General features: G+C 53.4%; 53 protein-coding genes, 13 pseudogenes and 1 riboswitch (1 of these 67 running past the window's edge). Of the genes and pseudogenes, 45 read left to right on the top strand and 21 right to left on the bottom strand.

The genetic code is table 11. The features are described 5' to 3' along the window. The 8 genes and pseudogenes from CS369_RS04530 to CS369_RS04495 all read left to right on the top strand — a co-directional run. Window positions 1-631 (top strand): annotated as a pseudogene (locus CS369_RS04530) (PhoH family protein); it begins 451 nt to the left of the window's first position. Then, window positions 628-1095 carry an rRNA maturation RNase YbeY gene (gene ybeY, locus CS369_RS04525; protein WP_196906170.1) on the top strand — a complete coding sequence of 156 codons (468 nt, stop codon included), beginning with the start codon at window positions 628-630 and terminating at the stop codon, window positions 1093-1095. Before CS369_RS04530 ends, ybeY begins: the two are co-directional and overlap by 4 nt. 284 nt (window positions 1096-1379) lie before the next feature. Continuing rightward, a complete protein-coding gene (corC, locus tag CS369_RS04520) occupies window positions 1380-2258 on the top strand; it encodes a CNNM family magnesium/cobalt transport protein CorC (protein ID WP_196906169.1) in 879 nt (292 codons plus the stop codon). Between the two features lie 7 nt (window positions 2259-2265). Beyond that, window positions 2266-3795: an apolipoprotein N-acyltransferase gene (gene lnt / locus CS369_RS04515; RefSeq protein ID WP_196906168.1), complete on the top strand. Its 1530-nt coding sequence runs from the start codon at window positions 2266-2268 to the stop codon at window positions 3793-3795. Window positions 3796-4232: 437 nt separating this feature from the next. Then, window positions 4233-5131, top strand: a pseudogene (locus CS369_RS04510) (amino acid ABC transporter substrate-binding protein). Between the two features lie 216 nt (window positions 5132-5347). After that, entirely contained in the window at window positions 5348-6088 is a 741-nt protein-coding gene (locus CS369_RS04505) for an amino acid ABC transporter permease (protein ID WP_196906166.1), read from the top strand. Beyond that, window positions 6088-6765 (top strand): annotated as a pseudogene (gene gltK, locus CS369_RS04500) (glutamate/aspartate ABC transporter permease GltK). The gene CS369_RS04505 and the pseudogene gltK overlap by 1 nt, the downstream one beginning before the upstream one ends. Further along, window positions 6762-7487: an amino acid ABC transporter ATP-binding protein gene (locus CS369_RS04495; protein ID WP_196906165.1), complete on the top strand. Its 726-nt coding sequence runs from the start codon at window positions 6762-6764 to the stop codon at window positions 7485-7487. Before gltK ends, CS369_RS04495 begins: the two are co-directional and overlap by 4 nt. Window positions 7488-7569: 82 nt before the next feature. Here the strand turns inward: CS369_RS04495 and CS369_RS04490 are convergent, their stop codons facing one another. Next, window positions 7570-8055 (bottom strand): zinc ribbon-containing protein, encoded by a 486-nt coding sequence (locus CS369_RS04490; RefSeq protein ID WP_196906164.1) that lies wholly within the window; start codon window positions 8053-8055, stop codon window positions 7570-7572. Between the two features lie 283 nt (window positions 8056-8338). Here CS369_RS04490 and leuS point away from each other — a divergent pair, with 283 nt between their 5' ends. From leuS to lipA, 13 genes and pseudogenes are all read left to right on the top strand, one after another. After that, window positions 8339-10921, top strand: coding sequence for a leucine--tRNA ligase (gene leuS / locus CS369_RS04485; protein ID WP_196906163.1), 2583 nt, complete (start codon window positions 8339-8341; stop codon window positions 10919-10921). Window positions 10922-10935: 14 nt separating this feature from the next. Beyond that, on the top strand, window positions 10936-11493 hold the full coding sequence (lptE, locus tag CS369_RS04480) for an LPS assembly lipoprotein LptE (RefSeq protein ID WP_196906162.1): 558 nt from the start codon (window positions 10936-10938) through the stop codon (window positions 11491-11493). Further along, on the top strand, window positions 11490-12527 hold the full coding sequence (holA, locus tag CS369_RS04475) for a DNA polymerase III subunit delta (protein ID WP_196906161.1): 1038 nt from the start codon (window positions 11490-11492) through the stop codon (window positions 12525-12527). The genes lptE and holA overlap by 4 nt, the downstream gene beginning before the upstream one ends. Then, window positions 12520-13176, top strand: coding sequence for a nicotinate-nucleotide adenylyltransferase (gene nadD / locus CS369_RS04470; protein ID WP_196906160.1), 657 nt, complete (start codon window positions 12520-12522; stop codon window positions 13174-13176). The genes holA and nadD overlap by 8 nt, the downstream gene beginning before the upstream one ends. A 222-nt stretch (window positions 13177-13398) precedes the next feature. Further along, a complete protein-coding gene (gene rsfS / locus CS369_RS04465; protein WP_196906159.1) occupies window positions 13399-13716 on the top strand; it encodes a ribosome silencing factor in 318 nt (105 codons plus the stop codon). A 1-nt stretch (window position 13717) separates the two neighbouring features. Then, window positions 13718-14203, top strand: a pseudogene (gene rlmH / locus CS369_RS04460) (23S rRNA (pseudouridine(1915)-N(3))-methyltransferase RlmH). Window positions 14204-14224: 21 nt separating this feature from the next. After that, window positions 14225-16129, top strand: coding sequence for a peptidoglycan DD-transpeptidase MrdA (mrdA, locus tag CS369_RS04455; RefSeq protein WP_196906158.1), 1905 nt, complete (start codon window positions 14225-14227; stop codon window positions 16127-16129). An 8-nt stretch (window positions 16130-16137) separates the two neighbouring features. Next, window positions 16138-17250 (top strand): peptidoglycan glycosyltransferase MrdB, encoded by a 1113-nt coding sequence (gene mrdB, locus CS369_RS04450; RefSeq protein WP_196906157.1) that lies wholly within the window; start codon window positions 16138-16140, stop codon window positions 17248-17250. A 14-nt stretch (window positions 17251-17264) separates the two neighbouring features. Then, window positions 17265-18371 carry an endolytic peptidoglycan transglycosylase RlpA gene (gene rlpA / locus CS369_RS04445; RefSeq protein WP_196906156.1) on the top strand — a complete coding sequence of 369 codons (1107 nt, stop codon included), beginning with the start codon at window positions 17265-17267 and terminating at the stop codon, window positions 18369-18371. A gap of 167 nt (window positions 18372-18538) precedes the next feature. Further along, window positions 18539-19750 carry a D-alanyl-D-alanine carboxypeptidase DacA gene (dacA, locus tag CS369_RS04440; protein WP_196906155.1) on the top strand — a complete coding sequence of 404 codons (1212 nt, stop codon included), beginning with the start codon at window positions 18539-18541 and terminating at the stop codon, window positions 19748-19750. Between the two features lie 135 nt (window positions 19751-19885). Beyond that, on the top strand, window positions 19886-20149 hold the full coding sequence (gene ybeD / locus CS369_RS04435; protein WP_196906154.1) for a DUF493 family protein YbeD: 264 nt from the start codon (window positions 19886-19888) through the stop codon (window positions 20147-20149). 114 nt (window positions 20150-20263) lie between these two features. Beyond that, window positions 20264-20953 (top strand): lipoyl(octanoyl) transferase LipB, encoded by a 690-nt coding sequence (gene lipB / locus CS369_RS04430; protein ID WP_196906153.1) that lies wholly within the window; start codon window positions 20264-20266, stop codon window positions 20951-20953. A 214-nt stretch (window positions 20954-21167) separates the two neighbouring features. Continuing rightward, window positions 21168-22133, top strand: coding sequence for a lipoyl synthase (gene lipA / locus CS369_RS04425; RefSeq protein WP_196906152.1), 966 nt, complete (start codon window positions 21168-21170; stop codon window positions 22131-22133). A 232-nt stretch (window positions 22134-22365) separates the two neighbouring features. Here lipA and tatE read toward each other — a convergent pair whose 3' ends face one another. After that, window positions 22366-22575, bottom strand: coding sequence for a twin-arginine translocase subunit TatE (gene tatE, locus CS369_RS04420; protein ID WP_196906224.1), 210 nt, complete (start codon window positions 22573-22575; stop codon window positions 22366-22368). Between the two features lie 315 nt (window positions 22576-22890). After that, window positions 22891-22952: riboswitch (Fluoride riboswitch) on the top strand. Window positions 22953-23027: 75 nt separating this feature from the next. Between tatE and crcB the strand changes: the two genes are divergently transcribed. Continuing rightward, complete coding sequence (gene crcB, locus CS369_RS04415) at window positions 23028-23411, top strand: fluoride efflux transporter CrcB (RefSeq protein WP_196906151.1); 384 nt, start codon at window positions 23028-23030, stop codon at window positions 23409-23411. Window positions 23412-23464: 53 nt separating this feature from the next. Here crcB and cspE read toward each other — a convergent pair whose 3' ends face one another. Next, window positions 23465-23674: a transcription antiterminator/RNA stability regulator CspE gene (gene cspE / locus CS369_RS04410; RefSeq protein ID WP_196906150.1), complete on the bottom strand. Its 210-nt coding sequence runs from the start codon at window positions 23672-23674 to the stop codon at window positions 23465-23467. Between the two features lie 221 nt (window positions 23675-23895). Here cspE and CS369_RS04405 point away from each other — a divergent pair. The 5 genes and pseudogenes from CS369_RS04405 to CS369_RS04385 all read left to right on the top strand — a co-directional run bounded on the left by CS369_RS04405 (window position 23896) and on the right by CS369_RS04385 (window position 27391). Beyond that, a pseudogene (locus CS369_RS04405) lies at window positions 23896-24587 on the top strand (aspartate/glutamate racemase family protein). Between the two features lie 450 nt (window positions 24588-25037). Continuing rightward, window positions 25038-25400, top strand: a complete 363-nt coding sequence (locus tag CS369_RS04400; RefSeq protein ID WP_196906149.1) for an ArsC family reductase — start codon at window positions 25038-25040, stop codon at window positions 25398-25400. Window position 25401: 1 nt separating this feature from the next. Continuing rightward, entirely contained in the window at window positions 25402-26529 is a 1128-nt protein-coding gene (gene dapE, locus CS369_RS04395) for a succinyl-diaminopimelate desuccinylase (RefSeq protein ID WP_196906148.1), read from the top strand. Then, window positions 26526-27200: a M15 family metallopeptidase gene (locus tag CS369_RS04390; protein WP_196906147.1), complete on the top strand. Its 675-nt coding sequence runs from the start codon at window positions 26526-26528 to the stop codon at window positions 27198-27200. The genes dapE and CS369_RS04390 overlap by 4 nt, the downstream gene beginning before the upstream one ends. Before the next feature lie 2 nt (window positions 27201-27202). Then, window positions 27203-27391 (top strand): YpfN family protein, encoded by a 189-nt coding sequence (locus CS369_RS04385; protein ID WP_195314740.1) that lies wholly within the window; start codon window positions 27203-27205, stop codon window positions 27389-27391. A 49-nt stretch (window positions 27392-27440) separates the two neighbouring features. On the opposite strand, the gene CS369_RS24430 is transcribed toward CS369_RS04385, so the two are convergent. Then, the gene (locus CS369_RS24430; RefSeq protein ID WP_280514713.1) at window positions 27441-27866 is read right to left on the bottom strand and encodes a LysR substrate-binding domain-containing protein; all 426 of its coding nucleotides are present in this window, start codon (window positions 27864-27866) and stop codon (window positions 27441-27443) included. After that, the gene (locus tag CS369_RS24425; protein ID WP_280514712.1) at window positions 27850-28347 is read right to left on the bottom strand and encodes a LysR family transcriptional regulator; all 498 of its coding nucleotides are present in this window, start codon (window positions 28345-28347) and stop codon (window positions 27850-27852) included. Before CS369_RS24425 ends, CS369_RS24430 begins: the two co-directional genes overlap by 17 nt. A gap of 476 nt (window positions 28348-28823) precedes the next feature. Between CS369_RS24425 and CS369_RS23005 the strand changes: the two genes are divergently transcribed. From CS369_RS23005 to CS369_RS04350, 9 genes and pseudogenes are all read left to right on the top strand, one after another. Continuing rightward, window positions 28824-29438: an SLC13 family permease gene (locus CS369_RS23005; protein WP_244664771.1), complete on the top strand. Its 615-nt coding sequence runs from the start codon at window positions 28824-28826 to the stop codon at window positions 29436-29438. 96 nt (window positions 29439-29534) lie between these two features. Beyond that, window positions 29535-29969 (top strand): SLC13 family permease, encoded by a 435-nt coding sequence (locus tag CS369_RS23000; RefSeq protein ID WP_244664770.1) that lies wholly within the window; start codon window positions 29535-29537, stop codon window positions 29967-29969. After that, complete coding sequence (locus tag CS369_RS22995; protein WP_244664769.1) at window positions 29939-30133, top strand: hypothetical protein; 195 nt, start codon at window positions 29939-29941, stop codon at window positions 30131-30133. The genes CS369_RS23000 and CS369_RS22995 overlap by 31 nt, the downstream gene beginning before the upstream one ends. Before the next feature lie 49 nt (window positions 30134-30182). After that, on the top strand, window positions 30183-31433 hold the full coding sequence (locus CS369_RS04370) for an acyclic terpene utilization AtuA family protein (RefSeq protein WP_244664768.1): 1251 nt from the start codon (window positions 30183-30185) through the stop codon (window positions 31431-31433). Continuing rightward, window positions 31372-31521, top strand: a complete 150-nt coding sequence (locus CS369_RS22990; RefSeq protein ID WP_244664767.1) for a hypothetical protein — start codon at window positions 31372-31374, stop codon at window positions 31519-31521. The genes CS369_RS04370 and CS369_RS22990 overlap by 62 nt, the downstream gene beginning before the upstream one ends. After that, window positions 31521-31820: a hypothetical protein gene (locus CS369_RS04365; protein ID WP_196906146.1), complete on the top strand. Its 300-nt coding sequence runs from the start codon at window positions 31521-31523 to the stop codon at window positions 31818-31820. Before CS369_RS22990 ends, CS369_RS04365 begins: the two co-directional genes overlap by 1 nt. Before the next feature lie 171 nt (window positions 31821-31991). Next, a complete protein-coding gene (gene atoD, locus CS369_RS04360) occupies window positions 31992-32648 on the top strand; it encodes an acetate CoA-transferase subunit alpha (protein ID WP_196906145.1) in 657 nt (218 codons plus the stop codon). Further along, on the top strand, window positions 32648-33295 hold the full coding sequence (locus CS369_RS04355; protein WP_196906144.1) for a 3-oxoacid CoA-transferase subunit B: 648 nt from the start codon (window positions 32648-32650) through the stop codon (window positions 33293-33295). Before atoD ends, CS369_RS04355 begins: the two co-directional genes overlap by 1 nt. Window positions 33296-33305: 10 nt before the next feature. Beyond that, window positions 33306-34480, top strand: a pseudogene (locus tag CS369_RS04350) (acetyl-CoA C-acetyltransferase). 39 nt (window positions 34481-34519) lie between these two features. On the opposite strand, the pseudogene CS369_RS24420 reads toward CS369_RS04350, so the two are convergent. From CS369_RS24420 to dapA, 10 genes and pseudogenes are all read right to left on the bottom strand, one after another. Continuing rightward, a pseudogene (locus CS369_RS24420) lies at window positions 34520-36009 on the bottom strand (methyl-accepting chemotaxis protein). A 376-nt stretch (window positions 36010-36385) separates the two neighbouring features. Then, window positions 36386-37003: an esterase gene (ypfH, locus tag CS369_RS04330; RefSeq protein ID WP_196906223.1), complete on the bottom strand. Its 618-nt coding sequence runs from the start codon at window positions 37001-37003 to the stop codon at window positions 36386-36388. Between the two features lie 180 nt (window positions 37004-37183). After that, window positions 37184-37591: pseudogene (locus tag CS369_RS24415) on the bottom strand (NUDIX domain-containing protein). A 7-nt stretch (window positions 37592-37598) separates the two neighbouring features. Continuing rightward, on the bottom strand, window positions 37599-38183 hold the full coding sequence (locus CS369_RS04320) for a TIGR00730 family Rossman fold protein (protein ID WP_196906221.1): 585 nt from the start codon (window positions 38181-38183) through the stop codon (window positions 37599-37601). Further along, complete coding sequence (locus CS369_RS25045; RefSeq protein WP_374191031.1) at window positions 38174-39013, bottom strand: tRNA-binding protein; 840 nt, start codon at window positions 39011-39013, stop codon at window positions 38174-38176. The genes CS369_RS04320 and CS369_RS25045 overlap by 10 nt, the downstream gene beginning before the upstream one ends. Further along, complete coding sequence (locus CS369_RS04315; protein WP_374191030.1) at window positions 38950-40224, bottom strand: tRNA(Met) cytidine acetyltransferase TmcA domain-containing protein; 1275 nt, start codon at window positions 40222-40224, stop codon at window positions 38950-38952. Before CS369_RS04315 ends, CS369_RS25045 begins: the two co-directional genes overlap by 64 nt. Window positions 40225-40237: 13 nt before the next feature. After that, entirely contained in the window at window positions 40238-40690 is a 453-nt protein-coding gene (locus CS369_RS04310) for a DUF441 domain-containing protein (protein ID WP_196906140.1), read from the bottom strand. 192 nt (window positions 40691-40882) lie between these two features. Continuing rightward, window positions 40883-41596, bottom strand: coding sequence for a phosphoribosylaminoimidazolesuccinocarboxamide synthase (gene purC, locus CS369_RS04305; protein WP_196906139.1), 714 nt, complete (start codon window positions 41594-41596; stop codon window positions 40883-40885). A gap of 128 nt (window positions 41597-41724) precedes the next feature. Further along, a complete protein-coding gene (gene bamC / locus CS369_RS04300) occupies window positions 41725-42762 on the bottom strand; it encodes an outer membrane protein assembly factor BamC (RefSeq protein WP_196906138.1) in 1038 nt (345 codons plus the stop codon). A 16-nt stretch (window positions 42763-42778) separates the two neighbouring features. Further along, a complete protein-coding gene (dapA, locus tag CS369_RS04295) occupies window positions 42779-43657 on the bottom strand; it encodes a 4-hydroxy-tetrahydrodipicolinate synthase (protein ID WP_196906137.1) in 879 nt (292 codons plus the stop codon). Between the two features lie 187 nt (window positions 43658-43844). Here dapA and CS369_RS04290 point away from each other — a divergent pair. From CS369_RS04290 to arsC, 4 genes and pseudogenes are all read left to right on the top strand, one after another. Beyond that, window positions 43845-44450: pseudogene (locus CS369_RS04290) on the top strand (glycine cleavage system transcriptional repressor). A 2-nt stretch (window positions 44451-44452) separates the two neighbouring features. Continuing rightward, window positions 44453-44920: a thioredoxin-dependent thiol peroxidase gene (bcp, locus tag CS369_RS04285; RefSeq protein WP_196906136.1), complete on the top strand. Its 468-nt coding sequence runs from the start codon at window positions 44453-44455 to the stop codon at window positions 44918-44920. 321 nt (window positions 44921-45241) lie between these two features. Continuing rightward, complete coding sequence (locus CS369_RS04280) at window positions 45242-46660, top strand: M48 family metallopeptidase (RefSeq protein WP_244664775.1); 1419 nt, start codon at window positions 45242-45244, stop codon at window positions 46658-46660. Between the two features lie 20 nt (window positions 46661-46680). Next, window positions 46681-47037, top strand: coding sequence for an arsenate reductase (glutaredoxin) (gene arsC, locus CS369_RS04275; protein WP_196906134.1), 357 nt, complete (start codon window positions 46681-46683; stop codon window positions 47035-47037). On the opposite strand, the gene hda is transcribed toward arsC, so the two are convergent. From hda to upp, 6 genes and pseudogenes are all read right to left on the bottom strand, one after another. Further along, a complete protein-coding gene (gene hda, locus CS369_RS04270; RefSeq protein WP_196906133.1) occupies window positions 47032-47739 on the bottom strand; it encodes a DnaA inactivator Hda in 708 nt (235 codons plus the stop codon). The two genes, arsC and hda, sit on opposite strands and share 6 nt — an antisense overlap. A gap of 131 nt (window positions 47740-47870) precedes the next feature. Further along, window positions 47871-48689 carry a tetratricopeptide repeat protein gene (locus CS369_RS22985; RefSeq protein WP_244664766.1) on the bottom strand — a complete coding sequence of 273 codons (819 nt, stop codon included), beginning with the start codon at window positions 48687-48689 and terminating at the stop codon, window positions 47871-47873. Then, a pseudogene (locus CS369_RS24410) lies at window positions 48669-48743 on the bottom strand (hypothetical protein); the annotation flags it as partial. The pseudogene CS369_RS24410 and the gene CS369_RS22985, both read right to left, overlap by 21 nt. Before the next feature lie 30 nt (window positions 48744-48773). Then, window positions 48774-49340 carry a tetratricopeptide repeat protein gene (locus CS369_RS22975; protein ID WP_244664765.1) on the bottom strand — a complete coding sequence of 189 codons (567 nt, stop codon included), beginning with the start codon at window positions 49338-49340 and terminating at the stop codon, window positions 48774-48776. 75 nt (window positions 49341-49415) lie between these two features. Then, window positions 49416-50455 (bottom strand): annotated as a pseudogene (locus CS369_RS04260) (solute carrier family 23 protein). Window positions 50456-50666: 211 nt separating this feature from the next. Then, window positions 50667-51293 (bottom strand): uracil phosphoribosyltransferase, encoded by a 627-nt coding sequence (gene upp / locus CS369_RS04255; RefSeq protein ID WP_196906132.1) that lies wholly within the window; start codon window positions 51291-51293, stop codon window positions 50667-50669. 317 nt (window positions 51294-51610) lie between these two features. On the opposite strand from upp, the gene purM reads away from it, so the two are divergent. The 5 genes and pseudogenes from purM (at window position 51611) to speG (ending at window position 57451) form a co-directional block, all read left to right on the top strand. Beyond that, window positions 51611-52648, top strand: a complete 1038-nt coding sequence (gene purM, locus CS369_RS04250; RefSeq protein ID WP_196906131.1) for a phosphoribosylformylglycinamidine cyclo-ligase — start codon at window positions 51611-51613, stop codon at window positions 52646-52648. Beyond that, window positions 52648-53286, top strand: a complete 639-nt coding sequence (gene purN, locus CS369_RS04245; RefSeq protein ID WP_196906130.1) for a phosphoribosylglycinamide formyltransferase — start codon at window positions 52648-52650, stop codon at window positions 53284-53286. The genes purM and purN overlap by 1 nt, the downstream gene beginning before the upstream one ends. Before the next feature lie 208 nt (window positions 53287-53494). Next, window positions 53495-54588, top strand: a pseudogene (locus tag CS369_RS04240) (ABC transporter substrate-binding protein). A gap of 25 nt (window positions 54589-54613) precedes the next feature. Continuing rightward, window positions 54614-56733 (top strand): annotated as a pseudogene (locus CS369_RS04235) (TonB-dependent siderophore receptor). A 142-nt stretch (window positions 56734-56875) separates the two neighbouring features. Further along, complete coding sequence (gene speG / locus CS369_RS04230; RefSeq protein WP_196906129.1) at window positions 56876-57451, top strand: spermidine N1-acetyltransferase; 576 nt, start codon at window positions 56876-56878, stop codon at window positions 57449-57451. The last annotated feature ends 220 nt before the right edge of the window (window positions 57452-57671 follow it).

The raw sequence follows: 57671 nt of genomic DNA, 5'->3' as shown, positions 1-57671 counted from the left end.
TGGCAGTCGCGGCGGCGGTGGATGCGCTCGAGCGTCAGGATATCCGCCGCATTTTGTTAACGCGCCCGGCCGTTGAAGCGGGTGAAAAACTCGGCTTTCTGCCCGGTGATTTGAGCCAAAAGGTCGATCCTTATCTGTGCCCGCTCTACGATGCGTTATTCGAAATGCTGGGGTTTGAGCGCGTGGAAAAACTGATTGAGCGCAACTTGATTGAAGTAGCGCCGTTGGCCTATATGCGCGGTCGCACGCTGAACGACGCCTACATCATCCTTGATGAGAGTCAGAACACCACGATCGAACAGATGAAGATGTTTCTGACCCGTATTGGCTTCAACTCCAAGGCCGTCATCACCGGCGACATCACCCAGATTGACCTGCCACGCAATATCAAATCGGGGCTACGCCACGCCATCGACGTATTGGCCGATGTGGAAGAGATCAGCTTTAACTTCTTTCACAGTGAAGTGTGGTACGCCATCCGGTGGTCGCGCGCATCGTCAACGCCTATGAAGCCTGGGAAGAAGCCGACCAGAAACGTCGTGCCGCGCAGGCAGAAGAGCGTAAACGCGAAGCACAAGCAGCCAGTGCACCCGCGGTATCAGAGGCAGGTGATAAGCAGGAGTCACAATGAGTCAGGTTATTCTCGATTTACAAATCGCCAGCGACAATACAGCGGGGCTGCCGAGCGAACAGGATTTTCAGCGTTGGCTGGAGGCGGTACTGCCGCAGTTTCAGCCAGAAGCGGAAGTGACCATCCGTATCGTTGATGAAGCGGAAAGTCACAAACTGAATCACACCTATCGCAGCAAAGACAAACCGACCAACGTACTCTCCTTTCCGTTTGAAGCGCCGCCGGAAGTCGAGCTGCCGTTATTGGGCGATCTGATTATTTGCCGCCAGGTGGTGGAACAGGAAGCCATTGAACAGCAAATAACCGCAGACGCCCACTGGGCACATATGGTGATACACGGTTGTCTGCATCTGCTGGGTTATGATCACATCGAGGACGACGAAGCAGAAGAGATGGAAGCGTTGGAAACCGAGATTATGCAGCAAATGGGCTATGCTGACCCTTATCTGTCCGAGAAAGAGTAAGCCCACGCGGCGGCAACTTGAAGTATGACGGGTATATTCTGTTATTATGAAAAATGCAGTAGATTACCGTAGACCTTGATATTGCTTTTGATGGCGCCGTTAAGCTATGATGCCGTCTTCGTCATCATAGCTTAACGGCGTTATGGTTAAACATAACGCCACGCGCGGTAATCACCATGCACCTTTATGTCAACCCGCCCGCGCGCCTGATGGTCTTACAGCGCATGCCCCTTTTGCGTGGTTGATGATGATTAACTAACCATAGAGACAGTAAATAGAACGCCATGAGCGACGACCATTCTCAAAACAGCGATAGCCCCAGTCCCAAGAAAGGATTCTTCTCACTAATCCTTAACCAGCTTTTTCATGGTGAACCCAAGGATCGCAGTGACCTCCTCGCCTTTATCCGTGATTCCGAACAAAACGATCTGATCGATCCAGACACCCGCGATATGCTCGAGGGGGTAATAGATATCGGGGAGCAGCGCGTACGGGATATCATGATACCCCGTTCGCAGATGATCACACTGAAGCACAACCAAACGCTGGAAGAGTGTCTGGATGTGATTATCGAATCAGCGCACTCGTGTTTTCCGGTGATCAGTGAAGACAAGGACCACATTGAAGGCATCCTGATGGCCAAGGATCTGCTGCCGTTTATGCGCAGCGATGCCGAGCCGTTCAGCATGGAACAGGTGCTACGTCCTGCAGTCGTGGTGCCGGAAAGCAAACGCGTGGACCGCATGCTGCACGAGTTCCGTTCGCTGCGTTATCACATGGCTATCGTCATCGATGAGTTTGGCGGTGTTTCTGGGCTGGTCACCATTGAAGATATTCTTGAGCTGATCGTTGGCGAAATTGAAGATGAGTACGACGACGAAGAAGATCGCGATATCCGTCAACTGAACCGACACACCTATACCGTGCGCGCGTTAACACTGATTGAAGATTTCAACGAGGTGTTTGGCACCCAGTTCAGCGATGAAGAAGTGGACACCATCGGCGGGTTGGTGATGCAAGCCTTCGGCCATCTGCCTGCGCGCGGTGAAACCATCGACATCAACGGTTACCTGTTCAAAGTTGCCATGGCGGACAGCCGACGTATTATTCAGACTCATGTCAGAATCCCTGACGAGGCGCCTCAACCAACACTGGAACCTTAATTCGACAATGTCTGTCATGTCTGTTTTACGACGCCAGCGGGTGCGCATCCTGCTGGCGCTGTTTTGCGGTGCCTGGGGCACCCTGGCGTTTTCACCGTTTGATTTCTGGCCTGCTGCGCTGGTTTCGTTGTGCGGATTGCAAGCCCTGACGCTGAACAGAACCTGGCGGCAATCCGCCGCCATTGGTTTTAGCTGGGGCTTTGGCCTGTTTGGCAGCGGAGTAAACTGGGTGTACTTCAGTGTCGCCGAGTTCGGCGGTATGCCGGAAGCCATTAACGTATTTCTGGTGGTGCTGCTGGCGCTCTATCTGTCGCTTTACCCCGCGCTCTTCTCAGGGCTGTTAACGCGTATTTGGCCGCGAACGACGCTGGTGCGTCTGATCGTGGTCGCGCCGGTCCTGTGGCAGTTCACTGAATGGTTGCGCGGTTGGGTACTCACCGGCTTTCCCTGGCTGCAATTTGGCTATAGCCAGATCGATGGGCCGCTGCAAGGGCTGGCGCCGCTGCTTGGGGTTGATGGTATCAACCTCTTGTTGGTCATCATTGCCGGCCTGCTGGTGTTTGGTACCACACGACGCAAAACTATCCCTCTTTACTGCGCCATTGCGCTGCTGCTGCTTCCCTGGCCGTTGAAGTTTATCCATTGGTTCACGCCTCAACCAGAGCGCGCAGTCAACGTCGCGCTGGTGCAAGGCAATATTGCCCAGGCCCAAAAATGGGATACCAACGCGCTGCAACAGATTCTGAATATCTACCGGGACGCCACGCTGCCTTATCTGGATAAAGCGCCGATCGTTATCTGGCCAGAATCGGCCATCCCGGATGTAGAAACGCGTCAGCAAGACTATTTGCAGTACATCGACGGCCTGCTGCGTGCGCACAACAGCAGTTTGGTCACGGGGGTTGTGGATGCACGCCGCCGCACAAACGAGCAGGTTGACTTCTACAACAGCATTATCGTGCTGGGTGGCAGCGAACCGTACCGTTATCCCAGCACCAATCGCTACAACAAGAATCATCTGGTGCCGTTTGGTGAATTCGTTCCGCTGGAAACGCTGCTCCGTCCGTTAGCGCCGTTCTTCGATCTGCCGATGTCTTCGTTCAGCCGTGGTCCTTACCAACAGCCTCAGCTCCAGGTTAACGGTATACGGATGACGGCCACGGTCTGTTATGAAATTATTCTCGGGCAGCAAGTACGCGATAACTTCCGGCCTGATACCGATGTGCTGCTGACTATCTCAAACGATGCCTGGTTTGGTCGTTCTATCGGTCCATGGCAACATTTCCAGATGGCCCGCATGCATGCTCTTGAGTTAGGGCGTCCGCTGCTACGTGCGACCAACAATGGCGTGACTGCTGTTATCGGACCGCAGGGTGAAATCAGTGCCGAACTGCCGCAGTTTACGCGCAAAGTACTGCTCACCAAAGTGACGCCAACCACCGGGATCACCCCTTACGCACGCTTTGGTGCCTGGCCAATGTGGATCATTCTCGCCGTGCTTGCCGATGTAGCCTGCATCGCGCGTCTGCGTCGTTAATGCAATAACCGGCAGGCGTGACCTGCCGGTTTCCCGTCAATACCCACCATACCTTCGTGTAATACCGCCATCTCCTATTTGCATAATTGGCACATCATTTGCTTATTATTCATTGAATAACAGAGTGTAACGGGATGATTCCGTTATTTGCTCTCTGAAAACCAGCGAAAAAGCACCCTAATGGGGCAATCAGCGCACCAAAATAGTGCTAAACGATTTTGGTGCAGTGATTTAGTGCAGTTGAGTTCTCAAAAGACAAACAAATTTATTTCATTTTGTTCACAATCGGCTATTTTTTAAAGATAAACGCAAGTACTCGCTCTTTTATGGTGCATAACCCGTCGCACCCGAGAGAGCGCTCTATCGGCATGATTGAATTCGCAACCGCCTTAGCGTCATAGCGACTGCCGTCATCACAACAGCAAAGGAGTTACAACATGCAAATGCGTAAACTGGCACTGTCACTGCTTCTGATTGGTACAGCCGCAAGCAGCCTGGCTCATGCAGAAGAATTAACGGGGACGCTGAAAAAGATTAAAGACAATGGCGTCATCGTTGTTGGCCACCGTGAGTCTTCCGTGCCATTTTCCTACTATGACAACCAACAGAAAGTGGTTGGTTACTCTCAGGATTACTCGAACAAAATTGTCGATGCGGTCAAAGCGAAAATTGGCGTTGCCGATCTTCAGGTCAAACTGATCCCGATCACGTCCCAGAACCGTATCCCGTTGCTGCAAAATGGCACCTTTGATTTTGAATGTGGTTCAACCACCAACAACCTGGAACGTCAGCAACAGGCCGCCTTCTCTAATACCATCTTTATCGTTGGTACGCGTCTGCTGACTAAAAAAGCCGCGGGTATTAAAGACTTCCCGGATCTGGCGGGTAAAACCGTGGTCGTTACCTCTGGCACCACCTCTGAAAAACTGCTTAACCAGTTGAATGAAGAGAAAAAACTTAATATGCGCATCATCAGCGCAAAAGACCATGGCGATTCCTTCCGTACCATGGAAACAGGCCGCGCCGTTACCTTTATGATGGATGATGCGTTGCTGGCCGGTGAACGTGCCAAAGCCAAACAGCAGAGCGACTGGGTGATCGTCGGCACCCCACAATCCGAAGAAGCCTATGCTGTATGCTGCGTAAAGACGATCCGCAGTTCAAAAAACTGGTTGATGAGACTATTGCGACGTTGCAAACCTCAGGTGAAGCGGAAAAATCCTTTGATCGCTGGTTCAAACAGCCGATTCCGCCTAAAGATCTCAACATGAACTTCGATTTGTCAGCAGAGATGAAGGCGCTGTTCAAAGCGCCTAACGATAAAGCATTAAACTAACAACAAGTGAAAACAAGGGTAGACAGCTTGCCCTCGATTGTTGACTCGTGTCTGGACAGACAGGCGTCAGACGGTCGTTCCCCGTCTGGCGTCCCGGCCCAAGCGGTGGATATCGCAGGTGTTGATTATCCGCACTGCCCTTTCCCACCAATGGGTTATCGCCACTCATCAATCTTCAGGGTAGCTCTGCTACCCTTTTTTTTACCGGAGTTTGCTATGTCTATAGATTGGAACTGGGGTATTTTTTTACAAGCCGCCCCGTTCGGTAATACCACTTATCTTGGGTGGATTTGGTCTGGGTTGCAGGTCACTGTGGCGCTGTCAGTCTGCGCCTGGATCATTGCATTCGCTGTCGGCTCGATTTTCGGCATTTTGCGCACCGTACCCAACCGTTTTCTGTCAGGTCTCGGTACCTGCTATGTGGAAATGTTCCGTAACGTTCCGCTTATCGTTCAATTTTTCGCCTGGTATCTGGTGGTTCCCGAATTACTGCCGCAAAGCATCGGCATGTGGTTTAAAGCGGAACTGGATCCCAACATTCAGTTTTTCGTCTCCTCCATGGTCTGTTTGGGCCTGTTTACCGCCGCTCGCGTCTGCGAGCAGGTGTGCGCAGGTATCCAATCTCTGCCGCGCGGCCAGAAAGCCGCGGTGCTCGCGATGGGGCTAACGTTGCCGCAAACCTACCGCTACGTTCTGCTGCCCAACGCCTATCGCATTATCGTACCGTCCCTGACGTCTGAAATGCTCAACCTGGTGAAGAACTCGGCCATCGCCTCGACCATCGGGCTGGTGGACATGGCCGCACAGGCAAACAAACTGCTGGATTACTCTGCGCACGCCTATGAGTCCTTTACCGCCATCACGCTGGCGTATGTCGCGATTAACGCCATTATTATGCTGATCATGCAAGTGGTTGAGAAAAAGACCCGTTTGCCCGGCAATATGGGGAGTAAATAATGTACGAATTTGACTGGAGCTCCATTACGCCAAGCATGCCCTACCTGCTGCAAGGGCTAGTGGTCACGCTGAAAATCACGGTGACTGCCGTGGTGTTTGGCATCCTGTAGGGAACCGTATTGGCGGTAATGAGGTTATCGTCTTTCGCCCCGATCCGCTGGTTTGCCAAAGGCTACGTTAACATCTTCCGCTCCATCCCACTGGTGATGGTGCTGTTGTGGTTCTACCTTGTGGTTCCTAGCTTATTACAAAATGTGCTTGGGCTATCACCAAAAACGGATATTCGTCTGATCTCCGCTATGGTAGCCTTTTCGCTGTTTGAAGCCGCCTATTACTCTGAAATTATCCGTGCGGGCATACTCAGCATTTCACGCGGACAGTCTTCCGCAGCGTTGGCGCTCGGCATGACACAGTGGCAATCCATGAAGCTGGTGATCCTGCCGCAGGCGTTTCGCGCCATGGTGCCGTTACTCCTGACGCAAGGGATCGTCTTGTTCCAGGACACCTCCCTGGTGTACATACTGAGTCTGGCGGACTTCTTCCGCACCGCGTCAACCATTGGCGAGGGCGACGGAACTCAGGTGGAAATGGTGCTGTTTGCCGGATTGGTTTATTTCGTTATCAGCATTAGCGCATCAATGCTGGTCAGTTACCTGAAAAGAAGGACTGTTCGATGATTACTCTAAAAAACGTTTCCAAATGGTATGGTCACTTTCAGGTGCTCTCCGATTGTTCGACAGAAGTGAAGAAAGGTGAATTGGTGGTCGTTTGTGGGCCATCAGGCTCCGGGAAATCCACGTTAATCAAAACGGTTAATGGCCTTGAACCCGTGCAACAAGGTCAGATTGACGTTAACGGCATCTCAGTTAACGACAAGAAAACCAATCTGGCGCAATTGCGTTCCAAAGTGGGTATGGTGTTTCAACACTTTGAACTGTTTCCCCACCTCTCCATCATTGAGAACCTGACGCTGGCGCAGGTGAAAGTGCTCAAGCGTGATAAAGAGGCCGCGTGTGAAAAGGCCACCAAGCTGCTCAATCGCGTGAGTTTGTCCGCGCACGCTAACAAATTTCCCGGCCAGCTCTCCGGCGGTCAGCAACAGCGTGTCGCCATTGCGCGCGCACTCTGCATGGACCCGGTTGCCATGCTGTTTGACGAACCGACTTCTGCGCTCGATCCGGAAATGATCAACGAAGTGCTGGATGTTATGGTTGAACTGGCGCAAGAAGGCATGACGATGATGGTCGTTACCCACGAAATGGGCTTTGCGCGCAAAGTGGCACACCGCGTTATCTTCATGGATGAAGGCAAGATTGTGGAAGACACGCCTAAAGACGAGTTCTTCAACAATCCCAAATCCGAGCGCGCTAAAGACTTTTTGGCGAAGATCCTGCACTAAGCCATTATCCAGTATCGCAGCACCTGATGATGCGACGCGCGTTCCCGCTTGCGCGGGAACGCCTCTCCCTTAAACTACCTCGTCAGGGCTGAAAAGGCTGGCGCTGAAACTGATCGTGCTCACACTTCGGACAACGAGGCAGCACTTCCGGCGTATAAAATGCCAAATGGTGATGGCAGTTTTCACACACCAAATTACCCAGCCCGACGACTTCGCCACTGTGGTAAACGCCGTGATGGCTAACATCTTTAAACAGTGCCTGCCATTCCAACTGAGTTTTATCCGTGATATCCACCAGCTCTTGCCACAGACTCTCCTTGATGACACGCAGAAAGACGCTATCGGATAAATCCTCGTCCTTGCTATCCGTGTAACGCTGAGCAAATTCGGCCAAATCGCGCTCTACGGACTGAATAATATCTTCGCGTTCGCGGTGGGTAAGATCTTCGCTGTCGTGCAAGCTCTCCCGGGCGTGTTGGAGCATCTGGGTCAGATCGCGTTCACCGGCTCTTAAACGCGTCATGATGGAAGACATCAGCGCACGATAATGCTGGGCTTTCTTGTTCATGGTGCCTCCTGAATACGCGGATTGGTTAACATTGGCGGGGCGATGATGATACCTGTTTAGCTATCCCTCTCTATTTTAGACGGTTTTAACCACTATTCGTGCTCATTGCCTCTCTTTACCCCACTTTTGCCAACTTTGCCGCTTGCGCGCATAAATCAGCGGTTAAGACATAGAGACGGTTGTTGCCAGCGTTGCTTATCAGCTATGCTATGCGGATAATTATGATGAATCGGAACACGCTACGGGTGTAGCGCTTCTTTACTAAATAGGACCCCTCGCAGCCATGCAAGAGCAATACCGCCCAGAAGAGATAGAAACTCGCGTCCAGCTTCACTGGCAAGAAAACAAAACGTTTAAAGTGACCGAAGAGCCCGGCAAGGAAAAGTACTACTGCCTTTCCATGCTCCCCTACCCTTCTGGCCGCTTACACATGGGGCACGTACGTAATTACACCATCGGTGACGTTATTTCCCGCTACCAACGCATGTTGGGGAAAAACGTCCTGCAACCGATCGGGTGGGACGCTTTCGGCCTGCCGGCGGAAGGCGCTGCGGTAAAAAACAACACCGCACCGGCCCCCTGGACCTATGACAACATCGATTACATGAAAAATCAGTTGAAGCTGTTGGGCTTTGGCTATGACTGGGATCGTGAAGTCGCCACCTGCAAACCCGATTACTACCGCTGGGAACAGTGGTTCTTCACCAAGCTGTATGAAAAAGGTCTGGTCTACAAGAAGACCTCAGCGGTGAACTGGTGCCCGAACGATCAGACGGTGCTGGCCAACGAACAGGTTATTGATGGCTGCTGCTGGCGCTGTGACAGAAAAGTGGAGCGTAAAGAGATCCCGCAGTGGTTTATCAAAATCACCGATTACGCCGATCAGCTGCTGAACGATCTGGACACGCTGGAAAGCTGGCCGGAGCAGGTCAAAACCATGCAACGCAACTGGATTGGCCGTTCGGAAGGGGTGGAAATCACCTTTGACGTGGCAGACAGCGCCGACAAGCTGACCGTCTACACCACGCGTCCGGATACATTTATCGGTGCCACCTATGTCGCGGTAGCTGCCGCCCATCCGCTGGCGCTGCGCGCTGCCGCCACTAACCCGGCGCTGACCGCATTTATCGATGAATGCCGTAACACCAAGGTTGCCGAAGCAGATATGGCGACCATGGAGAAAAAGGGCATAGCGACAGGCCTGTTCGTGGTACATCCACTGACCAGCGAAAAACTGCCAGTGTGGACGGCCAACTTCGTGCTGATGGATTACGGCACCGGCGCGGTGATGGCCGTTCCGGGCCATGACCAGCGCGACTGGGAATTCGCCACCAAATACCAGTTGTCGATCAAACCCGTTATCCTGAACCTGGACGGCAGCGAACCCGATATCTCTGCACAAGCCATGACCGAGAAAGGCGCCCTGTTCAACTCAGGCGAATTCAGCAGTCTGGATCACGAGGCGGGCTTTAACGCCATTGCTGACAAGCTGGTCGCACTCGGCGTTGGCGCACGCAAAGTCAACTATCGCCTGCGCGATTGGGGTGTTTCCCGTCAGCGTTACTGGGGTGCCCCGATCCCGATGGTGACGTTGGAGGATGGCACCGTTATCCCGGCACCAGAAGATCAACTGCCGGTGATTCTGCCGGAAGACGTGGTCATGGATGGCATTACCAGCCACATCAAGGCCGATCTCAACTGGGCGAAAACCACTGTCAACGGTCAGCCTGCGCTGCGTGAAACTGATACCTTCGATACCTTTATGGAATCTTCCTGGTACTACGCGCGCTACACCTGCCCGCAATACGATCAGGGTATGCTCGATCCGGCTGCGGCCAACTACTGGCTGCCGGTCGATCAATACGTAGGTGGTATCGAACACGCCATCATGCACCTGATGTATTTCCGCTTCTTCCACAAGCTGATGCGTGATGCTGGCCTGGTCACCTCCGATGAACCCGTCAAGCGCCTGTTGTGTCAGGGTATGGTGTTGGCTGATGCCTTCTACTACACCGGCAACAGCGGCGAACGTATCTGGGTATCACCGTCTGACGTCACCGTGGAACGCTATGACAAAGGACGCATCCTGAAAGCCTTCGATGCAGAAGGCCGCGAACTGGTGTACGCGGGCATGAGCAAGATGTCGAAATCGAAGAACAACGGTATCGACCCGCAGGTGATGGTAGAGAAATACGGTGCCGACACCGTACGTCTGTTTATGATGTTCGCCTCTCCGGCAGAAATGACGCTGGAATGGCAGGAATCAGGGGTTGAAGGGGCTAACCGCTTCCTCAAGCGTGTGTGGAAACAGGTTTACGACCACACAGAAAAAGGCGCTACCGGTGCACTGGATGTGACCGCGCTGACCGAAGATCAGAAAGCACTGCGTCGCGACCTGCACAAAACCATTGCTAAAGTCACCGATGATATTGGTCGTCGTCAGACGTTCAACACCGCTATCGCCGCTGTGATGGAACTGATGAACAAGCTGGCAAAAGCGCCGCAAGAGAGCGAGCAGGATCTCGCACTGACTCAGGAAGCACTGCTGGCCGTGGTGCGTATGCTATACCCATTCACACCGCACGCCTGCTTCACACTGTGGCAGGCGCTGGGTGGCAATGGCGATATCGACACGGCCCCGTGGCCTGTTGCCGATGAAGATGCCATGGTGGAAGACTCCAAACTGGTCGTGGTGCAAGTGAACGGCAAGGTGCGCGGCAGAATTAAGGTTGCTGCCGATGCCACGCAGGAGCAGGTTCAGGCGCGTGCCGCACAGGAACATCTGGTGGCAAAATACCTGGAAGGCGTTACAGTACGTAAAGTCATTTACGTTCCGGGAAAACTGCTTAACCTGGTTGTAGGTTAAGCCAAGGAGGCACTGTGCGACATCGTTTATTCACGTTGTTGCTGGGGTTGGCGGTGCTGGTCACCGCCGGCTGCGGTTTTCATCTGCGTGGCACCACACAACTGCCCAGCGAATTGAAGGTATTAACGCTGACCAGTAACGATCCTTTTGGTCCGTTAACCCAAGCCATTCGCGATCAGCTACGTGCCAGTGATGTAAGAATCGAGGAAGACGCCGCGCGTCAGGATATCGCATCCCTGCGTATTCTCGGCTCCACGGAAGCCAGAGACACGGTCTCTATTTTCCAGGATGGGACCACCGCAGAGTACCAGTTGGTGCTGACCGTTCAGGCGCAGGTGCTGCTGCCGGGTGAAGATATTTATCCACTCTCGGTCACGGTGTTCCGCACCTTCTTTGATAACCCGCTCGCCGCGTTGGCAAAAGACGCCGAGCAGGACATCATACGTAAGGAGATGCGCCGTCAGGCTGCCGAGCAGTTAGTGCGTAAACTGATGACCATCAACGGCAGTGATGAGGTAAAAAACCGCCAGCAACGTGCTACCGTCATCAGCGTTAACAACGGGCGTTCATGATCCGTATCTATCCGGAACAGCTTGCCGCGCAGCTCAATGAAGGGCTGCGCGCTTGCTATCTGCTGTTTGGCAACGACCCACTGTTGTTGCAGGAAAGCCTGGATACGCTGCGCCATCGCGCGCGTGAGCAGGGTTTCACCGAGCATTTCAGCTTCACACTCGATCAAAGCACCGATTGGGATGCTATTTTCAGCGTATGTCAGGCACTCAGCCTGTTCGCTTCACGGCAAAGTCTGCTGCTGCAACTGCCGGAAAACGGCCCCAACGCCACCATGGCAGAAAATCTGGTCAAACTGGCTGGACTGCTGCATCAGGACGTATTGCCTATTCTATGCGGCAGCAAACTCACCAAAGCGCAAGAAAACAGCACCTGGTATAAAGCACTGTCGCAGCATGGCGTGATCATCAACTGTTTAACACCGGAACAGGCTCAATTACCGCGCTGGGTGGCACAACGCGCCAAGCAACGCAAACTGCAACTGGACGATGCCGCCACGCAACTGCTGTGTTACTGCTATGAAGGCAATCTTCTGGCGTTGATGCATGCGCTGGAACGTTTGTCATTGCTCTATCCTGACGGCAAGCTCACGCTGCCACGCGTTGAGCAGGCGGTAAACGATGCCCCGCACTTCACGCCCTTTCACTGGCTGGATGCCCTGCTGGCAGGCAAAAGCAAACGCGCCTGGCATGTGTTGCAACAGCTACAAGCAGAAGACAGCGAACCCGTGATCCTGCTGCGCACGCTGCAACGTGAGCTGACGCTGTTGGTGACCTTGCAGCGCAACATGGCGACAACACCGTTACGCACCCTGTTCGATCAGCATAAAGTGTGGCAAAACCGACGCACACTGCTCACTCAGGCACTCCAACGGCTCAATGGACGTCAGTTGCAGCAGGCCATGCATCTGCTGACGCGATTGGAATTGACGCTAAAACAGGATTATGGCCAATCCATCTGGCCAGAAATGCAAACGCTGACGCTGTTATTGTGCGGCAAGGCGCTTGCACCCGGTATGGTCAACGCCAATGATTAGCGTTACTCCCCCTGAACTGATCGCCTACTTCGGCGGCACCTTTGATCCCATTCATTACGGGCATTTACGTCCAGCCACCGCGTTGGCGGATGAAATAGGCGTAACGCGCATCACGCTGATGCCCAATAACGTACCGCCTCACCGCGAACAGCCTGAAGCTACCTCGCAACAGCGCAAGCGCATGGTAGAACTCGCAATCGCCGAGACGCCGTTATTCAGCGTGGATGACCGTGAATTGCAGCGCATCACGCCGTCTTACACCATTGATACCATGGAGATGATCCGCGCAGAAATGGGCGATAACATTCCGTTGGCCTTTATTATCGGCCAGGATTCGCTGCTTACATTACACGCCTGGCACCGCGGGCAAGACCTGCTCAAGGTGTGTCATCTGTTGGTCTGCGCACGTCCAGGTTACCGCACCACGCTGGACACACCAGAACAGCAGGCGTGGCTGGAAGCACACAGTACTGAAAATGCCGCAGATCTCCACACGCAGCCGCACGGATTGATCTATTTGGCGCACACACCGCTGGTCACCGTCTCTGCCACGAAGATTCGCCAGCGCCGTCAGAAGGGTGAACCCTGCGACGATTTGGTTCCCCCTGCCGTGCTGCATTTTATGGATGCTCACGACTTATACCGTTAACCCGCTTCCCACATACCACTCTCTCACCGGGCATGCTATACTCCGGCGCTGGTTTTTCAGTCCGGTAAAAAACGGTAAAGCGCGTTTCTATGCCACAATACGGGCCGCAAAATAGGCCGATAATACCCTGAAACACCTGCGGTGCGTCACGCATGAACACGCAACCCTTTTTACCCCGCCGGAGCACATTTCTCCGGTTGAACCGCCAGGCAGGAGGAACCTTTGCAAGGCCAAGCACTCCAAGATTTTGTTATTGATAAAATAGATGATTTAAAAGGCCAGGATATCGTTGCGCTGAACGTGCGTGGCAAATCCAGCATTACCGACTGCATGATTATCTGCACCGGTACATCCAGCCGCCACGTTTCGTCTATCGCTGACCATGTGGTGCAAGCCTCACGCGCTGCCGGAATGATCCCACTGGGTGTTGAAGGTGAGCAGGGTGCTGACTGGGTGGTTGTCGATCTCGGTGATGTGATGGTGCACGTGATGCAGGAAGAGAGCCGTCAACTGTACGAACTGGAAAAGCTGTGGAGCTAGCATGAGGCTGCAACTGGTCGCCGTTGGCACCAAAATGCCGGACTGGGTGCAGACAGGTTTTTCGGATTATCTGCGACGTTTTCCCAAAGACATGCCCTTCGAGCTCACGGAGATCCCTGCTGGTAAACGGGGAAAGAATGCGGATATCAAACGCATTCTCGAGCGCGAAGGAGAACTGATGCTGGCGGCAGTGGGGAAAGGTAACCGTATTGTGACACTGGATATTCCCGGTACGCCGTGGGAAACGCCGCAGCTTGCCAGCCAGTTGGAACGCTGGAAACAGGACGGGCGCGACGTCAGCCTGCTGATTGGCGGCCCGGAAGGGCTGGCCCCCGCTTGCAAAGCGGCGGCGGAGCAAAGCTGATCGCTGTCACCGTTAACGCTGCCGCACCCGTTGGTGCGCGTATTGGTGGCAGAGAGCCTGTATCGGGCCTGGAGCATCACCACCAATCACCCTTACCATTTAGAGAGTAAGACTGTACGATGAAACACACGAAATAGTTGCCGGATGAAAACAGAACATAAACCCTTTCGTGATTATTCGGCGGAATTCGCCCTTTTCGTACGTCGTGCTTTAGTGGCGTTCATCGGTATTTTGCTGCTTTCCGGCGTGCTGGTGACCAATCTGTACCATTTGCAAGTGGTGCGCGTTGATGACTACCGCACACGCTCAAACGCAAACCGCATTAAGCTGGTGCCCATCGCGCCCAGCCGCGGCATCATTTACGATCGCAACGGTATTCCACTGGCGCTCAACCGCACCATTTACCAGTTGGAACTGGTGCCGGACAAAGTTGATAACCGGCAAGACACGCTGGCTGCTCTGAAACCCATCGTCAATCTCACTGATGATGATCTGGAAAACTTCGAGAAAGAACGTAAACGCTCACGCCGCTTCACCTCCATTCCGGTCAAAACCGCCTTAAGCGACGTTGATGTCGCCCGTTTTGCGGTCAACCAGTACCGTTTTCCCGGCGTGGAAGTCAAAGGCTATCAACGCCGCTATTACCCGTATGGCTCTGCCCTCACCCACGTCCTCGGCTACGTATCAAAAATCAACGATAAAGACGTAGAGCGACTGAGTAAGGAAGAAAAAATTGCCGATTACGCCGCCACACGCGACATCGGAAAACTGGGCATTGAGCGCTATTACGAAGATATTCTGCACGGTAAACCCGGTTATGAAGAGGTGGAAGTCAATAACCGTGGGCGCGTCATCCGTCAACTGCACGAGCAGCCGCCGCAGGCGGGTCAGGATATCTACCTCACCATCGATCTCAACCTGCAAATCTACGTTGAAAAACTGCTGGAAGGCAGTCGGGCAGCGATGGTGATTATCGATCCACGCGATGGTGGCCTGCGCGCGCTGGTTTCCACCCCGAGCTACGATCCCAACCTGTTCGTTGATGGCATCTCAAGCAAAGACTATCGCGCACTGCTTAATGACCCTAACAAACCGTTGATCAACCGCGCCACGCAGGGACTGTATCCTCCGGCGTCGACGGTGAAACCCTATATTGCCGCGTCTGCGTTAAGCGCCAATGTGATAACCCCCTCCACCTCGCTGTTCGATCCCGGTTGGTGGCAATTACCAGGCTCAGAAAAACGGTTTCGCGACTGGAAAAAATGGGGCCATGGCCGATTGAACGTGACCAAATCGCTGGAAGAGTCTGCGGATACCTTCTTCTATCAGGTCGCTTATGACATGGGTATCGATCGCCTGGCAGAATGGATGAACAAGTTCGGCTACGGAGAATACACCGGTATCGATCTGGCGGAAGAACGTTCCGGCAATATGCCCACGCGCGAATGGAAGCAAAAACGCTTCAAACGTCCTTGGTATCAAGGGGACACCATTCCGGTTGGCATTGGTCAAGGCTACTGGATTGCCACGCCGATTCAAATGGCGAAAGCACTGACGACGCTTATCAACGATGGCAACGTGAAAACACCACACCTGCTCTATAGTGCTCGCAATAGCGGCGTCATCGTACCTTATCGTCAGCAAGCAGTGTCGCGACTTAGCGATGTGCGTGCCAGCTATTGGGAAATTGCCAAAGACGGGATGTACGGGGTTGCTAACCGTCAGAACGGTACTGCGCATAAATTTTTTGCCGATGCGCCCTATAAGATCGCAGCAAAAACCGGTACGGCGCAGGTATTTGGCCTGAAAGAAAATGAGACCTACAATGCGCATAAAATCGCCGAACACCTGCGTGACCACAAACTGTTGACGGCATTTGCCCCCTATAACAACCCCAAAATTGCCATCTCAATCGTTTTGGAGAATGGCGGTGCAGGCCCTGCTATCAGCGCCTTGGTACGCCAGATGCTCGACCACATTATGCTGGGCGATAACAACACCGAATTGCCCGATGCGCCACCCAGCGCACCCGTTTCTGAAAGCGAGTAACCGCCGCCATGACTGAAAGCCAACAAAAAAGGTCGATTTGGACCAAGATGCATATCGACCTGCCCTTCCTGCTCTGTATTCTGGCCCTGCTGGGGTATAGCTTATTCGTGATGTGGAGCGCCAGCGGCCAGGATATCGGCATGATGGAGCGTAAAGCGGCACAGATAGCCATTGGTCTTACCGTGATGATCGCCATGGCGCAAATTCCGCCGCGCGTCTACGAAGGCTGGGCACCCTATCTCTATATCGTCTGTGTCATCCTGTTGATCATGGTGGATGTGTTCGGTCAGATCAGTAAAGGCGCACAGCGCTGGCTTGATCTTGGCTTTGTCCGTTTTCAGCCGTCAGAAATTGCCAAAATTGCCGTGCCGTTGATGGTAGCGCGCTTTATCAACCGTGATATGTGTCCACCATCGCTGAAAAACACCGGGATCGCCCTGGTATTAATCTTTTTGCCGACCCTGCTGGTGGCGGCGCAACCCGATCTGGGCACGTCGATTCTCGTCTCGGCATCCGGCCTGTTTGTGCTTTTTCTCGCGGGCATGAGCTGGCGACTGATCGCCGTGGCGCTGGTGTTGCTTGCGGCGTTTATTCCCGTGCTCTGGTTCTTTCTGATGCACGATTACCAACGCGCCCGCGTGATGATGCTGCTCGATCCGGAAAGCGATCCGCTGGGGGCGGGCTACCATATTATTCAATCCAAGATTGCTATCGGCTCAGGGGGCTTGTCAGGTAAAGGCTGGGTACAAGGCACCCAGTCACAGCTTGAATTCCTGCCCGAACGCCATACCGACTTTATTTTTGCCGTATTGGCAGAGGAGTTGGGGTTGATTGGTGTGCTGGTTCTGATCGCCATGTATCTGTTTGTCATCATGCGAGGTCTGGTAATTGCCGCCAATGCCCAAACCTCGTTTGGCCGGGTGATGGTCGGCGGCCTGATTCTCATTCTGTTCGTCTATGTTTTTGTTAACATCGGTATGGTGAGTGGCATATTGCCCGTGGTCGGGGTGCCGCTCCCGCTTATCAGTTACGGCGGCTCGGCGTTGGTGGTGTTGATGGCAGGGTTTGGCATTGTGATGTCAATCCACACGCACCGTAAGATGCTCTCGAAAAACCTATAAAGTGAGGTAAACACATGCGTAAGGACTGGCTTTGGGTCAGCATCGTCACCTTGATGCTTGCAGCCTGTACCACCACGGAAGCCCCGCGCGCGCCGATTACGCCGACCCCGGCTTATAGTGGTCCGGTGGAAGAGATTGGCGGAGCCGAGCCGCGCTATGAGCCTTATAATCCAAGCACGTTGCAGGATTACACCATCAAAGGCAAAACCTACAAGGTGATCCAGAACGCGCAGAACTTATCCGAGGTCGGTTTGGCAACCTGGTACGGCGCTGAAGCCAACGGGAATCGTACCTCTACCGGCGAAATATTCGATCCCAACGCCATTACTGCTGCGCACCCCACTCTGCCATTACCCAGCTATGTCCGCGTGACAAACCTGAGCAACGGCCGCCGTCTGGTGGTGCGCGTGAACGATCGCGGCCCGTATACGCCGGGCAGAATCATCGATCTGTCTAAGGCGGCTGGCGATCGTCTCAATATCTCCAACAATACCAAAGTGAAAGTTGAAGCGATCGTGGTCGCACCGGATGGCACGCTCTCCGGGCCAGGCACTATTGGGACAACCGTCGCCAAACAGAGTTTTGCCCTGCCCGATCGCCCGAACCTCGGTGCCAGCGGATTGGGTACGCCCATGATGGAAACCAGCGCTCCGACAGCCATCGCCAGCAGGCCCGTAAGTAACAGCGCTCTCGGTGTGCAAAATAACAGCGACATGCCAGCCAGCAGCACCAGTGCGCGCCCAAGCGGATTTCTGGGTGCCCCGACCGCCCTGCGTTCTGGCGTATTGGAAAATACCCATGCCGCTACGCCTGTGACCAACGCGCCAGCAACCACAGCAGCGCGCCCGCTTGCCGTGACGCCCGCAGCGACACCGATTGGCAACAGTAACGGACGCTATCTCGTTCAGGTCGGGGCGCTAAGTGACCCACAGCGTGCGCAAACCTGGCTGAAAAGCCTGAGTGAACGCTTCCACGTGACGGGAAAAGTGACTCCCAGCAACGGGTTGTATCGCGTTCAGCTTGGTCCTTTTCAAAACCGCCAACAGGCCACTGACCTTCAGCAGCGTTTGGCAACAGAAGCTCAGCAGCACGCCTTTGTCACGGCGGCAGACGCGCAATAATCCTCTCGCGCCCCTGTCCGCCGCCTGTTAACGTGCGGGCATGAGGTTGTTACGCCATTCTGCTTTAGCAAAATCACGTAACGGAATGTCTGGTGCCGCGCTATGGCGCATCTGCTATAGTAGGGCTCGTTTTTTAACTTCACTCCACGGATGTTGTAGTTCCAATCATGAATATTGTTATCACGTCTCGTTTCACCTTAGGTACAGCGCTGGGCACGCTGCTTGCCGTCAGCGTTGCCACAACGGCCCATGCGCAAGACGTCAATCTCAAGACGATGATCCCCGGCGTACCACAAATCGACGCCGAGTCGTACATCCTGATTGATTACAACTCTGGCAAAGTGTTGGCAGAAATGAATGCCGATGCGCGCCGCGATCCCGCAAGTCTGACCAAAATGATGACCAGTTATGTTATCGGTCAGGCGCTGAAATCCGGCAAGATCACCCAGAATGACATCATAACCGTCGGCAAAGATGCCTGGGCAACCGGCAACCCGACCTTTCAGGGCTCGTCGCTGATGTTCCTGAAACCGGGCGATCGCGTACCGGTTTCACAACTCAGCCGCGGCATCATTCTCCAATCGGGTAATGATGCTTGCGTTGCGATGGCTGATTATGTGGCGGGTAGCCAGGATGCCTTCGTTAGCCTGATGAACAACTATGTGAAAGCATTGGGTTTGCAGAACACTAATTTCCAGACCGTGCACGGCCTGGATGCGCCGGGACAACACAGCTCCGCGCGTGATATGGCGCTGATTTGCCAGGCGTTGATTCGCGATGTGCCAGACGAGTACGCCATTTATAAAGAACGAGAGTTCACCTTTAACAACATCAAACAGACCAACCGCAATGGCCTGTTATGGGACAGCAGCCTGGCCGTGGACGGCATCAAAACCGGCCACACCAATGCGGCAGGTTACAATCTGGTTGCCTCGGCCACTGAAGGTCAAATGCGCTTGATCTCGGTAGTTATGGGCGGACGCACCTTCAAAGGTCGTGAAACCGAGAGCAAAAAGCTGCTCACCTGGGGTTTCCGTTTCTTTGAAACCGTTGCACCGCTGAAAGCCGGCAAAGAGTTTGCGTCTGAGCCCGTCTGGTTCGGTGATAGCGACAGAGTTTCCCTGAGCGTGGAAAAAGATGCCTACCTCACCATTCCGCGCGGTCGGATGAAAGATCTGAAAGCCAGCTACGTGCTCAATAACACGGAACTGCACGCACCGCTGAGCAAGAACCAGGTGGTTGGCACCATCAACTTCCAACTTGATGGCAAAACCATTGAACAACGTCCTCTTGTCGTGATGAATGAAGTCAAAAAAGGGGGCATCTTTGGCCGTCTGTTTGACTACATTCGCCTGATGTTCCGTCGCTGGTTGGGCTAAGCTCTTGGGTTAACCATTTTTGGCCCCATATTCAGAGATGATTACTCCCGCTGCGGCGGGAGTTATACTTTATGTTGAACCAAACGCTATTGAACAGCGACGATCAGCATGGGCACCGATCCATCTGGGGAACATATGAAAACCAAACTCAACGAACTGCTCGAATTTCCCTGCTCATTCACCTACCGGGTGATGGGACACGCGCAGCCAGAATTGGTAGACCGCGTTGTCGAAGTGGTGCAACGCCATGCGCCGGGCGACTATAGCCCGCAGGTCAAACCGAGTAGCAAAGGCAATTACCATTCGGTTTCCATCACCATTACCGCCACACACATTGAGCAAGTCGAGACGCTCTATGAAGAGCTGGGCGCTATGGATATCGTGCACGTCGTGCTGTAAGGGCATGATGCCTGCCCGACCGGATAATCGCGGGAAAATGTGTTTCAGTGCTGTTCGCTGGCGCTTCCCGCGACTATAATCGGCTCCATTGTTTTCCTTAATCTGAAGATCACGATGTTGCTACAGGATAAGATCATCGTACGTCAGCTTGGCGTACAACCTTATGAGCCAGTCTCATTGGCGATGCATCAGTTTACCGATTTGCGTGACACACAAAGCGCGGATGAGCTTTGGTTGGTACAGCACCCTCCCATTTTTACCCAAGGTCAGGCAGGCAAGGCAGAGCATCTGCTCACTACCGGCGATATTCCAGTGATTCAAAGCGATCGCGGCGGTCAGGTGACCTATCACGGACCGGGCCAGCAAGTGATGTATGTGCTGGTGGATTTAAAACGCCAAAAAGTGGGCGTGCGGGAACTGGTCACCGCCATTGAAAATACCGTGGTCGGTACACTGGCACAGCTCGGTATCACCGCTCATGCCCGCGCTGATGCGCCGGGTGTGTATGTGCAGGAATCCAAAATATGTTCACTCGGGCTACGCATTCGCAAAGGCAGCTCTTTCCATGGGCTGGCACTCAACATCAATATGGACCTGACACCGTTCCTGCGTATTAACCCGTGCGGCTATGCGGGCATGGTGATGACGCAGGTCAGCCAGCACGTACCCGGCGTGGAAGTGGCAGATGTCGCCCCGCTATTGGTAGCGACCTTTATGCAACAACTTGGTTACACGCAACAATCGGCGCTGGTATGGGATTGGGCCACTCAGGGTGCGCCCGTACCGCGCAGTATATCGGCGTGAAATGGTGCCGTTGGGTTTATGCTTATCGGTGCCAAATCACATTCCGTTTACATTATTTATGCATTTGTGCGACGTAAAGGCTGAATGTCAGACAGCAAAGATGGTATAATTTTTTATAGTTTTTTAAAAAAAGTTTAATTAGAAACATAATTCATTGAATCATAGAACTTAAATCATGATTCAACCTGTGATTCAGAACTGGAACCTGGCTATCATGAGTAAACCGATTCAGATGGAACGCGGCGTTAAATACCGCGATGCAGACAAAATGGCACTCATCCCGGTACGCACCGTCGTCACTGAGCGGCAGGAGCTACTGCGTAAACCTGAATGGATGAAAATCAAGTTACCCGCCGATTCTAGCCGTATTCAGGGCATCAAGGCGGCCATGCGCAAAAACGGCCTGCATTCTGTCTGTGAAGAAGCCTCCTGCCCGAATCTGGCCGAATGTTTCAACCACGGTACAGCAACCTTCATGATTCTGGGTGCCATTTGTACCCGCCGCTGTCCGTTCTGCGACGTGGCACACGGCCGCCCAGTAACGCCCGATGCCAATGAGCCAGAGAAACTGGCACAGACCATCCATGACATGGGGTTGCGCTACGTGGTTATCACCTCCGTAGACCGGGATGGCCTGCGTGACGGCGGCGCACAGCACTTCGCTGACTGCATCGCAGCTATCCGCCGTAAAAACCCACATATTCGCATTGAGACACTAGTCCCCGATTTCCGCGGCCGTATGGATAAGGCGCTGGATATCCTGAACGTGACGCCGCCGGATGTGTTCAACCACAACCTGGAAAACGTACCGCGCCTCTACCGTCAGGTACGCCCTGGTGCCAACTACGAATGGTCATTGAAGCTGCTTGAGAACTTTAAAGCCTCTCACCCTGAAATTCCGACTAAATCCGGCCTGATGGTTGGGTTGGGGGAAACCAATGCAGAGATCGTTGAAGTAATGCGTGACCTGCGCCGCCACAGTGTCACCATGTTGACGTTAGGGCAATACCTACAACCCAGCCGTCATCACCTGCCAGTGAAACGCTATGTGAGTCCGGAAGAGTTCGATGAAATGAAAGCCGAGGCAATGGCGATGGGCTTTACCCACGCAGCCTGCGGCCCGTTAGTGCGTTCGTCGTATCACGCCGACCTGCAAGCGAAAGGCATTGAGGTTAAGTAAGCACATCGAGTGTAACAATATTTAGTTACACATTGACCCTGTCAATGGCGTACTTATCGCAAAAGTACGGCCATCCACCTCCGTCATTCCCGCGCATGCGGGAATCTCGTGCAGAAAAGACACGTCTATTCTCGCAGAGAGCCCCGGCTTTCGCCGAGGATGACGAGGTGTAAAGTGACGTTGTCTGCACGCCGAAGGGCGGCCAACAGGCCGCCCTTTTTCATTAAGACGATTAGTCCTTGTTATGACGTATTTCACCGGCAGGTGCTGCATCATCCCCTTCGGTGGTCGGTTTCACTGACTGATCGTCATTCATCACTTTCTTGAACCCTTTGATTGCTGCCCCCAAGTCGCCGCCCAGCGAGCGCAGTTTATTGGCGCCGAACAGCAATACGATCAGCGCGGCAATCACCAACAGTTTGGCAATGCTAATACCTTCCATCACACACCTACCTGATTACGAATACAGGAATACCAGCGAATAAAAACGATATTTCTTATTTATACCTGCAACAGCGCGAACACAAAATCCATTTGTAACAAAATTAGACCCTACTTCTGATACGCCTATTGCCAGTGCTTGAATCCCGATGAGCTTACTTAGGTAAGTGATTCGGGTGACAAATCCGCTGGGAGCAGATTTGAACGCCGCTTGCGGCGGCCTCGTAAGAGGTGAGGCCCAGGGATGGATCGAATAACGAGTGCAGCCAACGCATCTGCGACTTGAAGTATGACGAGTATAGCCGCTACACTGCTTTTGTCACATGGAGATGGCATTCCTCCCTAACCGCTCTTTGGGCTAATGATGCCTACGTACGCCTCAGAGCAAGCGCGTAGGGATCTGCCCGCTCTGAATCACTTTCAACGTAAAATAATGCACAACATGAGGTCATTATGTGGATGATGTTTCTTGCCGTGTTTATCGGCGGCGGAGCGGGAAGCGTTACCCGGTGGGCATTGGGAATGCGCTATAACACCACTGTGGTGTCAGTACTGCCTGTGGGTACGCTGATGGCAAACCTGATCGGGGCTTTTGTCATCGGTGGTGCCCTCGCCTATTTTGCCCGTCATGCGGAGTTACCGCCACATTGGAAACTGCTGATAACGACCGGGCTGTGTGGTGGATTAACCACATTTTCCACCTTTTCGGCGGAGACGTTTCTGTTTATCAACCAGGGCCTGCTCTCAGCGGCTGCCATCAACATTTTGTGTAATCTGGCAGGCTCACTGCTCATGACTCCGCTGGCATTCGCACTGGTCAACTGGCTGGTATCCTGACGACAGGATAAAAAAAACCCGCCATAAGGCGGGTTTTCAAGAAATCGGTATTATTAAATAGCGATAACGTTAGCCGCAGATGGGCCTTTAGCACCGTCAGTGATTTGAAACTCTACGCGCTGACCTTCAGCCAGAGTTTTGAAGCCATTGCTCATGATTGCAGAGAAGTGTACGAATACATCTTTGCTGCCGTCTTCCGGAGTGATGAAACCAAAACCTTTGGACTCATTGAACCACTTAACGCTACCTTTAATCTTAGACATCAAACTTACCTTTAACATGAATGAAAGACACAAAATTTGTGTCCTGTACAGTACAGCAATTAGTAACGCATTTGTCCAGTTGAACTTGCATAAAAAGTGATGAAAATCGCTAAATATGCGCTCTGATTTACCAATAGTTTGAAATGAGACACCTTTGTTACCGTTTTCTCCCCCACACACTGTGTCGGGCAACCGTAAATGACCCACAGGATAAACGAACAATGAAAACCCTTGGATTGATCGGTGGCATGAGTTGGGAATCCACCGTGCCCTACTACCGCCCCATTAACGAACGCGTTCAACAGCGTCTGGGAGGTTTGCACTCAGCAAAACTGATACTGCACAGCGTAGATTTTCATGATATCGAGCAACTCCAGGCGCATGGGAGCAGGCGGCACAGCGGCTTTCTGAAATCGCCCTCGGGCTACGTCAGGCAGGCGCAGAAGCGATTGTCATCTGCACCAACACCATGCACAAGGTGGCCGACCAGGTAGAAAGCGCCAGTCAATTACCGGCATTGCATATCGCCGATGCCACTGCCGACAGTCTGAAACAGCGTAACATGACGCGCGTCGGCTTATTGGGTACTCGCTATACCATGGAGCAGGATTTCTACAGTGGTCGCTTACGAGAGCGCCACGGCATTGATGTCATCATTCCGCAACCTGATCAGCGAGACGAGATCAATCGTGTCATTTACGACGAGTTATGCCGCGGCGTATTGCTTGACCGTTCACGGGAAGCATTTAGCATCATTATCGATAGGTTTGCCCTGCAAGGTGCTGAAGGAGTGATTCTCGGCTGCACCGAAATTCCCCTTTTAATCCATCAATCTGATACAAAAATTCCCCTTTTTGATACCAGCTATCTGCATGCCATTGCTGCGGCAGATTACGCATTAAAAAATAACTAATTTATATATATTCACAAATATCTTGATCATTGTTTTAAATCACAATTTCCTGAGTAAAACACTCAAGATTTCCTCATTTTATCCATGAAAAAAGGTAGTCAGAGCGTTCTGACTGCCTTTGCATTGGGTGGAATGTTGTTCCTGGTTCTGTACTTAAATCTATAAATGGGAAAAACTAGGTAACCGATAATTATTTTTTACGTAGCATTTCTTCAATGAAGTCTTTCCAGTGACGCACTTCTACTTCTATCATCATGTCCCCCTGGTGATTAACTGTGGCCAGTATACGCCCACTTTTTAACCAGCGAAACGTTTTCCTGTCGAATAAAAAGCGAACAAGATCCCACTCTGAGCAGATTGCATCGGTGGATCTCCCCGCCATTTTTCGGCATGCTGACACATTCACCTGCCGCCTTAATGGCCTCCCGATGAGAAAGGACTGTTATCACCATGACGCTGATGATGTACGGTATCAAAAACTGCGATACCATCAAAAAAGCGCGACGCTGGCTGGAAGCGCATCAGATTGCCTATCAGTTTCATGATTACCGTGTCGATGGGTTGGAGCATGCGCAGCTAAGCGCCTTTATCCGTCTTATCGGTGATTGGCAACCGTTGCTCAATACGCGCGGGACCACCTGGCGTCAGTTAAGCGACGCCGAGCACGCCGCTGTCACCGATGCCGAAAGCGCCTGCTCCCTGCTGCTGGTCCATCCAGCTTTGATCAAACGCCCGCTGCTGGTGAGCGGGGAGCGCGCCCTGTTAGGCTTCAATGCCGAAAGTTACCACGCCTTTACCGCGGAGAAAGAGTGAGATGTCCTGCCCCGTTTTAGAACTTGCACAACAATTGATTAAACGCCCATCGCTCAGTCCGCGCGATGAAGGGTGTCAGGCACTGCTGATTGAACGTCTGAAAGCGGTGGGCTTTTCCATTGAAAAAATGGATTTCGGCGATACCGAGAATTTCTGGGCATGGCGCGGTGAAGGCAAAACGCTGGCGTTTGCCGGGCATACCGATGTGGTTCTGAGCGGTGATGCCAGCCGCTGGCAGCACCCACCGTTTGAACCTACCCTGCGCGATGGCTTTTTGTATGGGCGCGGCGCAGCAGACATGAAAGGGTCAGTTGCGGCCATGGTGGTGGCCGCTGAGCGGTTTGTACAGGCTAATCCCCATCATCAGGGCCGCCTGGCGTTTCTGATCACCTCAGATGAAGAAGCCAGCGCAGTGAATGGCACGGTGAAAGTGGTTGAGGCGTTAATGGCACGTAATGAGCGCCTGGATTACTGCCTGGTGGGCGAACCCTCCAGCACCTCCAAACTGGGCGACGTGGTGAAAAACGGGCGTCGTGGCTCTATCACCGCCAATCTGACGGTACACGGGATACAAGGCCACGTGGCCTATCCGCATCTGGCTGACAACCCGGTACATCGCGCCATGGAAGCCCTGAATGAATTGGTGGGCACCGAATGGGATCAGGGTAATGCCTTTTTTTCTCCCACCAGCATGCAAATTGCCAATATCAATGCGGGCACTGGCAGCAATAACGTGATCCCCGGCGAGCTGTTTGTGCAGTTTAATTTCCGCTTCAGCACCGAGTTGACGGACGACGAGATTAAAGCGCGCGTCGCCGCTCTGCTGGATCGCCATCAGCTTAAATATACGCTGAACTGGAACCTCTCCGGTCAACCATTTTTAACACCTCCTGGAGATCTGATCGATGCCGTAGTGACCGCCGTTGAGCATTACAGCGAAATCACTCCGGAGTTGCTGACCAATGGCGGTACGTCGGATGGGCGCTTTATCGCGCAGATGGGCGCCCAGGTGGTAGAACTTGGCCCGGTAAACGCCACCATCCATAAAGTGGACGAATGCGTCAGCGCTGCGGATCTGCAACTACTGAGCCCTATTTATCAACGCATTATGGAGCAGCTCATCGCATGATGACGCACGCCATGCTCACGGGGAAAACCCGTGAGCACCTTGTTCCGCTCGGTGAGACGCATAGCCTACAACCGGCCGCCCTCACCGCCTTTACCGGCTTACAGCAGGCGGCGGCGCGTAATGGCTTTCAGTTACAGCCCACCAGCACCTTTCGTGACTTTGCCCGCCAACGCCACATCTGGAATCAAAAATACAACGGCGAGCGTCCGTTGCTGGATAAAAACAGCCAGCCGCTGGTGGCAGCAACGCTTCCCGTGGCGGAACGCTGTGCGGCGATATTTCGCTGGTCTGCCCTGCCGGGCGCCAGCCGCCATCACTGGAGCACCGAGCTTGATATCTACGATCCGTCACGCCTGCCTCAAGGGGCTCGTCTGCAACTGAAGCCGTGGGAATATGAGGTGGGCGGCTATTTCGCTGAACTGAACGACTGGCTTACTGCACATATGGCGCAGTTCGATTTTTACCGGCCTTTTGCCCACGATCGCGGCTGCGTTGCTGTGGAACCCTGGCACATCAGCTACCAGCCGTTGTCCAGACCGGCGGCGCAACAGTTGACACCAGAGGTTATTTTGGAAGCCTGGCAACATGAAGATATCGCGGGGTATGCCTGGCTACGCCCGCATCTGCCTGATATTTTTTCCCGCTTTATCATGAATATCGATGAGGATTGAACATGTCCTGGCTGGCTGACTACTGGTGGGTGATTCTGATTATTCTGGTTGGTATGGTGATTAACGGCATGAAAGAACTGAGCCGCCTCGACCATAAACGCTTTCTCAAGAATAAACCGGAACTGCCTCCGCACAGAGACAACAACGCCGAGTGGGATAAAGAAGATGACTGGCCGGAGAAAAAACCCTGATGCGTTTCTCTTCCAGCCAGTTGCCTGCGGACCATTTTTGAACCAATAGTCAGGGCGCTGAGCGCGGAGTGAAACTCTCCGCTTTTTCCAGTAGAAATTCATAGAACTCTTTGGCGCACTGCGACAACTGCCGCTCTTTGTCGGTCACCAGATAGATGCCGCCCTGTAGCGAAAGATCGCGAAACGGCACAATCGCGATATCCTTGTGCTGAAACTGAAATAGCGTTAGACTGGTCACAATGCTCACCCCATAGTTGGCTGCGACCAGCCCCATCATGGTGATCAGTTGGCGCACTTCAAGCACGTAGTTAAAGCTGTGCGGTGCCATCAGTTGATCGGTGTACTGACGGATGCTGGTCCCTTGAGAGAAGCCCACAAAGGCGTGCTGCGCCACTTCGGCAACGTCAACGCTCTGGCGTTGTGCCAGAGGGTGATTGCGGTGACAAATCAGGAAAAACTCATCGGCAAACAGCATTCGGGAACTGAACGTGCCCGGAGAAGGCTGACCTTGCGGTTAATGCCAGATCCGCGCGTCCGTCCAGAATGGCTTTCAGGCAGCGATCCCACTGCGTATCCAACAGCTCAACCTTGATATCAGGATGTGCACGATGGTGCTGTGCCAGCACCTGCGGTAACCATTCCACCGCCATCGAAGGCAACACCGCCAATACAATTTTACCTTTGTATACGGTGGCATAAGATTTAATCTCCACAACGGCGTCGTCGTGTGACTGAATGAGTCGGCGAGCAATATCAATAAAGTGAATGCCATTTCCGTTTAACTGCACCTTGTGCGTATCACGGTCGAAAAGGCGATATCCCACCTCATCTTCCAATGCCGCGATCAACGCACTAAAGGCAGGCTGCGACAAGTTTATTTTCTGCGCTGCTCGGGTAAAGTTTTCAGTTTCCGTGAGCGCAATAAATGCCCTCAATTGTTTAATGGATAAGTTCATAACACCTCTATCTGAAATAGACCTTACACATCGATAAAAAATTAACAAACTTTATTTCAATCAAGCGACTTATTTTGTTTTTATGATCACGGCCACAATTATTTAATCTTATTTGGTCTTCAGATAAAAGATGCAATTGCTACATTTTGAAGCAAAATCACAACACCTCACCTACGCCTATCGCAAATTATTCTTCGATGTTATTTCAAAACAATTAGTTACCCATATATGAGTAATGTTTGTCTATTTATTTGATCTGCAAATAGAATAAACCCATTCCGTTTTCAAATGAATTCATTGCCATTATGAGTTAGTCTGTTCCAATTCCAAATTATAAAAATAGCTCAACCAACAATATCTGTTCTGGGTTAGGCGTTGATTTTCATGTTTGTTATAAAAAAACGATATTTTTTAACATAATCGTTAAACCAGCATGCATTGTCAACTGTGCACAATAATAAGTAGAGGAGTGCTATATGTTAGCGTTAATCGGGGTGCTTACCATTGCAACCCTATTATTTTTCATTATGACCAAACGAATGTCACCGCTGGTGGCATTGATTGTCATTCCGATTGCTGGGGCATTATTGGCCGGAAGCGGTACTGACACAGCAAAATACGTCGTGGACGGGATCACCAAACTGGCACCGATGGCCGCCATGTTTGTGTTTGCCATCTGCTTTTTCGGCGTAGTTACCGACGCAGGCATGTTTGATCCTATCATTCGCGGCATCTTGCGCATGGTGGGAACCAGCCCGGTAAGGATCATTATCGGTACCGGGGTATTGGCCCTGCTGGCACACCTGGACGGCAACGGAGCGGTCACCTTCCTGATCACGGTGCCTGCCATGCTACCGCTGTTTAACAAGCTGGGCATGGACAAACGCATTCTGGTCGGTATCACCGCCCTGAGCGCCGGTGTGAACTTCCTGCCGTGGACCGGACCGATGATCCGCGCCTCGGCGGCGTTGAACATTTCTACTCACGACCTGTTTATCCCATTAATCCCTGCGCAAATTTGTGGCCTGGTCTTCATGGTGCTGATGGGCTACTACTGGGGTAAGAAAGAGGAGAAACGCCTTGGCCTGTAGGGCAGCAACCCGCTGGCTGGTGGCTCTGCGTCGTTCAATGCACAAGAACACGTTAAAGAACTGACTGACGAAGAAAAAGCACTGCGTCGTCCGCATATGTTCTGGATTAACATCTCGTTGGTGGTGTGCGTGATTGGCACCATGGTCTTCACCAAAATCTCACCGACCGTGGCCTTTATGGTCGCGCTGACCGTCGCACTGATGGTGAACTATCCCAACGTTGAAATGCAGAAAGCGCGTATCAATGCACACGCCAAAGCAGCACTGATGATGGCCAGTATCCTGTTCGCCGCAGGTGCCTTCACCGGCATCATGGGGGGCGCGGGTATGCTGAAAGCCATGTCTGAAGCGGCTGTCGGCTTCGTTCCTCCTGCACTGGCATCTCACATTCCGTTCGTGGTGGGTCTCATCTCCATGCCTTTGAGCCTGATTCTTATTACTTCGGCATCATGCCAGTTATTGCTCACACCGGCGAAATGCTGGGCGTCCCGGCCATTCAGGTGGCACAGGCTTCCGTACTGGGTCAGATGACCACCGGTTTCCCGGTCAGCCCGTTAACCCCGGCCACGTTCCTGCTGTGCAGCCTGGCAGGCGTCGATTTGGCCGACCACCAGAAATTCTCTATTCTCGTGCTCTGGGCAGCCAGTGTCGTCATGACATTCGCCTGCGTCATCTTTGGTGTGTTCCCGCTCTAAGCGCCAGCACACCGTAATCAGAGCCGTTTTAAATATAGAAGGTAAAGCTATGAAAACTATCCGTATAGGTTCCGGCGCAGGCTATGCCGGCGATCGCATCGAGCCCGCACTTGAGCTCGCGCAGAAAGGCGATATCAACTACCTGGTATTCGAATGCCTGGCAGAGCGCACCATCGCAATCGGCCAGAAACAGAAGCAGCAAAACCCAGAAAAGGGCTACAACGAGCTGCTGGCAGACAGAATGTACGCGGTACTGCCAAACTGTCTGGAAAAAGGTATCAAAATCATCACCAATATGGGTTCTGCCAACCCAACGGCAGCGGGCCAGCGCGTGCTGGAGATCGCCAAAGAACTGGGCGCCAAACAGCTGAAAATTGCCGTGGTGACCGGTGATGACGTGCGCGATGTATTGATTAAACAAGATGCGCGTCTGGATGAAATCGGCCAGCCAGTTTCTACCTGCGGTAAAGAGATCCTTTCCGCCAATGCCTACATGGGCGCAGATGCCATGGTCAAAGCGCTGCATGATGGTGCTCACATCATTATCGCCGGGCGCGTTTCTGACCCGTCGCTGTTCCTGGCACCGATGATGTATGAGTTCAACTGGGCAACCGACGATTGGGAACACCTGGGCAAAGGCACCTGCCTTGGTCACCTGCTGGAATGTGCAGGGCAGATCACCGGTGGTTACTATGCCGATCCTGGCTTCAAGGATATTCCGCACCTGGAGCGCCTTGGCTTCCCGATCGCGGAAATTGACGAAAACGGCGATGCAGTTATCACCAAAGTTGCCGGTTCTGGCGGCCGGGTATGCGTGGACACTTGCAAAGAGCAAATGCTGTATGAAATCCACCGTCCGGACAGCTATATCACTCCCGATGTCGTGGCCGATTTCACTGGCGTCACCTTCACTCAGGTGGCTGAAGACCGGGTTCGCGTTCAAGGTGCTACGGGCCGCGCCAAAACCGACACATTGAAAGTCTCCGTCGGTTATCAGGACGGCTTTATCGGCGAAGGGGAAATTTCCTACGCTGGACCAGGTGCTGTCGCGTGCGGTCTTCTGGCGCTCGATATCGTCAAAGGCCGTTTTGAAGTATGCAGTTTCGCCCCCTCAGAAGTGCGTTTCGATTTGATTGGCGTAGACGCGCTGCACGGCGCAGAACGTTCTCAACGCAGCGAACTCTATGAAGTGCGCGCGCGTGGCCGCGCGCTGCACCACCCGCGCACAGGCAGTGAAAGTGGGCAACGAAGTGGAAACGCTGTACACCAATGGCCCTGCGGGCGGCGGTGGCGTCAATAAAGGCGTCAAAGAGATTCTGGCCATGGATTCCACCCTGCTGGCGCGTGCTTTCGTTACCCCAGCGGTTAACTACCTGGAGATCAAATAATGAAACTACGTGAAATCGCCCACTCCCGCACTGGCGACAAAGGCAATACGTCGAATATCTCGCTGATTGCTTATCGCGCGGAAGATTTTGAAAAAATAAAAGCGGCCGTTACTGCGGAAAAAGTCAAAGCCTGGTTTGCTGATATCGTCACCGGTGACGTCGTTCGCTACGAACTGCTCGCCATTGGCGCGCTGAACTTTGTCATGTATGGCGCACTGGGTGGCGGTGTCACCCGCTCACTGGCGCTGGATATGCACGGCAAAGGGCTGAGTGCAGCCATTCTGGATATGGATATCTAAGCGATTGCCACAGGTTCGCCCGTGGCACGGAAATAAAAGATCGATGGGGCAATGACTATTGCCCCGATATATCCACATAACGACCTTAGAAAATTGGCAGCAATTTTCTACAGGGCGAGTTTTGCCTAAAAAACGGTAATGACGCCCTTTGATTAATGGAGTAGCTGAATAATGAAAAACAAAATCATTGATGCCAGTTATTTCCGATCCTTATTAAAAGACGGAATGACAATTATGTTCGGTGGTTTTATGGGTGTCGGAACCCCGGATTTATTGGTAAAAGAAATAATCAAATCCGGCGTCACTGATTTAACCCTGATTGGTAATGATACGGCATTTCCCGACACCGATGTTGGTCCATTAATTGCCAACGGTCAGGTTAAAAAAGTCATCGTTTCGCATATTGGCACCAACCCGGAAACGGGCAAACGCATGATTGCCGAAACCCTGGATGTCGAACTGGTACCACAAGGCACACTGGCAGAACGTATTCGCAGTGGCGATGCCGGACTGGGTGGTTTTCTCACTCCGACAGGGGTTGGCACCGTGGTGGAAGAAAATAAACAAAAAATCACTCTCGATAATACGACCTATTTATTGGAATTACCGTTAAAAGCCGATCTTGCCATTATTCAGGCAAGCATCGCCGACACCCGTGGAAATCTGATTTATCACCTTACCGCCCGTAATTTTAATCCTCTGATAGCACTTGCCGCAGACAACGTTGTGGCGCAATGCGAGCAGGTTATTCCTGTCGGCCAATTAGCGCCGGAATGCATTATGACGCCTGCTGCACTGGTCGATCACCTTTATGTTGGAGAAAAATAATGGACGCTAAATCAATTATTGCTCGCCACGTCGCGCTGGAGTTAAACGACGGCGACGTTGTGAATTTAGGGATTGGCCTGCCGACTCAGGTAGCCAACTACGTACCGGAAGCCATTGAAGTGACCTTCCAATCGGAAAACGGCTTTCTCGGTTTAGGTGCCATTACCGAAATCGATACCAATCTGGTTAACGCAGGTGGACAACCCTGCGGCATGGTGCCCGGCGCTGCGATGTTTGACAGCGCCTTCTCGTTCGCGCTGATCCACGGCGGCCACGTTGACGTGTGCGTACTCGGCAGTTTACAGGTGGACGAACATGCCAACCTCGCCAACTGGGTGGTGCCCGGCAAAATGGTGCCCGGCATGGGCGGTGCCATGGATCTGGTGGTCGGTGCTAAAAAAGTGATCATTGCGCTGGAACACTGTGCCAAAAACGGTGCCCCCAAACTGCTGCATGAATGTACCTACCCGCTTACCGCCGCCAACAAAGTCAGCATGGTGGTCACCGAACTGGCGGTATTTGAATTTATCGACCAGCAGATAGTGCTGCGCGAAATCAGCCCGGGTATCACCCTCGATGAACTGCGCCAGAAGACAGAAGCCAACTTCATTGGCTCCGACGACCTGCAACCGTTAAAAGTCCACTAAGGAGACCCTGATGAACACACAAGATTCCGTTGTGATTGTAAGTGCCAAACGTACCGCGATCGGTAAATTCGTGGGCAGTCTGGCCACTATTTGCGCCGTTGAACTGGCAAGCGCCACGATTAAAGATAGCCTCTCATCCCTGCCGCAAGGCCTGAAGATTGATGAAGTGATGCTGGGCAATGTGCTGAGCGCCGGTTTGGGCCAAAACCCGGCGCACCAGGCAGGTCAGGCTGCCGGGCTCGGCATTGAACCCCCTGCCTTTACTGTCAGCAAAGTTTGCGGTTCCGACCTGAAGGCAGTGGCGCTCGGTGCACAATCCATCGTTGCGGGCGACAATCAGGTCTATATCGCGGGCGGTATGGAAAACATGAGTGCCGCTCCTTACCTGCTGGAGAAAGCGCGTCAGGGTTACCGCATGGGCGATGGAAAATTAATCGATTCCATGATCAAAGACGGTCTGTGGTGCGCCTTCAATGACTACCATATGGGGATCACCGCCAAGAATATCGCCAAGCAGTACGGCTTTACGCGGGAAGATCAGGATGCTGTCGCTTTCGCGTTGCAGCAAAAAGCTGCCGCCGCACAGGCCAGCGGTCTCTTTGAAGCTGAGATTACCCCGATTGCACTGCGCGTGAAAAAAGAGACGCGTATCTTCAATCAGGATGAGTTCGTGCGTGCCGATACCACGTTGGATAAACTGCGCCCAGCTTTCCTGCCGGACGGCACCGTCACTGAGGGTAATGCCTCGGGAATCAACGATGCGGCAGCAACGCTGGTGCTGATGCGGGAATTCGAAGCTCGTCAGCAGGGTATCACGCCTCTGGCACGCATTCGCAGTTGGGCTTCAGCCGGTGTTCCGAGCGAAGTGATGGGATTAGGTCCGATTCCTGCGACCCAAAAAGCCTTGCTCAAGGCGGGACTGACCATACAGAATATCGATCTGATCGAGGCCAACGAGGCATTTGCCGCGCAATTCCTCGCCGTACAGCGCGATTTGGGTCTGGACCCGGAAAAAGTTAACGTCAACGGCGGTGCGATGCGCTGGGCCACCCGATCGGTGCCAGCGGTGCACGTATTCTGGTTACCCTGATCCACGCGCTACGCAGCTACGATAAAACGCTGGGGCTGGCAACGCTGTGCATCGGGGGCGGTCAGGGCATCGCACTGATCGTTGAGCGCCTGTAACCGGGCCGCAGCACGTTTCACGGCCCAGTGTTAAGCGGTCTAAAACGCCTCCCAGTTGTGTTCTGACCCACGCCCGGAGGCGTTTTTTACCGCGGGCAATAACCCTTGCGTACTGCGTGTAAACGGCTGAGCCGCAGCAGGCGGCACGCCTTGGTTATTGCCAATGTTGAACGCCGACACGGCACCTCGTAAAAAGCCCGCTTGCTCCTCCAGAGAGGCTGCCGCAGAGGCGGATTCTTCGACCAGCGCCGCATTTTGCTGCGTCACCCTATCCATTTCGCTCACCGCCTGTCCCACTTGATCGATACCACGGCTTTGCTCATCGGACGCCGACGCAATGTCACCCATAATATCGGTCACGCGACTCACCGCCGTGACAATTTTCTGCATAGTGTCTCCCGCTTCCCGCATTTGCATCGCCCCGGTGCTGACGCGATTGACCGAATCGTCAATCAGGGTTTTGATCTCTTTCGCCGCCTGCGCGCTGCGCTGTGCCAGCGTGCGCACTTCGCCTGCCACCACGGCAAAACCACGGCATTGATCGCCTGCCCGCGCCGCCTGCCGCGCACTGTGTGAGTTCTGTTTGACGGTGGCGGTCAACTGTTCCATGCTGGCAGCAGTTTCGCCCAGCGACGCGGCCTGCTGCTAGGTTCGCGATGAAAGATCGTTGCTGCCTGCCGAGATCTCGCTGGCACCGGTGTAAATAGACTGTGCACTGTCACGCACCGCGCTTACCGTATCAATCAATGAGCGCTGCATATGATGCAATCCGGTGGCAAGCTGGCTCATCTCATTTCGTCCTTGAACGTCAATCGACTGCGTCAGATCGCCCTTGGCAATCGCATTGATATGGCGCATCAGCGCATGCAGCGGTTGCAACAGAATACGCTGTATCCGACCCAACTGAGCACAATCACCAATACCACCATCAGCGAAATGGCCCCTAATAGCCACAACATCTCCTGGAAAGCACGGCGGTTATCGTGCAGTCCATTATCGGCTACCTGCGTTTGTGCTTCTCGCCATGCCAGATAGTTTTCTTGCATCGCCACGTTAAGCGGTGCCGCTCCCTCATGTAGTTTCATTGCCGCCCCGGCCAACCCTCCGGCCAGTGAATTGACAATATCGTTCAACAGTTTATGATAAACGACATAGCTTTCCTCCAGCTTTTTGATTAGCGCCGGATCTACCCCCGGCGAAGGTGGAATCGCCTGATAGGCCTTATAGCGGCTTTCGGAACTGGCAATGCGCTCCTTAGCCATTTGCAGCAGCGACTGCATCGCGTCTTTATCCGCATTTCCCATCATCATATTTTGAATCATGGTGCCGACGGCAATACGCGTTTGGTTCATCATAATCCAGGCATCGGTAAACGCCGCCACGCTCTGATTCGCACACAGTGAAGCCTGAAATCCTTCTCGGTCATTGACCAGCGCACGCATGGAAAGCGCACCGGTGAGAAATTGTGAAATACCCAGAGTTAAGAGAACAATAATAAGAATGGTCACAACTTTTATACGTTTAAACATATAACACCCTTATTTCCTAAAAGGACGTGACATGTATATACCCTCAATGATTCGCGCCGCGCCACTAAAGCAGCGGCGTGAAGAACCGACTTTAAATAAGCCAGCGACACGAATACCTATGGGTATAGCGGGAAAAACGTCAGACATTATGGTGTGTGTAGTGCACTACCGATGCAATGCACACATAAGCAAATAACATCGTCGGCCATTCAACGTTATTTAAATATGGAAAAATTCACTTTTTATATGGACAGGAAAACTACTCGACATGATTTTGGCGCGATATCTCATTCAGTGCGGGGCGAAAATAGCGCGGAAGGGCAAAGAAAAATAAAGGCGATTCATGGGTAGAACCGCCTTACAAGCAACACGACGATTATGCCAGATAACCCAGCGCCTGTTGCAGCATCAGACCGTCAATCGAGTGGCCGACACCCGTAATCATATCGAGTGAATGCGCACTGCCCAACGTATGCAGGCGCTGAGCGGCAGCCTGTGCGTGCGCAGGCAAAATCACGCTGTCCTGCTCTCCGTGGATAAAATGCACCACCGCTGGCGTCAATGCAGATTCTGGCAACGAGGCAAAGCGGCCGCTAAAGGCGATAACCGTACCGGCAATCGCCGGGTCTGCCTTGAGCGCTTCCAGAGACATGATGGTCCCCTGCGAAAACCCAACCAGCACGGTATGTGCAGCATCAACCCCAACCTTCTCCTGCCAATGGCGCACCGTTGACAGAAATCCCGGTATTGCCACATCAACGCGCGCCTGACGGTTCTCTTCGGTCACGCCTTGCACGGAGAACCACTGACGCCCCGCGCCCCATTCGGTGCTTTCTGGCCCATTGAGGCTGACAACACAGGCATCCGTCAAGGCATCGGCAAAATAGCGCCCCAATGCCGCCATGCCGTTGGCGCTGTCGCCAACCCCGTGAAACAACAAGACCAAACGCTGCGCCTGCTCCGGTTGTTGTACTGTAATTGCATCGCTCATGATATGTCCCGTTTTGTCATGGTATTCTTTAATGATACCCCTGCGGTTATCACGTGCTATCGGGATTTATTGAACAAGTCATTCCATTATTTCCAATGACCCACCCTCACGTCCTTCACCCCATAGGCAGGAACGAAAAAAAAAATACCAGGCTGACTCAGCGGCCAGCCTGTCACAACGGCGTCAAAATGCAGCGGCGAGGGGCAATAATTGTTGCTGAGTCAACGGGGCCAAAGGCAACGTCGTCGGCGTTTTTGGGTTAACCCAGGAGATTTCGGCAATTTCAGCCGCCGGGGTTACGACACTATTCACACCCTGCACACGGTACACGTCGGCTTCAACAATATACCCTGGCTCATTGACCACTTAATCGGAAAAATGACCAAGATACGTCAGATCCGCTATCGCAATCTGAATCGACAGTTCTTCTTTCAGTTCGCGCACCAGCGCCTGCTCTGGGGTTTCTCCGGGTTCCATTTTTTCCCCAGGCTGCATAAACGCGATGGTGCCCTGTTTGCGAACCAGCAGACAGGCACCTGTCGCATCGGTGATCACGGCAGCGGCGATGCGAATCACACAGGATGTCTCCATCACCATCTCACTCTACCTGACGAAACGCCGGCGTCCACTTATGCGGCGGCGGCGTATAGGCAGCGAAAACGCGGAGAATATCCTCAATGCTGTCAGAAAATGTGAGCATATCGGCATAGGGTTGCTTCATAAACCCCTGTCTGACCATCGTTTCATTCATGGTTTTCAGCGGGTCAAAATAACCGTTAACATTGAGAAACGCGCAGGGTTTGTCATGAATCCCCAATTGCGCCCAGGTCCACTGCTCAAAAATTTCTTCCAGCGTCCCCGGACCGCCCGGCATCGCGATAAAGCCATCGGCAATCTGCGCCATTTTAGCTTTACGCTCATGCATGTTTTCCGCCACATGCAGCTTGGTCAGGCCCGGATGAGAAAGCTCTTGATCGGCCAACAAGCGCGGCATGACACCGATCACTTCGCCGCCCTGCGCCAGCGCCGCATCCGCGACCGCGCCCATCAACCCGACACGACCACCGCCGTAAACAATGGCGATACCTGCCTGCGCCAGGGTTTTTCCCGTCATCCGCGCCGCATCAATAAAGGCGGTGTCACTTCCCGCACTTGAACCGCAAAAAATTCCCATCACCATAATATGTCGCTCTTCTCCATGTCGATTACTACGTATGCCGGCAAACCGGTCCATTCCACCAGGCATTTATTCAGCCGGAAACCACCCGGTTGCGCCCAGCGTTGCCAACGTGCACAGGCCGCCGCATCAAGCTCGGCAAGTGCCTGAACCGTCTCCTCACGCCAGCGTTGTAACAGCGCTTTTTTACCGCTTAATGAAAACACCTTCACTCCGCGCTCTGGATCGTGCGGATAGGCATTGAGCATGCGCAATGCGGGCAGCGGCAACCCCGAGCGCCCCAGCAGATGTGTCAACGCTGCAAAGGTGGGTTCCATGCCACGATGCGCAAAAGCAAATCCGGCCAGGCTGCGCCATTCGGCACGCGTCGCCAATTGCCGTCCTTCCTCACTGATAGGTAAAATCGCCATCGCGCTATAGCAGCCACTGCCCGCCTCGCGATGGCTACCAATGCGCACCAGCCTAAACCCGCATGCCTGCCAGAACGCCCACAGTTCCGGCTGATAGCCAAAGCTGACCGACAGAAAATCAATGCCATCAACGCTCGCGGTGTCCCGTTGTGCAGCAATCAGTGCATGACCAATCCCGCTGCGCCGCTGCTCTGCGACAACCGCAATGCGGCTGATACGCAGCGAGCGTAAACAAGGGGCTTGCCACTCATCACCGTGCGCCACCAACGATTGTGCCACCAGATTGCCGCGCGGGCGACGGCGGCCCGCCCACACATCATGCGCTAACGCAGGCGACAGGTCGCCTTCATCAACCCACCAGGCTACGCCGCACAGTGCCTCGCCTCGCTGAGCGCCATAGAGATGCATGCAGGGCGCATCCAGCAAGCGCCGCAAATCAAGCGGCGAGGTGCGGTAATGCGCGCTGCACAATAAGAGGCATAATACCGATGCAAACCCGCCGACTCACTCAACCACGCCGGCGCCAAAAGGTTCGTGACGACAGCAGGTAATCTCGCAGTTCCCGGATTCAGGGCATCGATATCAGTAAACGTGTCACGAAAAAGCAGAGCTTCATCCAGAAAACACTCCAGCGGATCGTCTGCGACCCAGCGTAGCGGTTGATCCAACGTCAGCATGTCGCACTGAGGCAGCGAGGCACAAAATTTCAGCAGAAAGCCACGCACCGTCCCTTCATACCCCTGCACCGTGGTGAGCATCAACACGCGAGGGAAATGGCTTACCAGCGCCTGCAACACTGACGCAGGGATCGCCGCTGCCTCATCAATCAACAGCCAGTCGAGCGGCGGCAGCGATGACGATTGGCAATGTGCAAGCAAAGCGTCTGGAGACCAAAACGGCAATTCAGCCCCACCGCAGTGTAGCAACTGAGCGGCAGTATCGCGGGAAGGTGATGTCACCCAACAGACTCCCGTACACTGCGCGGCCAGCATTCCCGCCAGCGTCGATTTACCGCGCCCGCGCGCGGCGGTAATCACATAAACGCCGGGTGCCGCATCCTGTAGACGGGTCAGCAATGCATGCTGCTGTGGCGTTGGGTCACCGCTGGCAGGTTGCCACGGTGCACGAGGAGTCAGCGGCTTTATGGCTCCCTTCTCTCCCTGCCGCCACAGCGTTACCTCATCGTCCGCCAGCAGTTGCTGCTGAAAATGCGTAATGAAATTCGGCGTGGCTATCGCCTGCGACTGCTCACTCCAACGCAAACTATCAGCATCGGGCTGTTGTGCCCACGCGTGCCAGGGCGGGACCAGCAGCAGTAGCCAACTGCCCGCACGCAAAGTGCCAGCCACGATCGCCAGCGCTTCGACATCCAGCCCACTGCGAGCATCAAAGACAGCATGCTGATACCCCTGCCCCAGCAGCATCCGCGCTTTGCTAAAGGGTATACTGTCAGGTTGCATGCCCCCCAGCCAAAGCCAATCCCCCGGCGTCTGTCGGCACAGCGCTTCCGCCTGTCTTTGCACCCAGTGCGCCTCGCCGCTGACCACCAGCAAGCGGCGCGCGCCAACATGCCGCAGCTGCGAAGGATCGCCGTTCGCGTCAGCACTGAGCAGGTTTGGGGTGATGAGCTTAGACATGCCAATGCCGTTCTCAGGATTTGCCAATCAACAACGAGAGCAGACCTGCCGCAATCAGCGGACCTACCGGCGCGCCGCGGAACAACGCGACGCCGGCCACGGTGCCAATCAGCAATCCCGACACCACGGAAGGTTGATTGCTCATCAGAGAAACGCCGCGACCACCGAGCCAGGAAACCGCAACGCCCACCGCAATCGCTACCAGCGATTTCCAGTTAAGGAACGCCTGAAAAAAGTCGTGGGCGCTGATTTTCCCGCTGGCGATCGGGGCCATCACGCCAATGGTCAAAATCAGTATCCCGATGCTCAATCCATATTTTTCCACCAGCGGGAAATAACCGTTCAGCGGCGTCAAGCGTACCGCCAGCAGCGCCAACATCGCCCAAGTGACCGTCATGTTGTGGCTGATAATACCGAATCCTGCAAGGCCGAGCAGGATCAGAAGCGTGGGATCGAAAGAAGTCATTAGGAATGGGTTTCCTGCCATGCTGAAGTCAAGATATCGTTTTCATTCAAGACTCAGATGATAGCACTGTTTTGACACCGCTAATTAGCCCAATACCCACATTGGTACGGGTAAACTGCCATTCTCCACTTAACGCAGAGAATGACAGGCAACGGCGCGCACGCAACGTTTAACACGAAAACGATTGCGCGTTTAGTCCAATTTTACGCCAAGACGGTGTGCAACTTCTTCATAGGCTTCAATCAAACCACCCAGACTTTGACGGAAACGGTCTTTGTCCATATTGTTCAGGGTTTGCTTGTCCCACAGGCGGCTGCCGTCAGGGGAGAACTCATCACCCAGCACCACTTCACCTTTGAACAATCCGAATTCCAGTTTGAAATCCACCAGAATCAAGCCCACGTCATCAAACAGTTTGCTCAGCACGTCGTTGGCTTTGTAGCTCAGTTCTTTCATGCGCGCCAGGTGGGTTTCATTCACCCAACCAAAGGTTTTGCAGTAAGATTCATTCACCATCGGATCGTGCAGGGCGTCATTTTTCAGGAACAGGTCAAACAGTGGCGGGTTCAAGGTAATGCCCTCTTCCACACCCAGGCGTTTCACCAGAGAACCGGCAGCACGGTTACGCACCACGCACTCTACCGGCACCATCTCCAGCTTTTTCACCAGCACTTCGTTGTCGGACAGTAACTTGACCATTTGCGTCGGGATGCCCGCCTCTTCCAGTTTGCTCATGATGAAATGGTTGAATTTGTTGTTCACCATACCTTTACGATCAAACTGTTCAATGCGCGCGCCATCACCGGCTGACGTATCATTGCGAAACTCCAGCACCAACAGATCGGAATCTTCAGTGGTGTAGACCGTTTTCGCTTTTCCGCGATACAACTCAGCTAGCTTTTGCATCTTTTATTACTCCACACAGTTGTGGGCCACCGACAACGGGCCCGATGATTTAATACTTGATTAACAATAAAAATATCGGCATTCGGCGGGCCAAATAAAGAAGGGCCGGATGTAACCGGCCCTTTCTGTTAGTGACTGAGTGCCGCCTGGAAGACGGCGACGAGCGCGTCGTTTTTTGACTGGCTGAGCGTATGCCCTTTCGAGTCGATAAACTGCAACGTACTGCGGTTACCCAGATCGCCAACCTGCAATTTGTAATCGCCGTTGGTCAGTTCAGGGTCTTTAGCCCCCAGACGTTCCCAGACGCTGCTGCCCGGTGCTTTGTAGGTCACCGCAATGGAGGCTTGCGGACGGCTGCGATCGTTCACCTTCATGCCGACTTTTTCCAGCGCGGCAGGAAGACGATCCCAGACCACTGAATAAGGGCCACGCACCACCAGCAATGGCAGGCCGCTGTCATCCGCACCGCTCAGCACGTCCAGCGTACCGACTGCGCGATTGACCTGCGTATTCTCACGCGCGGCCGCCTGTTTCTCCAACGCGTCTGACAGGGTATTGGCCATCAGACTGGTATAACGTTGCACCTGAAGCGCCTCTGCCACCGGCGTGTTCTGCACTTCGAGGCCGAGCAGTTTCACCACAACCGCGACCTGATACCCTTGAGGTTGAACGGAGATCTGATAACGCGCGCGGTACGGCACACTTTCATCGTCACGCGGCCAGAAGATCCAATCGGTGGTCAGCGTCTGCGAGGCATCCTGACGGCTGGCAATCACATAGCCCTTGTCCTGAATGATTTGCACCACCTGCGGCCACAGACGGTTCGCCTGCGCGCTGTTTTCGATCAGCAAAGTGGCTGTATCACCAGAAATTTGCGTGCGCGATCCGCTTAACAACGCCAATGGCTGGAGAGGAGGACGAATATCTAACGCTTTCCCCAGTTCACCGGTTGATGAGGCTGCCGGGATCTCGTAATCCCCATTCTGCACCGGAAGGATCATTCCCGCCGGTGCCACTAACGTCCTCGGTTGTGGCGCTTTCAAATAGGACTCATCGCCGCTGACCTGACGTTTGTGACGCTGATCGCTAGAACATGCTGCTAATAGCATAACCAGCGACAAACCAACCACTTTTGCCACCATGGACTTTTGCACTGAAGAAGTCATCAAATCTCCCTAAGGGTTACTGCAAACCAGCTTGCTTCAATGCGCGCTCCATCACTGCCCGACCTGCGTCAGTCAGCGGCGTCATCGGCAAGCGAAGCGTATCGGTCGCCATCAATCCTAATGCCTTGCATGCCCATTTCACCGGGATCGGATTAGGTTCAACAAATAATTTCTGATGCAGTGGCATCAGGCGTTGATTCAAACGGCGCGCCGCAGCGAAATCACCTTGTGCCGCCAGTGCGCACAGTTGTGCCATTTCCCGCGCTGCAATGTTCGCCGTCACGGAAATCACGCCTCGACCACCGAGTTGCATAAAATCCAGACTGCTGGCGTCATCACCGCTCAGCAAAATGAATTTATCATCAACCAACTCTTGGATCTGACTCACACGGCTTAAGTTCCCGGTAGCTTCTTTCACCGCAACAATATTTTTCACTTCGGAAAGACGGGCGATGGTTTCCGGCAGCATGTCACAGCCGGTACGAGACGGTACGTTATACAGAATTTGCGGTAAATCGGTGTGCTCGGCAATCGCTTTAAAATGCTGGAACAACCCTTCGTGCGTCGGGCGATTGTAGTAAGGGGTTACTGTCAGGTAGCCCACTACGCCGGTTCCGTGAAAGCGTTTGGTAAGAGAGATGGCTTCCAACGTCGCATTGGCACCCGTTCCGGCTATCACCGGGATACGTCCGTCTGCCAGTTCCAGCGTCATCATCACCACATCGCCATGTTCATCATGGCTCAAGGTGGCGGACTCTCCGGTGGTTCCGACGGACACTATCGCCGCAGTTCCGCTAGCAACATGATAATCAACAAGTTTTTTCAAGCTTGCACGATCGACGGCTCCGTTGTCGTCCATCGGTGTAACCAGTGCAACAATACTTCCCGTAAACATTCGCCATTCCCTCCAAAAACAAGTTCTTCATGGTACTTTTGACTTCACTGCAAAAGCAAGCGCGCAACCGCGTTGTCGGCGTCTGACATGCGGTTTTTTTCTTTCTGCATGCCGCGACTGACGGCAGCGCGGGAAAACTCTCGCAGAACAAACTCAAAATTGCCCCAGACAATTTTTTGTGTTTACCATGTTACTCTCAACCCGATGCAGAGAAAGCAAGATTTTGCCGAGCCAACAAGAACATTTTCTGGTTATCACCGCCCTCGGCGTCTATCGTCCCGGGATTGTGAACGCCATCACACGTCACGTCAGTAGCTGTGGCTGTAACATTTAAGATAGTCGTCTTGCGATGCTGGGCAAAGAGTTCACATTCATCATGCTGCTGTCGGGAAGTTCGAATTCCATCACGCTTATCGAATCCACGCTGCCGCTCAAAGGGGCGGAAATGGAATTGTTGATCGTGATGAAGCGCACAGAGTCTCAGGCTCGCCCGCCGATGCCCTCAACGGTATGGATCAAGGTTGAACTGGCGGATTCACCGCATATCATTGAACGCTTTACCGCCCTGTTTGACGCACATCACATGAACATTGCGGAGCTGGTTTCAAAAACGCAGCCCGCCACCAGCGGACATCCGTCAACGTTATATATTCAAATCACCGCACACAGCCCTGAAACGCTTAATGGCGCAATTATTGAGCCAGCCTTTCATCAGCTATGTACAGAACTGCACGCACAAGGCAGTATTAGCGTCGTGAACTATCCACAGCATGAAGAGAAAGATGGAGAGTAGTGATGAACACACTGAAAGCCGGTGATACCACACCGAAATTTAGCTTGCCCGACCAGGATGGCGAACAAGTAAATTTAACCGACTTCCAGGGACAAAAAGTGTTGGTCTATTTTTACCCTAAAGCGATGACGCCGGGATGTACCGTGCAAGCCTGCGGTTTGCGCGACAACATGGAAGATTTGAAGAAACATGGCGTGGAAGTGTTGGGTATCAGCACCGACAAACCGGAAAAACTGTCTCGCTTTGCGGAAAAAGAGCTGCTGAACTTTACGTTGTTGTCCGACGAAGATCATCAGATCTCACAAGCCTTCGGCGTGTGGGGCGAAAAGACATTCATGGGAAAAACCTACGACGGCATTCACCGTATCAGCTTTTTGATTGGTGAAGACGGTAAAGTGGCGCACGTGTTTGATGATTTCAAAACCAGCGATCACCACGATATCGTACTGAACTATCTGAAAAGCTCCTGATAGCGTGCCAGGTATCCACCGGCACTGTTAAGGTGTCGGTGTTTTTGCGTTATCCTGATTCACACTGCGCGCAACCTTGTGCTTGCTGTTTTTTGCACGGCGCGCTTTTATGCTGCACTTTTCCCGCATTCCACTTTGCATGCTCCCTCCGCGCTGGCTAAGATAGGTGCTAATCGCTTTTACCGTGCAGTCGAGAAGGTCCCACTCATGGTCTTCAATTGGTTAGGTGCTGAACGTCCTCGCATTACCGCTCTGGCAGGCAAGACGTTTCTGCGTGGATTCAGAGTAAAGAAAACCCTGACTGCGCTGCTGTTCGGCGCAATGCTGGGCGGCATCGCGGCGCCCGTCGTTGCGGATATGCAGGATCAGCTTCCTGATATGGGAACCACAGCAGGCGGTACGCTCAGTATCAATCAAGAAATTGCCATGGGTGATTTCTACCTACGGCAAATGCGCGGCGGTGCACCGCTGATTGACGATCCGCTGCTGGTACAATACATCAACCAACTGGGCCAGCGGTTAGTAAAAAGCGCCAACTCAGTACGCACGCCTTTTCACTTCTTCATCATTCGCAACGATGAGCTGAACGCCTTTGCCTTCTTCGGTGGCAATGTGGTCATCCATTCTGCCTTGTTCCGCTACGCGGAAAACGAAAGCGAACTGGCCTCGGTGCTGGCGCATGAAATCTCGCACGTCACCCAACGCCATCTGGCGCGCGCCATGGAATCACAACAGCGCAGCGTCCCGCTTACCTGGGTGGGGGCATTGGGTTCCATTCTGCTCGCCATGGCCAATCCGCAGGTGGGAATGGCGGCCCTGAGCGGGACATTGGCCGGTGCGCAGCAGGGAATTATCAGCTTCACACAGTCCAACGAACAGGAAGCCGATCGTATTGGCCTGCAAGTGTTGCAGCGAGCCGGGTTTGATCCGCAGGCTATGCCTAACTTCATGCAAAAATTAGCCGATCAATCACGCTATGCCACCAAACCGCCGGAAATGCTGCTGACACACCCGTTGCCGGAGAGTCGTCTGGCCGATGCTCGCAACCGCGCCAACCAGATGATGCGTCCTGCACCCACCCAATCCTCACAGGATTTTCTGTTTGCCAAGATGCGTGCATTGACGATGTACAGCACCGCGTATAAGGCTACCGCAGATGAAACCATTGATAACTGGTTAAAAGGCAATGTGCGCGAGCAGCTTGCCGCACAGTACGGCAAAGCGGTGCGCGCTTATGAAGAGAAGAAATATGACGATGCCCACGCAGTGCTTCAGCCAGTGCTGGATAAAACCCCGGACAGCCCCTGGTTTCTCGATCTGATGACGGATATCGATCTGGCGCAAAACAAAGCCGCGCAGGCCATCGCGCGCTTACAAAAAGCGCCGGGCGCCCAGAACAATCCGGTACTGCAATTGAACCTGGCTAACGCCTATGTCACGGGTGGTCAGGCCGCCGCAGCCAGCCGCCTGCTCTATCGTTATAGCTACGCCAATCCGGGCGATCCCAACGGTTGGTCACTGCTGGCACAGGCCTCCGCCGCACAGGGCATGCGTGCCGAAGAGCTTGCCGCGCGCGGAGAGGAGCTGGCGTTATCCGGAAAACTGGATCAGGCCATCGGGCTGTTCAGCAATGCCAGCTCGCAGAGTAAACTCGGCAGTTTGGAGCAGGCGCGCTATGATGCCCGCATTGACCAGTTACGCCAGTTACAGCAACGCTTCCGTCAGTTTGAAAAATCTTGATAAACAGCAAGGAACAGCCCATGTCGCACGATATTGTTATTTATCACAACCCGCGCTGCTCCAAGAGCCGTGAAACGCTGGCGCTGTTGCAGCAACACGGCGTCACGCCGCGCGTGGTGCTCTATCTGGATACGCCACCGGATGCCGCACAGATTCGCCAACTGTTATCACAGTTAGGCTTTAGCAGCACACGTGAATTAATGCGCCAGAAAGAAGACCTGTACCGCGAATTAAATCTGTCGGATACGACGTTAAGTGAAACACAGCTGATTGCTGCACTGGTTGAACATCCCAAGCTGATTGAGCGCCCGATTGTAGTCAACGGAGAGCGGGCACGTATCGGCCGCCCGCCAGAGCAAGTGCTCGCGCTGTTATAACCCCAGGATCTCTTTGACGAAGGGGATAGTGAGTTTACGCTGGGCGGTAATAGAGGCGTGATCGAGCTGATCGAGCGTCATAAACAGCGTGCGCATTTCGCGATCGAGCCGCTTCAATAAAAAGCGGCTCACATCCTCTGGCAGTTCAAAGCCTCTCAGGCGGGCGCGCAACTGTAACGCCTGACCTTTCTCTTCATCAGAGAGCGGCTGCAATTTATAAATCTGCCCCCAATCCAGACGAGATGCCAAATCAGGCAGATGCAAATTAAGCTGACGCGGTGGGCGATCGCCGGTGATCAACAGCCGGGTGTGCCCCCCTTCCTGAATACGATTGTAGAGGTTGAACATCGCCATTTCCCAGGCATCATCGCCTGCAATAGATTCGATATTGTCGATACAGACCAGCGCGAGTTGCTCCATGCCGTCCAGGACTTCAGGCACAAAATAGGCGCGTTTGTCTAACGGCACATAGCCCGCCGCATCGCCCTGACGTGATAACGCCGCGCAGGCGGCATGCAGTAGATGGCTGCGCCCTCCCCCTTCCCGTGACCAGAAGTAAATATAGCTACCGTGCTCTTGTTGCAACACGTTGTGAAGGGCGGCCAGAAGTGACGCGTTTTCTCCCGGGTAGAAACTGGCAAAGGTTTCGTCATCAGGCAAAGAAAGTGGCAGTGAAAGCTGTGCCGGCGTGTTCAGAAGCACCTCATGTTCAATTCGGCGGGAAAACGGACTGAGTTTACCACAGAAAGCGAGCACTGTTGATAGCGCATCAACCGGGCTGTCTTTCTCAATACCGCGTCACTGTTCAGGCGAATTGTCCTAAGGCAATGCGGTTACCCGGCATGTTGGACATAGGGCTTGATAATCCCCGTCGCCAGCAGCTCTTTTTCTTGTCCGTTGATCCGCGCCGTGGCGGAATCGATCTGGAATGTCACGTCTCCAGGCTGGCAAAAATCTTTGGTTTTTTGCCGAACCAGCGTAGCGGAACGAAAGGAGCTGTATTCCCTGCCGTACAGGCTTTCATTCATGGTATTCATGCCAAAGGGGGAAAACGCCATCGTATATTGCCCGCTGGCACCCTCGCTGTTTTTTAGCGTGACGACGACGCGAAAATTGGCCACTTCAGCAAGTTTGTTGGTATCAACGATAAAATGATTTTCACATTTCAATGTGCCACCGTTGCCACCGAGAAAGGTCGATTCGTTTTTCAACACCAATGCGGGCAAGGTTTGGCGGTTTTCTTCACGCCCACGCTTATCGTTCACGCAGTGCGCCGTATAGCTGGCTTTTGTTTCGTCAGAACGCCCCCGGCTGCGATACTCCCAGGCCTTTTGGCAATCGCTCGTCACACCCTGACCGTTGTAATAGATCCAGGCGAGGTATTTTGCCGCCCGCGATACGCCTTTGTCGTAGGCCTGCGTAAACAGCGTTCGCGCCTTGTCATAATCAACGTCAATCCCTTCACCGGTGTAATACATTTCTGCCAGATTGAGAATGGCATCGTTGTTACCCTGCTGTGCAGCACGTTCAAACCAAACGACAGCCTCTGGTGCAGCGGCATCAACACCCCAGCGACCTTCGCGATAGGCCAGGCCAAGAAGATTCTGCGATTCCGGCTCTCCCCCCTCTGCGGCACGGCGAAACCAACGCATCGCCTCGATGTCTTTCTCTTTTATCGGGGAGTAGCCAAAATTATAGAAATGGCCGACGTAGAAGTTTACTTCGGGATCGCCCTGCTATGCCCAACGTTTCGCCAGCCGTAACATGTCGCTTTTACTCAAGCCGAGGCGGCTGAATATCCGACTCGTTTCCGCATTGGCCGTATTTAAATAGCGGGAAACATACTTCAGGATCGGTGCGCGCATCTCTGTATCGGTTTCAGCCTTTGCTTTTGCTTCATAGATGGTGTGCCCGAGTGACTTGGTCGTTTCGATATCAATATCTGCGGCGTTAATCTTTTCCAGCAGTTGGTTGGCCCGGGCGCTATCCTGCGGCACGCCGACGCCATATTGATAAAAATACCCGGCGTTATAAAAGCCATAATCGCCACCCAGCGCGCACGCTTGCTGATAATAGTCGATGGCCTGTTGGATATTTTTGGGAACGGAAACGCCAAACTCATAGACAAAACCCAATACCGAGAGGGCATGAGGATCCTGACGTTTAGCCAAATCGGTGAGAGCGGTCAGCGCCGTATTATCTTGCTGTTCGAGGCGGTCGTACAACCTATCGGCGTCATCAGCATCTTGGGCAAAAGCAAAACACGAAAGACCCAGTAACAACGCCAATGTTGTTTTCTTCATGATTAACAATCTCTTGTCATATTTTTTCTGTTTCCGGGGATAATATCATCCCCGGAAATCAGAGCAATGCTCAATTTATGACGCGCGCGAGGTCTCCTCGGCATCATCTTCAGCATCCAGCACCACTTCTTCGCTTCTGAAGCGGTTGATCAGCGCAAACAGCAGGCTCAGCGCAATACCCACCACGGTGGCTAATGCCATGCCTTTCAGTTCAGCAGCACCCAAATGTACTTTCGCGCCGCTCACCCCGATGATCAGGATAACTGAGGTCAGAATCAGGTTTTGTGCTTTGTTGTAATCCACTTTGGATTCGATAAGCACACGAATACCGGAAGCGCCGATTACACCGTACAGCAGCAGAGAAACACAGCCCATGACCGGCACCGCCTGAATGGCGGCCGCCAGCTTGCCCACGCAGGAGAGCAGAATGGCAAGTATTGCCTCACCGCCGATTACCCAGGTGCTGTAGATCTTGGTGATGGCCAGCATGCCAATGTTTTCGCCGTAAGTGGTATTCGGGGTTGAACCGAAGAAACCAGAAATCATGGTAGAAAGGCCGTTGGCAAACATCGAGCGGTGCAAGCCAGGATCGCGCATCAGATCTTTTTTCACAATATTGGCGGTAACCACCAGATGGCCCACGTATTCGTCAATCACCACCAGCGCAGCAGGCAGGATAGTCAGAATGGCAAACCATTCAAAACGCGGCGTATAGAAGGTCGGCAGTGCAAACCAGTGAGCCTGAGCGATAGGCGCGAAATCCACGACGCCCATCACAAACGACAGCGCGTTGCACAATCAGCGATACCAGGCAGAACAGAACACCGCACATGATAAAACCGCCCAATGCCACTTCATATCCCAACGGCAGCAGCAGCACTGGAGAAATAAAGGCAAAGCTGGAGCCCAGATACGCCGGGATCTTGCCCTTACAGATAAACAGATAGAGCAGCGTGCCAATGCCGTTGAACAGCAGCACGGTCTCAGGGTTGATTTTAAACAGAATCGGTACCAACACCGTCACGCCGAACATGGCAAACAGGTGCTGGAAGCTCAGCGGGATGGTTTGTAGCAAGGGGGGGTCGTTCACTCAACCCTATGGCGCGATGAGTCATCGTTTATATCCTCTGTAAAAGTCACTTGATGTTGTGGTTAGCCGGTTTGTCCGGCATCGTTATCACAGCCCAGCCGCCCCCACGCGTCACCGCGTAGGGAAGAGAGGCTGATTATAAAAATCGTGCGAAATATGGGTGAAAAACCATCGTGCGCGTTGCGCAACGAAACCGACGCAAAAAAAAGCCGACTTACTCAGTCGGCTGATACGGCTTATTTAGTACCAAAGAGCTTATCGCCCGCGTCACCAAGACCCGGCATGATATAGCCATGCTCGTTGAGCCCTTTGTCGACCGAGGCGGTATACAGCTCAACGTCAGGGTGCGCTTTTTCCAGCGCGGCAATCCCTTCCGGTGCAGCCACCAGTACCAATACCTTGATGCTCTGGCAACCCGCTTTCTTCAGCAGATCGATAGTGGCAATCATCGAACCACCGGTCGCCAGCATCGGATCCACCACCAGCGCCATACGCTCATCAATGTTGGAGACCAGTTTCTGGAAGTAAGGCACCGGCTCCAGCGTCTCTTCGTTGCGGTACATACCCACCACGCTGATGCGCGCGCTCGGTACGTTTTCCAGCACGCCTTCCATCATGCCCAGACCGGCACGCAGGATCGGCACCACGGTAATTTTTTTGCCTTTGATATGATCGACTTCCACCGGACCGCACCAGCCTTCGATAGTCACTTTCTCTGTGACCAGATCGGCAGTGGCTTCATAGGTCAATAAACTGCCGACTTCGGATGCCAGTTCACGAAAGCGTTTTGTACTTATATCGTTTTCACGCATCAGGCCAAGTTTATGTTTGACGAGCGGGTGTTTAACCTCGACGACCTTCATTCTATTCCCCCTATAGAAAGTGGATGGATATCCTCACGACGCAGAATCGGTGCGCCGAGGGCGGACATGGCAGCCCATCATAAAAAAATCGCGGGATTATACCGCTTTTTTGCTTAAGCGCTACAGGTTATAGCCTGATCCAGATCAACCGGGCAGGGAAATTCTCATTGAACAGGAAAAATGCAAAGCAGGCAACACACCACTCGCAAACGATTGCTCTCGCTGTTAGAATTAGCGCGCTTCGATAGGGGTAGATCCACCAGGCTGGATATGCTCACTATCTCACCACCAATTGTATTCTCCGTGGGGACTCCGCAGTGACCGACAAAACCTCTCTTAGCTACAAAGACGCAGGCGTGGATATTGATGCAGGTAACGCATTGGTAGACCGTATTAAAGGCGTAGTGAAACAAACCCGCCGTCCTGAAGTGATGGGCGGTCTGGGCGGTTTCGGTGCCCTGTGCGCCTTGCCCCAAAAATACCGTGAACCGGTTCTGGTTTCCGGTACTGACGGGGTCGGCACCAAGCTGCGTCTTGCCATGGATCTGAAACGCCACGACACCATCGGTATCGATCTGGTGGCCATGTGTGTCAATGACCTGGTAGTTCAAGGGGCCGAGCCGCTGTTCTTCCTGGATTACTACGCCACGGGGAAACTGGATGTCGATACCGCCGCCAGCGTGATCACCGGTATCGCCGAAGGCTGCAAGCAGTCAGGCTGTGCACTGGTCGGCGGCGAAACCGCTGAAATGCCCGACATGTACCACGGTGAAGATTACGACGTCGCCGGTTTTTGCGTCGGTGTTGTTGAAAAATCAGAGATCATCGACGGAAATAAAGTACAGGCAGGTGATACTCTGGTAGCACTGGCAGCCAGTGGCCCAGACTCTAACGGCTATTCGCTGGTACGTAAGATTCTCGAGGTGAGCAAAACCGATCCGGAACAGACGACGCTTGAAGGAAAGTCGCTGGCCGATCATCTGCTGGCCCCGACCAAAATCTACGTCAAATCCATTCTGGCGCTGATTGAAAAAGTGGATGTCCACGCGATTGCTCACCTGACCGGTGGCGGTTTCTGGGAAAATATCCCGCGCGTGTTGCCAGAAGGCATGCAGGCCAACATTGATGAATCCAGCTGGCAGTGGCCCGCCGTGTTCAACTGGCTGCAACAGACGGGCAACGTCAGCCTTCACGAAATGTACCGTACTTTTAACTGCGGTGTGGGTATGATTATCGCACTGCCTGCTGAACAGGCAGAGGAAGCCGTGGCATTCCTCAATAGCCAGGGTGAAACCGCATGGAAAATCGGCGTTATTCAACCCGCTAACGCCGGAAACGCAGTGGTCATTAATTAATGAAAAACATCGTTGTCTTGCTCTCAGGTCAAGGAAGCAACTTGCAGGCGTTGATTGACGCCTGCGCGCGCAAGCGTGTCAAAGCGAATATCGCGGCCGTATTCAGCAACAATCCAGAAGCCTATGGTCTAGTACTGGCGCAAGAAGCCGAGATTCCGGCCCATGTCATCGACCCACAAGGGTTCGCTGACCGAGCTACCTTTGACGCTGCAATGGCAGAAGAGATGGCGCAATACCAACCCGACCTGGTGGTACTGGCGGGTTATATGCGCATCCTCAGCCCAGAGTTCGTTGCGCTGTTTGCAGGCAAAATGCTGAACATCCACCCGTCCTTACTGCCCAACTACCCGGGCCTGCATACCCATCGCAAAGCGCTGGAAAATGGCGATAAGGAACATGGCACTTCGGTCCACTTCGTCACTGACGAACTAGATGGCGGCCCTCTGATTCTGCAAGCCAAGGTCCCGGTGTTTAGTGAAGATACGGAAGAAGCGCTTGCCGCTCGGGTACAAACTCAGGAACACACCATCTATCCATTGGTGGTGAACTGGTTTGCCGAAGGGCGTCTTAAAATGCGCGAGGGCGAAGCCTGGCTCGACGGCGTGCATATTCCCAAACAGGGTTATGCTGCCGAATAACGCTAATTCCCACTGACTTTCAGGCGGTAGCACTCTGCCGCCCTGAAAGTTCCCGCTGAACGGCACTTTATTTACTTACAAAAGTATTACCATCCTAATGATATAAAATAACATTATCGTTTTGTCGCACTTTCCCTATCTTAGTATTATTGATAATCACTCTCATACTCATTAACTTCCCCTGCTCGATTTTATGCAGAGGGCGAATATGCGCGCATTATTCCTAACCAAAGCGTTACTGGTCATGCTGCTGTTGGCGAACACCACCGCCTGGGGAAAGACCGTTACCGACCTACTGGGACGTCAGGTAACGATTCGCGATAATCCTTCACGTTTTTTTCTCGGTGAAAGCCGTTTGCTCTATACCCTTGCGTTGCTGGAGCCCGGTAATCAGGCACAGCGCGTGGTGGGTTGGCCCGGCGATATGGCGCGTTACGACGCGCAAAGCTGGGAAAAATACACCACCGCGTTTCCTGCCATTATTTCACAAATCCCGCGTCTTGGCGATAGGGGGGCCGCGCACGCTGAATACCGAAGCCATTCTGCCATTAAAGCCCGATCTGGTCATCCTGCCGCGTCTGGCTAAAACCTCGGCGGAGGATGATGCGCTACAGCAGACGCTTGAACGCGCAGGCATCCCGGTGATTTATGTCGATCTGCGCGTCGAACTGTTGAAAAACACCCTGCCCAGCGTCCGTTTACTCGGCGAAGTACTCAACCGCACTGAACGTGCTGCCGCATTCAGCGCGTTTTACCAGCAGCATATGGACGCCATTTCGCAACGCCTGGCACGCTATCACGGCCAAAAACCCACCGTGATGCTGCACCTGCATCTGGGCCACCGCGATACCTGCTGTACCACAGCAGTAGGTGGCAATCTTGGTGAGCTACTGCGCTTTGCCGGTGGTGATAACATCGCAGCCGACAGCATTCAGCGCGTCTATGGTGAACTCAATCCGGAAAAAGTGCTGGCAGCCAACCCCGATGTCTATATCGCCACCGGCATGGCGGGGCCAGAAGAAAAACGGTTCTCGGCACTGATGCTGGGCCCGGACGTTTCCGAGCAGCAAGCGCAAAACAGCTTTACTACCCTACTGCAACAAGAACCCATTCTTGTCACACCTCAGCGCCGTGCAGCAGGGGCGCGCCTGGAGTATGTGGCACAACTTCTACCTAAGCCCGTATCACGTAGTGATGGTGGAGATGTTTGCAAAAGCGCTCTACCCCGATCTGTTTGCCGATTTGCAACCGCAAGACACCTTAAAACAACTCTACCAACAATTCTTACCTATTGAATTTTAAGGGACATTCTGGAGTCACATCGCACATGAACGCTAATTTTATACGTCGCAGTTGGCCACTTATCGCGCTGTTGCCACTGGGTTCGCACGCTGCCTCATCGAGCGCGCAGGAAGATACCGTGGTAGTCACACAATCTGACCGCGCCACCGCCGATACAGACAGCTGCTATCAACCGCACAAAAGCGTAACCGGCACACGCACGGAAGCACGTCTGCTGGACGTGCCGCAGGCGGTTAACGTCGTGCCACCGCAGGTGTTACGCGATCAGGCGGCACACACGTTGGACGAAGCGCTGTACAGCATCAGCGATATTACCCAAGCCAACACACTCGGGGGGACGCAGGATGCGGTGATTAAACGTGGGTTTGGCGACAACCGCGATGGGTCGCTGTTTCGCGATGGCATTCGTTCGATTCAAGTCCGCAATTTCACGCCTACCAGCGAACGCGTTGAAGTCCTCAAAGGCCCGGCCTCCATGCTGTACGGCATGGATGAACCCGGCGGCGTGATCAATATCATCAGTAAAAAACCGGAACTGGTTCAGAAAACCCATATCGAAGGCTGGCAGAGCAGCTTTAACGGGGGCGGCGGGCAGGTCGATGTCACCGGACCACTGGGAGACAACGGTTTGGCTTACCGCATGCTGGTCGATCACGACGAAACCGATTACTGGCGCAATTTTGGCCGCAAACGCCAAACCACCGTTACGCCGTCAGTGATGTGGTATGGCATGACACCACGGTGCGTCTTGCCTATGAACATCAGGAATACCTGACGCCGTTCGATCGCGGCACCATCATAAATCCCAATACTGGCAAGCCGGTCAATACGCCGCGCGACCCCCGCTTTGACGAGCATTATAACGCCACGCGCGGCGCTCAGGACACCGTGACGCTCCAGATGGAGCGAACGCTCAACGATCGTTAGAAGAGCAACCTCGCCTATTCCTATGCACGTAACCGCTATAGCGACAATCAGGCACGCGCCACCAAATTCAACGCAGCGACCGGAATACTAACCCGTCAACCGGATGCAACGGCAGACGCACGCAGTCAGGCGCAAATCGTTCAACTGACCTTGAATGGCGACGTAGACTGGGGACGCATCAACCATCAACTGCTGTTTGGCGTTGACTATGAAGCCGATCGTACATTCCGTGGCGACATGATCCGTGGCACAGCAACCTCCGGTTTCATCATTTACAACCCGGTCTACGGCACGCTGCCCACGTCCACCACGGTCAGTGCCAAAGACAGCGATCAGCGTGAAAATATCGACAGCACCGGCTTTTTCGTGCAAGACACCCTACGCCTGAACGAACGCTGGCAGTTGCTGGGTGGCTTACGTTACGACAGCTTTGATGTTATGGCAGGCAAAGGCCGCCCGTTTGTCACCAACACCGACGGCTCCTACCACCGTTTGGTACCGCGCACGGGAGTTATCTACAGCCTGACACCGAACAGTTCGCTCTACGCCAGCTACAGCGAGTCGTTCAAACCCAATTCGTCCATTGCCACTCAAATCGGCGCACTTCCTCCTGAACTGGGCCGTTCTTATGAAGTGGGCACCAAAATCGATCTGCCGGACAGTATCACCGCCAACCTGGCGCTGTTCGATATCGTGAAACGTAACGTGATGGTGGATGAAACCATCAGCAATGAAACAGTGACACGCACCTCAGGCAAAGTGCGCTCACAGGGCGTTGAACTGGATATGGCCGGTAAGCTCACCGACTCCCTGAGCGTGATCGGTAGCTACGCCTTCACCGATGCGCGCGTAGTTGCCGATCCGAAAAATAACGGCAATGAAATGACCAACGCCGCCCGCCACACCGCCGTGCTGTTCCTGACGCAGAATTTTGGGTCGCTTGGCTGGCATGCCGGAGACGACCTGCGCGCAGGTGCCGGTGCGCGCTACGTGGGTCGCCGTGCGGGAGATGCTGCCAACAGCTTCTATCTCGATGATTACACCGTTGCTGACGCTTTTGTTGCCTATACCGTGCCGTTTAACGGCTACAAGGTGAAATGGCAAATGAATGTGAAGAACCTGTTTGATAAAACCTACTACCCGTCCAGCGGCAACAACCTGCGAGTGGCGGTGGGTGAACCACGTCAGGTGCTGCTGCGCGCCAGCGTAGATTTTTAATCCCGCCATGCCGCGCCCTTTGATCTTAACGATAAGGGCGCGATCCTTTTCCTCTGCTCCCCCCCTGCAAACAGTGGTTCTGCGAACAAAGCACGCTATACTCATCCTGTTGCCATGTGGCAAATAGGTAATGGGAGGAACCATGTCTGGCGCGAGCAATATCGTGCGTTTACGGCCTCTGGAACGAGAGGATCTCAATTTTGTCCATCAGTTGGATAACAACGCCAGCGTGATGCGTTATTGGTTTGAAGAGCCCTATGAAGCCTTTGTGGAACTGTACGATCTCTACGACAAGCACATTCACGACCAAAGCGAGCGGCGCTTTATCATCGAGTTTGAAAAAAATCGGGTAGGTCTGGTTGAGCTGGTGGAAATCAACCATATCCACCGCCGCGCAGAATTCCAGATTATTATCGACCCGGCCTATCAGGGGCGTGGCTACGCCAGCGCCGCCGCCAAGCTGGCGATGGATTACGGGTTTTCCGTGCTGAACCTGTACAAGCTGTACCTGATTGTGGATAAAGAGAACACCAAAGCTATCCACATTTATGCCAAGCTGGGCTTTGAAGTTGAAGCTGAATTGCGCCACGAGTTTTTCACCAACGGCGAATACCGCAATACCATTCGCATGTGCGTTTTCCAGCACCAGTATATGGAACGGTATAAAGCGAACGCGATGGCAGATAAACCTTCACCGGAAGCGGATATCACACGCTAACAGCGTTACTTATCTAAACCTTCGATGTAAAACCGATGATCCTGATTCAGGATCATCGGCTATTCTCTCTGTCATAACAAGCTGACTTTTATATCGTTTTGACAGAAAGAACACCCAGAGTCTTCATTCCCCTCTTACAGCACATCCCATTGGGGCTGTAAGCACAGAGGTTTTAGTTCCACGCACTTTTTGAGATTTCCGGGTTTTCAGCCATCAGCCG

Origin of the sequence: Candidatus Symbiopectobacterium sp. 'North America', assembly GCF_015762685.1 — a bacterium.
Lineage (GTDB): Bacteria > Pseudomonadota > Gammaproteobacteria > Enterobacterales > Enterobacteriaceae > Symbiopectobacterium.
Note: the sequence above shows the minus strand (reverse complement) of the source record. Positions and strands in the feature narration are given on the sequence as shown.

Bases quoted from the DNA above. Each gene is read 5' to 3' on its own strand.
- ybeY (WP_196906170.1), top strand. From the start codon at position 628: ATGAGTCAGGTTATTCTCGATTTACAAATCGCCAGCGACAATACAGCG.
- corC (WP_196906169.1), top strand. From the start codon at position 1,380: ATGAGCGACGACCATTCTCAAAACAGCGATAGCCCCAGTCCCAAGAAA.
- lnt (WP_196906168.1), top strand. From the start codon at position 2,266: ATGTCTGTCATGTCTGTTTTACGACGCCAGCGGGTGCGCATCCTGCTG.
- CS369_RS04505 (WP_196906166.1), top strand. From the start codon at position 5,348: ATGTCTATAGATTGGAACTGGGGTATTTTTTTACAAGCCGCCCCGTTC.
- CS369_RS04495 (WP_196906165.1), top strand. From the start codon at position 6,762: ATGATTACTCTAAAAAACGTTTCCAAATGGTATGGTCACTTTCAGGTG.
- CS369_RS04490 (WP_196906164.1), bottom strand. From the start codon at position 8,055: ATGAACAAGAAAGCCCAGCATTATCGTGCGCTGATGTCTTCCATCATG.
- leuS (WP_196906163.1), top strand. From the start codon at position 8,339: ATGCAAGAGCAATACCGCCCAGAAGAGATAGAAACTCGCGTCCAGCTT.
- holA (WP_196906161.1), top strand. From the start codon at position 11,490: ATGATCCGTATCTATCCGGAACAGCTTGCCGCGCAGCTCAATGAAGGG.
- nadD (WP_196906160.1), top strand. From the start codon at position 12,520: ATGATTAGCGTTACTCCCCCTGAACTGATCGCCTACTTCGGCGGCACC.
- mrdA (WP_196906158.1), top strand. From the start codon at position 14,225: ATGAAAACAGAACATAAACCCTTTCGTGATTATTCGGCGGAATTCGCC.
- mrdB (WP_196906157.1), top strand. From the start codon at position 16,138: ATGACTGAAAGCCAACAAAAAAGGTCGATTTGGACCAAGATGCATATC.
- rlpA (WP_196906156.1), top strand. From the start codon at position 17,265: ATGCGTAAGGACTGGCTTTGGGTCAGCATCGTCACCTTGATGCTTGCA.
- dacA (WP_196906155.1), top strand. From the start codon at position 18,539: ATGAATATTGTTATCACGTCTCGTTTCACCTTAGGTACAGCGCTGGGC.
- ybeD (WP_196906154.1), top strand. From the start codon at position 19,886: ATGAAAACCAAACTCAACGAACTGCTCGAATTTCCCTGCTCATTCACC.
- lipB (WP_196906153.1), top strand. From the start codon at position 20,264: ATGTTGCTACAGGATAAGATCATCGTACGTCAGCTTGGCGTACAACCT.
- lipA (WP_196906152.1), top strand. From the start codon at position 21,168: ATGAGTAAACCGATTCAGATGGAACGCGGCGTTAAATACCGCGATGCA.
- tatE (WP_196906224.1), bottom strand. From the start codon at position 22,575: ATGGAAGGTATTAGCATTGCCAAACTGTTGGTGATTGCCGCGCTGATC.
- crcB (WP_196906151.1), top strand. From the start codon at position 23,028: ATGTGGATGATGTTTCTTGCCGTGTTTATCGGCGGCGGAGCGGGAAGC.
- cspE (WP_196906150.1), bottom strand. From the start codon at position 23,674: ATGTCTAAGATTAAAGGTAGCGTTAAGTGGTTCAATGAGTCCAAAGGT.
- CS369_RS04400 (WP_196906149.1), top strand. From the start codon at position 25,038: ATGACGCTGATGATGTACGGTATCAAAAACTGCGATACCATCAAAAAA.
- dapE (WP_196906148.1), top strand. From the start codon at position 25,402: ATGTCCTGCCCCGTTTTAGAACTTGCACAACAATTGATTAAACGCCCA.
- CS369_RS04390 (WP_196906147.1), top strand. From the start codon at position 26,526: ATGATGACGCACGCCATGCTCACGGGGAAAACCCGTGAGCACCTTGTT.
- CS369_RS04385 (WP_195314740.1), top strand. From the start codon at position 27,203: ATGTCCTGGCTGGCTGACTACTGGTGGGTGATTCTGATTATTCTGGTT.
- CS369_RS24430 (WP_280514713.1), bottom strand. From the start codon at position 27,866: ATGCTGTTTGCCGATGAGTTTTTCCTGATTTGTCACCGCAATCACCCT.
- CS369_RS24425 (WP_280514712.1), bottom strand. From the start codon at position 28,347: ATGAACTTATCCATTAAACAATTGAGGGCATTTATTGCGCTCACGGAA.
- CS369_RS23005 (WP_244664771.1), top strand. From the start codon at position 28,824: ATGTTAGCGTTAATCGGGGTGCTTACCATTGCAACCCTATTATTTTTC.
- CS369_RS23000 (WP_244664770.1), top strand. From the start codon at position 29,535: ATGTTCTGGATTAACATCTCGTTGGTGGTGTGCGTGATTGGCACCATG.
- CS369_RS04370 (WP_244664768.1), top strand. From the start codon at position 30,183: ATGAAAACTATCCGTATAGGTTCCGGCGCAGGCTATGCCGGCGATCGC.
- CS369_RS04365 (WP_196906146.1), top strand. From the start codon at position 31,521: ATGAAACTACGTGAAATCGCCCACTCCCGCACTGGCGACAAAGGCAAT.
- atoD (WP_196906145.1), top strand. From the start codon at position 31,992: ATGAAAAACAAAATCATTGATGCCAGTTATTTCCGATCCTTATTAAAA.
- CS369_RS04355 (WP_196906144.1), top strand. From the start codon at position 32,648: ATGGACGCTAAATCAATTATTGCTCGCCACGTCGCGCTGGAGTTAAAC.
- CS369_RS04315 (WP_374191030.1), bottom strand. From the start codon at position 40,224: ATGTCTAAGCTCATCACCCCAAACCTGCTCAGTGCTGACGCGAACGGC.
- CS369_RS04310 (WP_196906140.1), bottom strand. From the start codon at position 40,690: ATGACTTCTTTCGATCCCACGCTTCTGATCCTGCTCGGCCTTGCAGGA.
- purC (WP_196906139.1), bottom strand. From the start codon at position 41,596: ATGCAAAAGCTAGCTGAGTTGTATCGCGGAAAAGCGAAAACGGTCTAC.
- bamC (WP_196906138.1), bottom strand. From the start codon at position 42,762: ATGACTTCTTCAGTGCAAAAGTCCATGGTGGCAAAAGTGGTTGGTTTG.
- dapA (WP_196906137.1), bottom strand. From the start codon at position 43,657: ATGTTTACGGGAAGTATTGTTGCACTGGTTACACCGATGGACGACAAC.
- bcp (WP_196906136.1), top strand. From the start codon at position 44,453: ATGAACACACTGAAAGCCGGTGATACCACACCGAAATTTAGCTTGCCC.
- CS369_RS04280 (WP_244664775.1), top strand. From the start codon at position 45,242: ATGCTGGGCGGCATCGCGGCGCCCGTCGTTGCGGATATGCAGGATCAG.
- arsC (WP_196906134.1), top strand. From the start codon at position 46,681: ATGTCGCACGATATTGTTATTTATCACAACCCGCGCTGCTCCAAGAGC.
- CS369_RS22985 (WP_244664766.1), bottom strand. From the start codon at position 48,689: ATGCGTTGGTTTCGCCGTGCCGCAGAGGGGGGAGAGCCGGAATCGCAG.
- CS369_RS22975 (WP_244664765.1), bottom strand. From the start codon at position 49,340: ATGAAGAAAACAACATTGGCGTTGTTACTGGGTCTTTCGTGTTTTGCT.
- upp (WP_196906132.1), bottom strand. From the start codon at position 51,293: ATGAAGGTCGTCGAGGTTAAACACCCGCTCGTCAAACATAAACTTGGC.
- purN (WP_196906130.1), top strand. From the start codon at position 52,648: ATGAAAAACATCGTTGTCTTGCTCTCAGGTCAAGGAAGCAACTTGCAG.
- speG (WP_196906129.1), top strand. From the start codon at position 56,876: ATGTCTGGCGCGAGCAATATCGTGCGTTTACGGCCTCTGGAACGAGAG.